This is a genomic window from Agaribacter flavus (genome assembly GCF_042646125.1).
GTDB classification, from domain to species: domain Bacteria; phylum Pseudomonadota; class Gammaproteobacteria; order Enterobacterales; family Alteromonadaceae; genus Glaciecola; species Glaciecola flavus.
This window is the reverse complement of sequence record NZ_JBHRSW010000015.1, coordinates 1-57671: the sequence shown is the minus strand read 5'-3', so window position 1 is coordinate 57671 and position 57671 is coordinate 1. Positions and strand designations below refer to the sequence as shown.

The window sequence follows — 57671 nt, the reverse complement described above, 5'->3', positions numbered from 1 at the left end:
GTCTGAACGTTGAAAAACGCTTTCTGCTGTGTCGTTTTCAGCAAATGATGTAGCGCCAACACTGCAGGATACATTGTGTTGCCTAAACAAGGGGTGCTTGTTGACAGATGCCGTTATTCTCTCCGCCACCATGGTGTTAGCGCTTGGACTGCTATCAGTCAGCAAACAACAAAACTCGTCACCGCCAAACCTAAAAGCATGATCTGTGTCGCGTAAACCTTTGCTGAGAAGTTTGGCAAAGGTAATTAGCACATTGTCACCTTCTTGATGCCCAAACTTGTCATTCACCGATTTAAAGTTATCGAGATCAAAAACAAGCAAACCAAAGCTGTCGTGGTTTCTATTACACATGCTAATCAGTTTGGATGTTGCCTCATTATAGCTGGCTCTATTGCCCAAGCCTGTTAACATGTCTTTAGTGGCTAGCTGGCTGATACGGTAGTACTCCAAAGCATGACGCAAGCTCATTGCAAAAATACTGTGAATTTCCGAAAGAAGTTTGCGTTGGACGGGCGTCAGTACTTTACTAAATGAATATGCCAATTGCGCATGCTGCGGAGTACCAAAAGGGTGACCGTAGTAGATCGAAATTTTCATGATACGGGAACGAAGTTTTGACTTCCCTGTTCGAAGAGTTTGATCTGCAAACGTCAACTTCAAAGACGTGCAAGGGAGCTTTTCTGACAGGATTAGAAAATAGTCATTCGTCAGCTCTTCAAGATCAATCGACGACAGCATAGTTCTCATGATGTTTGCAGATTCGACCATTGTTAAAACGGGTACATCAGTGCTCTCGTGAACAACAGATGCAATGGTGTTTTCTTCAGGTGACATAAGACTGACTTCCATTGAATACTCCTATAAATAAAGTCAACATCGCTCTAGTGCCAAACAATGAACAATATAATTGTTATAAACTGGCTAACGGCTTTTTATCGTCATAAAGTTGACACTTTGTTATTGTTTATTCAGTAACAATACACATGTGTCAGTTTTTTATCACAACAAAGACAGAACTGTTGCGTATATAAGTAGGTCTAGCACGAAGTGTGCCTATATTTTTATTTGAGAGGTTTTGTTTGAATCAGACATTTGTCAGTATCTTAGTACTCATGCTAATTTCGGCGGTGCTGGTATGGCAGTTCAAGCGTGTGCGTTTGCCTCCAATTTTGGCTTACTTGTTTGCTGGGATATTTATCGGTCCAGAGTTCTTAGACCTATTTTCAGATAATTTCGATGCCATGCATTTGGTGGCTGAAGTGGGTATCGTATTTTTACTCTTTACTTTGGGCTTGGAGTTTTCGCTAGCAAAAATGGTGGCAATGCGTCATTTAGTGTTTGGCGTGGGCGCAGGACAAATGCTGCTTACGACAGCTGTGTTTGCCGCCATCGCTATTTTGATGGGGCAAGACTTTGCCGCTGCTATCGTCATTGGCGGAATGTTGGCCTTGTCTTCGACCGCTATTGTAATAAAAACAATTAGTGAAAAAGCCCAGTTAAATACCAGTCGGTCTCAGCTTGCGATCAGTGTATTGCTTTTTCAAGACATGGCTGTCGTCCCTTTTTTGATTGTCATACCGCTCCTTTCGGATATCAGCGATACGTCAATTTACCTGTCTATTCTGTTGGCTTTGTTGAAAGGAGTGATTGTCGTTGCCGTGCTTCTGTCGATGGGACGCTGGCTGCTTCCGCGTCTATTTAATGAAATTGCCAGTACCAAAACCGACGAACTCTTTGTGCAAACAATATTACTTGTCGCTTTACTTGCAGCAGGACTTACTTATGCGGCAGGACTCTCAATGGCTCTGGGTGCATTTTTAGCGGGAATGATGTTGAGCGAGTCACAGTATCGCTATCAGATAGAAGCAGACATTCGACCTTTTAGAGACATTTTGATGGGATTGTTTTTTATTACAGTGGGCATGCAAGTGAGTTTGACCATTGTCGTTGAAAACTGGCATCTAATTTTGCTGAGTATATTTGTAATAATTTTTATCAAGGTAGTCATGGTTAAAGTGGCGGCTTATTTTTACCATGCCAATGATGCTGATGCATGGGCAGCAGGGGTAAAGCTGGCGCAAATTGGGGAATTTAGTTTTGTGCTAGCTGCTTTAGCACTTGAAAGTGGGGTTATCACTGAGTATTTGTCGAGTATGTTAATCAGTATCGGTTTAGTCAGTATGGCAATAACGCCATCGATGATTGACAAGAGTGATTGGCTGGCAAGCAAATTGACTAAACAGAGAGTGACTAATGAGGCGCCAGATGCCGCTGATATATCTATTAAGCCAGATGTACTGATTTTGGGCTATGGCAGAGTAGGGCAATCCGTTGCGCGAATGCTCAAGCTAGAGAGTCTTAACTATAGTGTCGTCGATAGTGATCCGGTTAGAGTACATGAAAGTCGTGCCGCAGGAGAATGTGTTTTTTATGGTGATGCGGCAAATAAATCGATATTAAAAAAAGCACAGTTGTTTGATGTATCGCTAACAATCATCACTTTTGATGAGCACAGTAAAGCCTTGTCTGTAATTAGTACTATTCGGCATTTGGTTCCTGACATGAAGGTTATCGTGAGAACGCGGAAGGATTACAATGCTCAAGCTTTATACGATGCGGGTGCCTTGCAAGTCGTGCCTGAGATTCAAGAAGGCAGTTTGATGCTCATTTCCCAAGTTCTGCATTATTCTGGTTTACCTATGTCTCGCATACTTAATCGAATCCGTAATGAGCGTAAAAAAGGCTATGTGCACATGCATGGTTTCTTTCCAGGAGAAAGCACGGAAATTACTTTTGACACCAAAGATAAATTAGAATTGATGCACGCTGTTACCATACCAGAAGCTGCTTTTGCCGTTGGCAAGCGCATTGTTGATTTGGATATTGACGACAAACGCGTTCAGCTTGTTGCCTTGCGTCGTGATAACGAAGAGATAAGCTCTCCATTAGAGAGCTCAGTACTTCAGGTCAATGACGTATTAGTGATCTCTGGAAAACCCAGAAGAGTTGAAAGAATCGAAAAATACTTGCTAAACGGGCGCTAGGAACGCTGGGGATATTTCCATAAACAGTCTCTAGTTTTTCATCCATGAAAAACAAGTCTTGATTGTATTAGATCGTATGCTTCAATGTTTTAACCTCGCTTACATGTTCTTCGTTCTACGCATATTTAGGTCTTTTTAAAGGGGCTAAAAGTAGATAGAAAATCCATGTAAACCAGAATACGAATATAGTAAGCAACAACCACGCTACTTTTTCACCGCCTTGTGTGCGACGAGACGAGGCAATGGCGAGAATCGGAATCAACCACACTACAAATAAGAATAAACCACCAATGATTAACGCAATAATTTCCATCTCTTATTCCTTACTAAAAATAACCCTGTTAACAAATCGCTGTATTTCCCTAAACTACCTGTGAGTCAAAATAAATCTCTCATAGATAGTGTAGGTTTGCTCAAAAAAGGCGAGCTAGCCTTATCCATTTAATCAAGCAAATGCAGCCTCCGCTGCATTCGCTTGTTAAAGCATGGAGAGGTGCTTTATTTCTTTAAATTTTCAAATTCTTTGTTTAGATTGTATTTTTCGTCGGTAACAATTTTTTCGAGCACCGCAACTCTTTCGTTCATGCTATTCAGTTGTTCCGTCATTTTTAGTGACTCTGCTTCGAGACGTTGTATTTTGAGTGTATCTTTTTTCCCAAGAACATGGCCTCCTCTGAAAATACTGACTATTGCCCAACAAATTATTGCAACAACAGCAACTGTAGCTCCGTTCATTCATTTCTCCCCTCGTTAAAAAGTCAATATGCCTTATCCTTTACGATCATATTTAGCAATCAGCTTGCCATAGTTTAAGTCTTTGTTTTTTATTGTGTTTACAATATTTTTGCATATTTAAAAATAAAAGATGTGGCCTAAACTGCTAATAAATGGATAATTTGACGAAAGAGTAGTGGTATTGATGGCGGATATAATATGAAATCGCATGTTGATTACATGCGCTTGGCTTTGGAACAAGCGAGGATAGCCGAACAAAAAAATGAAGTGCCTGTTGGCGCGGTTGTCGTTGTGAATGATCAAGTTATTGGTGTCGGGCACAATCAAAGTATCGCGACTCACGACCCCTCAGCCCATGCTGAAATGATGGCGATTAGAGAAGCTGGAAAAGTCTTGGCTAACTATCGAATGGTCGATGCAAGTTTGTATGTCACGTTAGAGCCTTGCCCTATGTGTGCAGGTTTATTGGTGCACAGCCGCATCAGACAGCTCATATTTGGCGCTTACGATACTAAAACAGGGGCTTGTGGCAGTGTAATGAATATATGTAACAGCCCTTTACTTAATCATCAGGTTGAGGTGCTTGGCGGTGTGTTAGAAGGTGAGTGTAGCGAAACAATATCTAAATTTTTTACTAGAAGAAGGAAAGAAATTAAAGCCTCTAAACAACTAAAAAACGGTTAGTGTTAGGCTTCGCACTCGAATTCCCATATGTTGGCAAACTGTTTTCGTCTCAGTAAAACACGTTGATGAAGCTTCTTAAGCATCAGCCTACGTTTATTATTGCTTTTATGTAAACGTTGTCTTTTCATTGTCGTTCTCTCTTCCCATGCTTCCTGTAGTTTGAGTATCTTGTATATCTATGGACAAAAAAGTAAAAGCAAAGTTCAAGCCATTATTCACGTTATTATCCATTATTGTGATAGCACACGTGCTTAGGCATTTTTGCCAATAACCTACTTTGGCTAATAACTACAAATGAGTGCCTAGCGTAGAATAATTGCTGGAAAATATGACAATTGTATTTCAAATATGTGAAGGTTTTGTAAAAGACTGGCCTAGCTATTATCAGTGGTGTCTGCTTCAACCGTAGATGAATCTTCGCTATCTTCTTCTTGCTCTTCATCAAAATTGGGTAAAGTGCTCTGAGACTCTAGCCACACTAAACTGTCGTAGTAACGCCTTATGTTTTCTACATAATTGACGGCTTCATCTCCACGTGCATAACCGTATCTCGTGTGTTTATAGTATTTTTTCTGGCGCAAAAGAGGGAGGTGTTTTTTTACGTCAATCCATAAATCAGGGTTGTAGCCAAGCGATTCTGTGATCCGCCTTGCATCTTCAAGGTGTCCTAAACCAACGTTATACGCCGCCATTGCCATCCAAACGCGGTCTGGCGCCTGAATTCGCGCTGGGATACGTCGAAGTAGTGAGGCAAAATATCTCGCTCCGCCACTAATGCTTTGTTCTGCATCTATGCGAGACTTTATTCCCATGTCTTTTGCTGTGGCTCGGGTTAGCATCATCATGCCGCGCACGCCGGTAGGTGACACGGCTTTAGGGTTCCAGTGACTTTCTTGGTAGGACATGGCGGCAAGCAAGCGCCAATCAACTTCACTTGCATGGGCTTCAAACATTTCACGGTATTTAGGCAGTTTTGTATCCACCGCTCGCATAAACGCGCGAGTGTCGACAAAGTCAAATTTTCTAACATGACCAAAATATTTATCTTCAAGAGCAGATAAGCGTCCACTGCTTTGAATGGAACCAAAGTATTCTAGGAGTGCAGCTCGCAATGAATCGTCGCTTCTTTTACTTAACATCCACCCGATTTGTAGGTTGTCTGTCAGAGAGAAGCCTATACCGAGATTGGGAAAGCGGCGTCGGGCAATATTTAAAACATTGGCGTCAGACACGGTGTAGTCGAGTTCATCGTTAGAGACCATTTCTAACAGCTCTTCAATGTCTTTTTCGTTTGTTTCCCCCCATTTTATCGATGATTCTTCTCCATAGTTTATGAGTGGCTCTCGATAAAAATCGTTGGCGACAATGGTTAAGTTGCCCTCGAGCTCATCTACATTTCGTGGTCGGTTTTCTCCTTTTTTGTAAACCAGTTCAAAGTTAGTAGTTTGATAAGCAGGTCCAAACTTATAGTTTTTTTTGCGTTGCTCAGTAATGGTCACATTGGCGGCAATCAAATCAATTCGACCAGCGTCTAACTGATCAGTTAATTGCGCATAAGAATAATAGGGGTACACCTCTAGTTTAACACCGAGGTACTCGGCAAATCCGAGTGAGAGTTCGTATTCAAAACCCTCAGGCGCGGTCGCGCCATTATAATATGACGTACTGCTGTAAATACTGCCAACCTTCAATACTCCATCATTTAGTATGCGGGATAAGGTTGAATCTCGTTGATATTCGGTACATCCTCCAATCAGGAGTGTACTCAATACCGTGCAAGTCAATGTATAGACGAATAGCGTCTTGCTTTGCATTTTTTTTATAAGCCGCGCGTGTATACGCATATTCAGGCATCAACTCCGTTAGTGCTCGCGAATATGATATTGGCAAAAAACATATAAATACGCAAACTTAGCTTATCAATACTAGCAATTTCTACTATAATCCGCGTCAAATTTATAGCCCGTAGCAAACTCTTGCTTACTCCTCGTTTTATCGGACTTTTTGACATGCTCGTACTGTTTGGAACTTCTGCTTTATCACCCTTCAATCAATCAAAGCTTTTGGCGAAACTAAAAGATAAAGGCCTTGATATATCCGGTATTTCTGCTCGTTATGTGCACTTGATTGAACACAATGCAGAGCTCAGTCTCGATGAGCAAACGAAATTGGACAATTTACTAAGTTATGGGCCAAAAGTGGAAGCAGTTAAAGCCTATCCACAGAGTTTAGTTGTTGTGCCAAGGCCGGGAACAATATCTCCTTGGTCGAGTAAAGCGACTAATATTGCGCAAAATTGTGGTTTGAAGAAAGTTGTCAGAATGGAACGTGGTGTGGTGTTTAGTTTCCCTGTTGTAAACGTCGAGCAACGTGAAATCATTGCTAGTTTAGTGCATGACCGCATGACACAAGCTATTTTGGACTCCGTTGAGCAAGCAAGCGTGTTGTTTGAGCAAGCTGCACCAAAAGCACTTACCTCTGTGGATGTGCTGAGACAGGGCAAAAAAGCACTTGTTGATGCGAATATAGCGCTTGGTTTGGCTTTGGCCGATGATGAAATTGATTATCTAGTCGAAAACTTCAAAACGCTTGGGCGAAATCCCAATGACATCGAATTATATATGTTTGCGCAAGCTAATTCTGAGCATTGTCGCCATAAAATCTTTAATGCAGATTGGACAATAGATGGCGTTGAGCAGTCTAAATCTCTGTTCAAAATGATAAAAAACACTCACGAAACAACGCCAGACTATGTGTTTTCGGCGTATAAAGACAATGCTGCAGTGATGGAAGGTTGGAAAGCAGGGCGCTTTTTTCCTGATAGCGATACCAATGAATACACTTATCATCATGAAGATATCGATATTTTGATGAAAGTGGAAACACACAACCATCCTACTGCAATTTCTCCATTCCCTGGCGCGGCGACTGGGTCGGGCGGGGAAATCCGTGACGAGGGTGCGACAGGAGTAGGTTCGAAGCCTAAAGCCGGTCTAGTTGGCTTTTCCGTATCAAATTTAAAGCTTCCTGGACAAATCCAAGCATGGGAAGAAGACTTTGGTAAGCCTGAACGCATTGTAAGCGCCTTAGATATTATGGTTGAAGGACCACTGGGTGGTGCAGCGTTTAATAATGAGTTTGGGCGCCCTGCAATCCTCGGCTATTTTCGTACTTACGAGCAAGAAGTGAACAGCTTTAACGGTTGTGAAATAAGGGGCTACCACAAGCCGATTATGTTAGCAGGTGGCTTGGGTAACATTCGTCGTCAGCATATCGAAAAAGGTCAGATTACTGAAGGTGCAAAACTGATTGCACTGGGGGGGCCGGCCATGAACATCGGTCTTGGCGGTGGTGCAGCATCGTCAGTTACTTCAGGACAAAGCAATCAAGATTTAGATTTTGCATCGGTGCAACGTGAAAACCCCGAAATGGAAAGACGCTGCCAAGAAGTCATCGATAAATGCTGGCAGTTGGGTGATAACAACCCTATACAGTTTATCCATGATGTAGGCGCAGGTGGCTTATCGAATGCTTTTCCAGAATTAGTTAATGATGGGGGCAGAGGGGCAATCTTTGAATTGCGCAATGTACATAGTGATGAAGCGGGTATGTCTCCTCTAGAAATTTGGTGCAATGAATCGCAAGAACGATATGTGCTGTCTGTCGCGCCAGAAAATCTATCTACATTTCGAGAGATTTGTGAACGTGAACGCGCGCCATTTGCTGAAGTCGGGTACGCGACAAGATCACAACATTTAACGGTGAGCGACAAACTATTTGGCAATAAACCGGTAGATTTACCCTTAGATGTGCTCCTTGGAAAACCACCTAAGATGCATAGAGATGTGCAGTCGTCACAGGCAGCAGGTGATGACTTTGATTTTGATAGTGTCGATGTCCAAGAAGCGGCTGACCGTCTTATGCAGCTGCCGACGATAGCTGAAAAAACTTTCCTAGTGACAATTGGTGACCGTTCGGTAACGGGCATGGTGTCTCGTGACCAAATGGTGGGACCTTGGCAAATACCTGTCGCCGATGTGGGTGTGACGACCACCGCTTTTGATACGTATTCTGGCGAAGCTATGGCGATGGGTGAACGCACCCCAATTGCATTATTGAATCACGCCGCTTCCGCTAGAATGGCAGTCGCAGAGTCGTTAACTAATATTGCGGCTGCAAATATTGGTGATATTAAACGCATCAAGCTTTCAGCCAATTGGATGGCGGCGGCTGGGCATGAAGGTGAAGATGCTGGACTATATGAAGCAGTAAAGGCTGTCGGTGAAGAATTGTGCCCCGCTTTAGGTTTAGCGATACCTGTTGGCAAAGATTCGATGTCAATGAAAACATCATGGCAAGCGGAAGGGCATGATAAATCTGTTATCGCGCCACTTTCTCTGGTCATTACTAGCTTCGCTGCAGTCAAAGATGTGCGTAAAACACTTACCCCTGAGTTAAAAAAAGACGTAGCAAATACGAGGCTTGTTTTTATTGATGGCGCAAATGGTCAACAAAGAATGGGAGCCAGTTGTCTAGCTCAAGTATACAAACACATCGGCAACGAAGTGCCCGATGTTGATGAGGCTTCTGCACTCCTAGGCTTTTTTAACGGCGTGCAAAAGGCAAATGAACAAGGTTTGCTTTTGGCTTACCACGATAGATCTGATGGCGGCTTGTTTACCACCCTAGTTGAAATGGCCTTTGCCGGAAAAACGGGCATTGATGTAGATATCAGTGAGATTGGTGACTCGGCAATTACTGGTTTATTTAACGAAGAAGTCGGCGCTGTTGTGCAAGTTGAAGACGACAAACTCGCAAGCTTAGTACAGGTTTTTGCGGAGGCTGGCCTTGCAAATGCAATATATGATATCGGTGCGATCAACCAAAGTGATGATATTGTTATTCAACATCAAGGACTTGAAATCATTAAGCAAGCACGCTTGCACTTTCGAGAGTTATGGGCCTCAACAACTTTCGCGATGCAATCGCTTCGCGATAATCCAGACTGTGCAAAGCAAGAGCATCAAGCCAAGTTGGATGCAGATGATCCAGGCTTACACGCCTCACTGAGCTTTGATATCAATGAAGATATTGCTGCGCCGTATATTATTAAAGGACACAAACCTAAAATCGCCGTTTTGCGAGAGCAGGGTGTGAATTCTCATGTTGAAATGGCGGCCGCTTTTCATCGTGCAGGATTTGAGGCTGTAGATGTACACATGAGTGATTTGTCTGCAGGCCGTCAACGCTTAAGTGATTTTGAGGCATTGGTGGCTTGCGGTGGCTTCTCATATGGAGATGTGCTGGGTGCAGGTGAAGGATGGGCGAAATCTGTGCTGTATCAAGAGCAATTAAAAGAACAATTTGCCGAGTTCTTTACGCGGAAAAATACCCTGAGTTTGGGGGTCTGTAACGGTTGTCAGATGATGTCGAATTTAAAGAGTTTGATACCAGGCGCAGAAAACTGGCCGCACTTTGTCACAAATGTGTCCGAACGCTTTGAGGCGAGAGCTGTAATGGTGGAAGTCGCCCAATCAAGTTCAGTCTTCTTCGATGGCATGCAAGGTTCAAGAATGCCGATTGCAGTGTCACATGGTGAAGGTCGTGCTGAATTTTCCGCTTCCGCTGGTGCTGAGGCCTTGTTACGAGATGAACAAGTGGCCTTGCAGTATGTAAACAATTACGGAAACGTGACAGAAACTTATCCGGCAAATCCCAACGGTTCAGCACTGGGGATCACCGGTTTAACCAGTAAAGATGGGCGAGCCACCATTATGATGCCTCATCCAGAGCGAGTCTTCCGCGCCGTGTCTAATTCTTGGAGAGCCGATGACTGGCAAGAAGATAGTCCATGGATGCGTATGTTCAGAAATGCGCGTAAAGCACTGGCCTAAACTAGCTTGTGGCGATTGAGTATTCAAGCGCCACAGATACCCTAGTGCGAACTCATAATTTAAAGTACATAAATGGCTGCAAACTTATTGTCGCTGAGTAATTTGATACTTCTTTTTTCCCAATCAGGCTTTCCTACGTACAACACTTGCCCTTCATTCAAAGTATCGCATATAGGGTGGCGGTGAGAGCTAATTATCATGTTCTCTGCAAGGACAACATTCTCCTCGTCTGAATGTATATATAAAAGTGTTTTAGCAAATTGTGGTAGCTTGTCACTGACCGCCTGCCAAGTATGGTTCAATGGTGGTTGATGGAACATTGGATTACCCCATTCATTGCCATTTAAGTATCGGTTAAGCGTCCAATATTGACCAAGTGGGGCAGTCGAAACAACACACAGTTGTTGATCCTTTTTTAGCGCGGCTAGCTTTGTATTTACGATACTTATTACATTTTCAAATGCTTGATTCGGGTAGTCATTGTATATCTTGTTAAGTGACAGGGCGTTTAAAACCATGAATGGTACAAGTATGACTATTGGCATAAGCTTATGAATGCGTAATTGCGATATGATTACACCCAAACAAATAGACAATATGGGCAGGGCAAATACGAAATTTCGGCTTAACCACATAGGCTTCACAAAAATTGATATCAAGAAAAAAGTAATGATAGGAAGCAGAAGGTAACACACCATTTCTACAATAAATTGCTTTTTAATTATCCCGAAAAGCAACACAGCAGAGAGTAGTAGACCAAAAATTAGGTAGTGAGATATGAATAGGCTGTTGAGCAGTGAAAACGCATCGAAAAGACTCGGCTCGTAAGCATGCCCAGCTGATTTGATCATTGAGTTGGCCAGAACGGGCAAAGAGAGTAAGGCAATGAAAACATGTGAGACTGCCCATGTCACGATTTGCCTAGAAAGCAGTCGATTATTCAATTGCCACAAGCCAATGAGACCAAAAACAAAATGGAAAAACACAAAAGCCAGCCCGATTGCATGAGAATACACTAGCATAAGTTCTAGAGTAAAAATCCATACAAGATTGGCTTTGCTCGGTTTTGTTCGGTATGTACTGGTTTTAAAGTAAACAATAAGTGAAAGTAAGCACACCCAGCTATACATGCGTATAGACATACTGTATTCGAGTAATATGATGTTAAAGAAGACTAAACAAGCACATATTGCTGCGGTTTTTGAGGAGTATCGTTTTGCAATCCAAAGATAGGTGAATGCAGCGCTTAGGGTATGTAAGGTACCCGAGAATAACCTCAACCATAAATCAGATTTACTGATTACAGCCCATAGATCCAGAGCCATGTAATATAGAGGCGGGTGTAAATCCCAACGTATAGTAAAAACGGCAACTTCCCAGATATTGCCTAACACAGCTGCTGCGCCCCAAGCCTCATCTCCAAGTACATACCGCGTATTTGTTAAAACTGACCAAAATATAAAAAAGCTAATACCACTGAATACAATTAAGCCAAAAGCTATGTTTGCGGGTATTGTTTGAACGTGTTTAGTTGAGCTTGTCATGCTAAGGTATTACCGATATTTATTGAGTAACTAGCGGGAAATAACCAGTACACCGGCAACGATCAATAATGTGCCGACAATTTTAGAAACGGTCAATGGCTCGTTTAAAAACCAATAGGCAAATAACATCGTTCCGATGAAGCCTAAACCAACAAAAGGGTATGCCTTGCTTACCTCTATTTTGGACAAAACAATCAGCCAAATGCCTGCACTCGACACGTAGGCAAAGAGTCCGCCAATAACCCAAAGATCTGTAAAAATAGTCAGAGCAGAATTGACAGGGTTGCCAAGGCCAAGCACTGTTTGAACGCGCGCTCCCGACATGCCATTTTTGAGTAGTATTTGTGCCGCAACAGAAAGCAACACACTGGCGAAAATTAAAACTAGCGTAATGATATTCATAGAAGTTGAGCCGCCAAAGTAACCACACCCATGAAACCGATAGTTATTAGACTGCCCTTATCCTTCAAAGAAAACACGATGGGATCATCGTGCATTTCTCCACGATGGGTCTTTATCCACATCCGCATCAACCAATAAGTGAGAGCAGGGATGATGATCCACAACACAGTGGGTGTTTGATACTGATTCGACATCACGTTGTTATTGACATAGAACGAAAAAACAAGGATCGATAAAAAGCTGGAAGAACTGCCGAAGCTCTGCAAAATCGTGTAATCACTGCTGTTATAGTCTCGACCTGAGACAGACTCTTTCCCTGCTTTTTCCAACGCTTTTAGTTCAGCACAGCGCTTGACTAAAGCGAGTGACAAAAATACCAGCATTGAAAATGCAAGCAGCCAAAATGAAACATACACGCCGAGCACTGCAGCCCCTGCGACTATCCGAATGGTATAAAGTGCTGCTAAAGAAATAACATCAATACCTATGTATTGCTTGAGCTTGAATGAGTAAGACAGGGTCAGCACTAAATAGGCAAATAGCACCCCGAAATATACAATATTTACACTAAAGGCGATTACAAATGCTAGCAAGAACAATAAGCTAGCAACCAGCACGCCTGCGGGGATACTAATTCTTGCGGCAGCAAGTGGACGATTACGTTTTCTAGCATGCGCGCGGTCAGATTCTAGATCAAGCAAGTCATTGACAATATAGGTACTCGACGCTAGTAAGCCAAAGCTTACAAATGCCAGAATACTGTTAACGACCAAAGTGGGCTCCAGAAATAAACCAGAAACCAGCAAAGGCACAAAAACTAAGCAGTTTTTTACCCATTGATACAATCTAAGCTGTTTGACCCAAGCTTTGAGGTCAGTTTGCTTTTTGTCAAACTCTTCGTCAACCTGATAAGACGATGCTTTTTGGCTCACAGAGTCAGAGGCATTCACCACGATCGCTTGCTTAGCTTTAGCAAATAATACTAAGTCATCACTTGAATTACCGGCATATGCAAAATTTGGGTCTAATGCTTCAATTGCCTTCAACTTATTCGATGCAGAAAGGTTGGTTTTGCCATCACTAGCAATAAAGTCATCAAAAATATCAGTGGATTTACATACTTGTTTGGCAAACCGTTGATCACTTGCTGTCGCGAGGATAATTTTTCGTCCTTTGGATTTTTGTTCACTTAAATAAGCATACAGTTCAGGGTTTCGCGGTTGTACACTCATATTTAAGGAAACGCGCTTGGCTATTTCTGATTTTAAATACGCCTTGCCTTTTATTGCCCAAACAATCAGCAAGAGGAGGTAAAGCGGGTTCTTTTTGATAAGAACGAGAGTTGATTCAAAGAGAAGGTCTGTTTTAAAAAAAGTGCCGTCTAAATCGACATAAAGAGTATGGGAATCCACTTAAGGCCTTTATTATTTAAGCAAACAACGACAAACGCTGATACGGACAGTAGTTAGTGCTAAAAAATATACGGATTTTTCAGCATTGTACAGTAAATTGATATAAACTTTTTCAAACATATGAGACTTGAACAGTGAATACGATAAAGGGAAGAGGTTGGATGCAGGAAGACAATATAGTGAGCACCTTAGTCGCTAAAGACAAGCAATTGTCAAGTATGTTTAAAGTTCGATTTGGTACTGCAATTGTTATCAGTGTTGTGTGTTTATTGATAGTTAACTTCTTCATGATGCGCGAAGTTAGCTTGGGGCAATACCCCTATGATATTGATGGGTGGGGGCATTTAGTCCCTGTTGACCAAGCGAATACAAGCGGTAAAGAAGAAGCATGTAATTTTTCTTTAAATGATGCATATAATCCTGAGAGAGGGTTTTTACTGCCAGCAATATTTGGTACGGCTTATTGTTTGACGGGCAGTGTAGAAGCGGTTCAATGGATGAATTTGGCTCTACATGTTTTATCGTGCTTTATTATCGTGTTGTGTTTTTCAAAGCAATTTAAAAGCCTAATCATTCCGAGCGTCGCTGTATTGCTGTGGTCTATATGGCCGGCATACAGTTACTTACACGGCTACTATTTTTCTGAACAAATTGGCGCATTTTTTATCGTTTTGGCAGTGTGTTTATTGATTTCTATCGGTAAGGAAGTCAGTGGCAGAGCGCTATGGTTAATGTTAGGCATTGGCTTGAGTTTAGCTGTGTTACTTCATGTTAGGGCTTCAAGTTTATTGTTTGTGCTTGGCATATTTGGTCTTGTTGCATGGTGGTATAAAAGGCATCTTGGCAAGGTTTTGGCATCATTTGCTGCGTTTGTGTTGATATACGTGAGCTTACCGATCGTGAACTATCAGCATTTTTCCGCATTTATTCCGTTTACAACACAGGGTGGATTCGCATTACACGAAGGTACGTATTTACCCGGCGATGATTTACCCGCTGCGGCACTACGTAAAATTCCTGAGTTCAATGAGCGCGAAGCCAAAACAGTGGATATGAATGCGTATGAAAGAGACAAATATTGGAAGTCCCTAGCTATCCAAAATATTGCGGACGATCCGATAGGTCAAATAGAGCTGCTATTCAAAAAAGCCATGCGTTTTTGGGCTTATGTTCCTGGCTATTCTTGGGTGCCGACGACTAAGAGTCTCGTCTTTGCCTTGCCACTTTTTGTTGTTTGGCTATTGAGCCTGACTTTACTAAAAAATAGAAATATTTTGATAATCAACATGGCCGTTGTCAGCACTTGGGCAATGCACACGCTGATCCATAGTGAGTATAGGTACAGTTATGTGGTTTTCCCTTTGATTGTTGTATCCTGCGGTATTTGGGTTTTGCGATTTATAGAAACTACATTGCTCAAGAAGCAAGTGCGAGACTAGGGTCTGTAGATGCTAAATACGCGAATGACAAATTACGACTATTTGGACAACAAACGCGTTTACATTTTTGCATTGATTTGCATCTTATATTGTTTGTTTCCCAATGCACGTCCTGATTTTTCAACCTTCAATTCAAATGATGCCGAAAATTACTTAGCTATCTCGTACAATTTGTACATCGGTAATGGTTACACTAGAAGTTTGTCACCAGAATATTATGTGCCACATACCTTATGGCCACCGGGAATGCCGATTCTGCTCATGCCTGCTGTTATGATAAGTGATGGCAGTGACATTAATTGGTATGCAGTTAAGTACACCATTATTTTATGTTCACTGTGTGGCTTGCTGCTAATTTGGCATTTTGTCCGCGGTGTCACGCAGAGTAAAAATACGGCGGACATGGCGCTCTTACTCTTCGCGATAAACCCTTTTTATTGGCATTTTTCGCGGACAGGCCTCGCAGAAATGCCCGTGTTCGTCTGGTGTGTTTTGAGCTTGTTGCTTATTCATCGGTATTGGGGAACAGCTGGTGTTCAATTCAGTCAAAAAAAGGCTTTTACTTTAGGTACTGTATTAGGACTAGGGATGATGCTAAAAGGGAGCTTGATTGGCATCGCTTTTATCCCCTTTGCAATGATCGTCTTTCGTTATTTTTCGCGCCAACCCCTGCAATACCTAAAACAAGCATTTCTATTTTGTCTTGGTTTTTTTGTTATTTTCGCTATCTGGAACATTCGCAACGGTTTTATAGACAAGACAAACCTCGGATTTGACGGAGTGAGTCAGGTACAAATGCTATTTAAGTTAGTGGTTGAGGATCCTGAAAGCCGTTTTAGAACGATACCTGAACTCATCGCGACGGCTCGCGAGAACATTACTTGGTATGCTATTTTCCTGATCCCCAGAGAGCTTTTACCATTTTTACATTTGTTTGAACTGGATCAGCTCCCAATGGGCAGTATTATTTTCCTATTGCTGTCAGCTTGTATTGTTGCGCTTGCTTTTCCCTTAAATGTGACAAATCTTGGTTCAATGGTCATTATCATGCCAATGGTGTTAATGAATATGTTGATGGTAATTGGTGGCTCTGAAAGATATTGGGTTCCCATCAGTTTGTTACTAATGCTATCTATTATCGTCAATGTTTCGACTAATACAGTACTCATACCATACTTACATAAATTAAATAGAGTGCGATACAAAATTGTCGTGTTACTTCCTTATGTTCTGTCAATGCTGAGCTATGTTCATATACAACTTAGTCAACCCTATAACGAAAGAGAAGACTATCCAGAGTTTGCTGAACTACTGATGTCTATCGAAGACTATTGTCGAAAAGAGGGCGGGCGAAACATAGTCGTTAAGTCCCGAAACAATAATGCGGTGCAGTTTGTTACGGGTTGTCAAGCACCTGACATGAGGCCAAAGTTAGGTTTTTATCCGCAATACAACGCTGCCATTGTGAGAATAGCAGACATGGCTGAATTAAATGGTAAAAAGCGAATAATCAGCCAAAATGACATTTGGGCATTTGTCGCGCTTGAAAAAAACTAAGCTGATGTGATGGTTTGCCCCTTTTCGGCATCACATCAGGTTAACTAGAATCTACTGATTGTAAGCCACTAACGCTTTTGATGCTTTTCTCTATTCAGTAGTTTTTGGTTTGGGTGCTTTTTGAGAAGCACATACACCGCGCCTAAGCCTCCATGTTGTTTTAGCGCAGTATGAAAAGCTATGACGGCGTCCATTTCCTGCAACCACTGATTGACATAACTTTTTATAAAGGCTGGAAAGGGTTGACTGTTTTTTCCTATCCCATGGTCAATAAGTAGTGTGCGCACACCCCTTTCGTGGCACTCAGTGATCGTTTGATACAGGCTTAAACGCGCATCATCAAATCCCAGATGCTTGAGTACCAAGCGAGAATCTATGTGGTATTTGCCCAAACGCAGGTTCTTGTATACACCTTCTTGCACGCCGTCTTTTTTGTAAGAAATGAAATCCAGAGGAGCAACGGGATTGACGTATTCAATACTTAATCCGTTATCGTCTAACGCCGTTTGTTTTTCAATTGCTTGTCTTTTTAGGGTTTGTGCTAAGGACGGAGGCCGAGAACTGCTGTTGATAAATTTTTCTTTGACCACTAGAGGTTTTACGTCAGCCATTTCTTCATAAAAGGATAGATCGTTTGCTTCACTGGTCATCACCGCCTCCTACGCAAATTCAATGGCGCGTCCTGCAGGATTCGAACCTGCGGCCTGTCCCTTAGGAGGGGACCGCTCTATCCAGCTGAGCTAAGGACGCTTTAGCCGGATATCCTAACGAAATTTCCGTTTTTTGAAAATACCCAAAGCGAATCTTATTGCCGAGCTACGTAATCATTCGGTTGCACATTACCAAGTAGCCCATTATCTATTGCTGATACTGTCGCTGTGTTACTGAACACTTGTCGCACCACCAATGTGGTCGGATGCAGCACAAATTGACGATACTCCTGACCAAATGGGTCAGAAATCTGCTTAACATTAAACAAGGTAAGTTGATCACCGGCTTGTACTTGGTGCGTGCGGCCGAGGTTAATTTGCAATTGGTTATTTGCTACTGCCAATACTCTGCCCATCGTCGGTTGACAAAGTGCAAACTCTTCGAGGTCAGCAATACTGGATTGCAGTTGTTCTTTTATATTCTGCCCATATTGGCTTAGCCAAAAGTCTTGTGAGCTCACATCTACCGTTTCATGTGTATCAAACATCCATGGTGATCTTGAGTTGTATTGCTGTGTGTATAGGTTTTCACCGGTCGCACCATTGATCAAACTGAGAGTAAAATTGAAGGCTCTTGCATGTTTTGCCTGACGATAAAACTCGAATGCGGAAGGTTTGGAAGTATCTACGCTAATGTCGTCTAAGGTGACAATTAGCACGTATTGGGTATTCGTTTTATTCGCTAAAAACTTTGCATGATGGGCGATGTCTGCCTGATGCCAGTCAAATACATAAGGTTCAATATGTGAGAGGTGCATACTGGGCGTATAGGTATTGATCATGTCTTGCATTTGTAAGGCGAGCTCACCGCCCAATTTATTAATTCCACCTATACTCGCTTGTGCTTCGTAGCGAATCGGAAAATATGTTGTAGCTAGTCTTTTGGTGTAATCTGCAGCACTACATTGATTTTTTTGCGCAAAAATATCGGCACGAATCGACACAGACACAACGCCATCTTGATATATTTCATCTATGAGTTCGACGCTATTAACTTCTCCACCTGAACGGATTTCGATATGGTCATTTGTGAGTAGACCATTGCTTATTTGCTGTACGCTTCTCACACTTGCGCCAGCAAAGAGTAAAGCTTGTTTTACTGCTTCTTGCGTGGCTTGTTGCTTGGCTTGTTCTTTATTGCCGTCAACAACAACAGCTTGGCCTGTTGCCGAAAACCATGCTGCATAGGTATAGGGGGTACCGGCAATGATACAAAACAGGTAAAACCCAACTATACGTACTGAAATTGCCCATGAGCACTTACTTTGTTTATTCGTCATAGCGATAGACCATTCTCACCTTGCTTACTATTTGGAACATATTCAACTCCCATGCCAGATCCCCTGAAATATGTGTATTTTTGTGCTTGATACCAAAGGTCAACAGACCCTAGCATCTAAAGACCTTTTCACATCTTGTATCTATATTGACTGAGCGTTGGCACAAGCTTTGCTAAATCACTAATAATCCCTATTTGATAATTGCAGAATATTTGCTGTGATCGCCGATAAAAAAGAGCTGAAACATGCGTGATATATTTGATAAACGTTGGTCATTTAACTATTTGAAATGCAAGAGCCTAGCCATGATTTCGTTTGGTATTTGCACGTTGCTGTTGGGTGGCTGCCAATCACTGTTCACTAAACATGTTGAGTGGGAAACAATTGAACCCGAGAGTTACCCAATACTATCGGCTGTTGGTTACGCACCAATAAATGCGCAATTGGGTGGGGATGCTTCGATTAAGCGACTGCAAGCGATCAAAGCTTCAAAGCTCGATGCATATCGAGAGTTAGCCGAGCAAGTTTATGGACAAAAAGTTGACGGTGAACAATCGTTAGCCAATCTTGTGTTAACAAACAACCAGCTTCAATCCTCTGTTGAAGGCGTGATCCGTGGTGCAAGAGTAGTAAAAACCTATCCCGTTGGTGAAGATACCTATGCAACAGAGTTAGAGTTAAATATGGCGACGGTATACGATCTATATTTATCAACAGCCAAACCCAAAAAAATCAGAAAAGTCAGTTATTACTAGGGTTGGAGCAGGAATATGTTTGTCGTAAGGTATAACTCTACTGAAACCAGAAGTACTGATTTGAGGGGAAAAGTTTTGCCTCTTTTGCGAATAGAAACCGACAACGTTCTGCCTGTTTGATTGTTGTGTTTTTGAACAACGCTAAACTTACTTGAGTCTCTACTGCTATATTTTAAACTGGCTAACCACGGTGTTTCTACCCATGTTTTTGCCTTGGTAGAGCAGGGCATCTGCTCTTCTAATTGCCTCTTCCAAGTTTTCACTATTTGACACTTCGACTACACCACAAGTGATTGTCAACGATATCGTTCGCTCACTCGCTGTCAGTAATTGTTCGGAAACAGTCTTTCTCAACTTTTCAGCAATACAGGTGCTGACTTCTAACTCAGTAGCTGGCAATAAAATGATGAATTCTTCGCCGCCCCAGCGAGAAAAAACATCGGAAGATCTTAATTGGCTTTTCACAAAATCTGACAATTTGTTTAAAACAATATCACCTATTTCGTGGCCGTATGAATCATTCACTTTTTTAAAGAAGTCGATATCAAACATAATGATTGAGCTGGCTAGCTGTGTTCGTGTTTGTGCAGCGTAGTCGCGCGCTGCCGCTTGGTTAAAGCCTCTTCGATTTAGAATACCGGTGAGTGGGTCTAGGGTAACAAGCTCGCGCAGTCGCATGTTTGCTTCTGTTAGCGCGCTGGTTTTTTCTTCAACTAATTTAGTTAATCGAGCAGACTGACGCTCTAGACTATAAACTCGCCATTTGTAGAGGATATACAAAAAGCCAAAGCTGGCTAAGACGAATACCATAATGACCGGCTTTCGCTGCCACCAAGGCGGAGTAACTTCAATTTGTAATGTTGCGGGTGTACCGGACCATTCGCCATAGGGGTTGGTCGATTTCACTTGCAGTTGATAATAACCTGCAGAAAGGTTGGTAAAAGTTAGCTCTTGTTTGTCGGTTTCAATTTCTCGCCAATGCTTATCGAAACCAAGTAAACGATAGGCATATTTGATTTTGTTGGGTGCATTGTATTCAATTGCTGCAAAGCCGATTGACATCATGATGACATCGGGTGATACGTGCATCGAGTCGAGAGGTTTAAGAAGGTGATGAGCTAACGAGTGGGTTTCGTCATGAGCATGTTGACTGCCATGAGAAATAGTACTGAACTTTGTAAATTGTACTAATGGCTGTCCTTTGGGCTTGAGTATCTCACTCGGGTGAAAATAGCTTAAACCCGATACGCCAGGAAAAAATATTCTTCCAAACTTGTCTGTCGCATGAGCACCAATAAAATACCCAGAGGAATTCACGCCTGTATAGCCATCAAAAAACTCTATTCTGCTTAAGTCCCGACTTATTTTAACAATGTTTTTGTTGGTGCTGAGCCAAATGTTACCTAGGTCATCCTGTTCCATGGCTCCAATTGATAAGGTTGCAATGGGCGTGTCTGTAAATAAGCGCGTAAAAGAAGCATTGGTGTTCTCCGCTGCAGTACTCATTCGTTCGACACCTTTGCCTAGTGTGCCCAATAGATAATCACCATCAGATAACGCCAATACAGACGTGATGGCCTGAGCGTGGAGTGAGTTTTCTCCATTTGCACGAAAATGCGCGACTATGCCATTTTCTTGTTCGAGTACGTACAAGCCATCTATTGTCGAGGCGAATATTTGGTTACCGTGAGTTGACAATATATAAGACACATGGGGCATTGGATAACTTGCGAGTACTTGCTTTTGTTGCGGATCATAAAGCAACAAGCCTTGGTCATATGTGCCCAACCAAAGTTTTTCATTGCGTGCTTTTGCCAAGGTGTAAATTTTTGTTCCCTTTAAATCGTAGTGTTCCACTGTATTTGTAACATGGTCTATTGCACCCAAGCCCGCCGAAGACGCTAAAAATGTTAAATCCTGCGTACCACAATGACAAATTGAGGTAATGGCGTAATGCGAAATATCTTTATCAAAATCATGTGAGAAGTCATAACTAAGTTTTGCTTGTAAGTCTTCATTTAACAGCCACAAACCTTGATCCGTGGATACAAGCACATCTGACTCATTTAGGATTTCGATATCATATACGGCTTGAGCCTTTGGTATTTCGGCACGATTAAATAATGGCCGCTGATGGTTAACAATATATAAGCCAGTATCTAGTGTGCCGTAAAATATTGTTCCGTCTTTCCCTTGAAAAATTTTCAGTACGTTTTTATCTTTTACTATTGTGATAACTTGGTTGCGTTTAATAGAGTGAAAATCCTCCTGAACTAAGTTGATGCCCTTTGAGCTTGCCACCCAAATAACCCCTGTGTTTAGTTGAATGAGGTCGTTTACTTGTGGACTCAATAGTCCTTGTTGAACAGATAAGTTTCGAATGCTTTGAGGCAAATGTGACTTATCAAACGTGATCTGAAATACCCCACTATTGCTACTTCCTGCCCAAATACGTCCTGCCTTGTCTATTATGATACGCGTCAGACTTTTGTTATTTAAAAGAGGTGGGAGCCATTCTTTAGTTTGGGAGTTGAAGCGATGTAAACCGGTTTTACTGCTCAGATACACAATATTGTTTTTGCTCACTACATCAGTTGTGTCAACTGCGTCACTGACTAAGCGAATGTGCATGGTTTTGTCAGTGTTAGTGTCAGTGTTTGGTGTGCCGATAAACAGCCCTTTATTGGTACCAATCCAAAGATGACTTTTTTCGTCAAAGTACAAAGCTCTCACTACAATAGAGGCTTGCTCGGTATTTGCTTGCGGCAATGGAATACTTTCCAGCTGTCCGCTGTTGGCATCTAGCTTGTCTAAGCCTGCCATAGTGGCAATCCAAAGATCATTGGATTGTTTATGTATTGTGAGGTCGTAAACTAAGTTACCCGAAAGCTTATTCCTCAAGCTGGGAATGTCGTCGATTGAGATTAGCTCTTTGCCGTTAAACTTGTCGATTCCCGCTTGTGTCCCCAACCATAAGTTGCCATGAATATCCTGAGCAATGCTTGTTACCGATATTTGCGACAACCCATCTTGGATACCTATGTTTCTGGTTTGAAAGTTTGATGTTGAAGCGAATGAAAAACTTGACGTGAATAAGGCAGTGAAAAGCAGCAAGCGCTTGACATAAAAACGCCATATGTGTTGTTCGAGAGAATACAGCTTTTTCGCTATCAACCAATATCTCACTAATCTTGATTAATGATTGTATAAAAAACGATCAGTTTGAGAATGGTATGATTAAAGTGAGGTAAGTACAAACCTTTCAAAATATAAGGCGATTATATCAAGGGAGGGCGCTTAGACGCTTATCCCTTTGCTGCTGGCGTCGCCGGTGGTGCGTCCAGCTTTATCATAGGTCATACTCTCTCGAGCTCGAAGTTCTAACATCGTATTGCGTAAATGTACGAGTTTGAGCTGCCCTTGTTCTACTGACTTTGCATTGATTTGGGTGAGATATTTGCACTCTTCTAAAGTACTTTTGCAAAGCTCAAGAAGCTCATTACACGCATTATCAACACTGTTGCCCGTGTCGACAGTTCTTTTATATAGTATTTCGACAGCTTGGTCTTGAGATTCAATCTGGCTGAGTAAGCTCTCTTTTTTAGTAAGAAGCTGCATCAGGGTTTCTGGCTCTCGAGACGATATCAAGTGTAACTCTTGCTCGAGTGTTGCTTTTAAGTCATTCAACAATTCTGATTGCTTACTGATTGCGTTTTCTAAGCTGCTCGCCATAAATCCTTCCTAGCATACTGCCTTGTCTTGAGCGTAGTTCAATAGTGTAAACTACGCTTTTACGCCTAATATTTGCGCTTCAAGCACTGCTATTTTCTTTGCTAATGCTTCTGGGTTTACGCGGTACTCACCATCTGAAATAGCTTTCTTCAAGCGTTCAACCTTTTCTTGATTAACCGGCGCTTCAGAGCCTTTTTTCTGAACACTAGTCAATTGTTGCGCAGATTGTGTTAACGAAACAGAATCTTGCTTAGGTGCAGACGCTGCTTGGTTAGTATTTGCAACTGATGCAGAAGACGTTTGCCCTTGCGCTTGTTGTTGCGCGAGCTTTTGCGCTTCCAGCTGCGGTTTTGCAGTATTGTTTATATTGTTTATTGCCATAATAAGTTCACCACCAAATTATTACCTCTGTACTGGGTATCGGCCATAGCTAAAAAAACTTTAGTACCAAAACTGACATTTTTTTGTCGTTTTTTCAATTGCCTTTATCTCATACGATTGAATTAGCACTAAACGTGCCACACTGGTCTTACACTCAGATATTTACTTCGACTTGTGTACTTGTCACAACACGAGCATTGATCTGCCTTGAAGATGAGGTATTCTCTACTCGTATAGTCTCGCCTACCACGCCGTCCTCCAATGCAATGCCGCTTGTTTTTACCGCCAGTCCGCCCACATTTGCACTCACGGTAATGCGATCGCCTTTGCAGACAAAGCAGAGCATATTACTGGTTATGATTGTCCCTTCACGTACTCTGCGCTTGAGCCTGGCACCAATCAGCATGTCGGGTACAGCATAAGTCGACCCTCTTAAACGACTTTTATCTATATCGGCAGGAGTCAGGTTATTTTCAGATAATATTGCGCCAGGGCTCAAGGCACCAGAAGATACTATGACTGTTTGCTTCCTTTTTATGGTCACATGCACATAGGTGAACCAGTTCAAATGGCGGCATTCCACTTTTACGGGTACGGACGAAAGCCTAGTGTCGTAATTATTGGTAGAAAAAACATACCTTTCTTCACAGTCGGGAAGAGGGATGCGAGGATCGAGTTTTTTTACTTCTACATGAATGTCATCGTCCGACCCGTCAATGAGTGCTCGAATGACGAATTCTTCCACTTCAACGCGGATTTTTTCTGCTTTGTCGGTGCTCGCGGTAGCATCATGCATAAAAATCAAAAATAAAGTAAAGACAAGCACAGTTGATGTCGATAACTTCATACAAAGGTGCAATTGCATAAGCTTTCCTCAATAGGTAGTTCGATGACAGTTGAGCCATAAAGCCAAAATTTTGGCTATTATTAACGTATTCATCTTGCGTTTTGGTTATCAACTTGATCAACGCAACTTTCATGCCGTATTAATTTTCGGAGGCCATATGTCGGGTATAATGGATTCGGTTAACCAGCGCACGCAGTTGGTAGGGCAAAACAGATTGGAGCTGCTATTATTTAGGCTCAACTCAAATCAACGTTTTGGTATCAATGTGTTTAAAGTCCGTGAAGTGCTGCAATGCCCTGCACTCACGTCTATACCAAAACTTAATAGCCTAGTTAGAGGTGTTGCACACATACGTGGGCAAACCATTTCTGTTATCGATTTATCCATGGCAACAGGAGGCGCTCCGATTGAAGATTTGGCCTCAGCTTTTATTATCATTGCTGAATACAATCGGTCGGTTCAAGGTTTCCTTGTTGGCTCAGTAGAGCGCATTATCAATACTAACTGGGATGCTATTATGCCGCCGCCTCAGGGTACAGGTAAAGCCAGTTATTTAACCGCTGTAACCGAAGTAGACAAAGAGTTGATTGAAATTCTCGACGTCGAAAAAATCCTAAACGAGATTTCACCCCTTTCGGCTGACGTCAGCCAAGAGTTAGCAGACAATGTCGATGTGTCTAAAAGTGATGGCAAAATTATATTTATCGCTGATGACTCTTCGGTGGCTAGAAATCAAGTAAAAAAAGCACTTACGACTCTGGGCCTAGAGATAGAATCCGCGAAAAATGGCTTAGAGGCACTCAAGCGTCTTAAAGAAATTGCAGAAGAGACCGGTGATGTGACAGACAAAGTGGGTGTATTGGTATCTGATATTGAAATGCCTGAGATGGATGGCTACACACTGACAGCAGAAATAAAAAATACACCAGAACTCGCACGCTTACATGTGGTATTGCATACCTCACTAAGTGGTGTGTTTAATCAGGCAATGGTACAGAAAGTTGGCGCTGATGATTTTATTGCTAAGTTCCATCCAGACGAGTTAGCAGGCGCGGTGCAAAAATGGTTACAAACTGACTTGAAGGCAAAATAAATTGCAAAATGAAATTTCAGAGCGCGCATACTCGGATTTTGCTGCGTTTCTAAAAAACAAGTTAGGGATAACGCTGGGTGAAAACAAACAATATCTCGCCAAAAGCCGCTTATCTATCGCGATGCGAGAGTTTGACTTTGATGACGTAAACAAATTCATCGAAGCCATACTTCGCGGGCATAACCGCTCAATGGTCGAACGAGCACTAGAATCGATGACAACGAATGAGACGTTTTGGTTTAGGGATGTTTATCCCTTTGAAAACCTTAAGCAAAGTATCTTGCCTAAGATTGCGAAAACTAAACGCAGTATTCGCATTTGGAGTGCCGCATGCTCTCATGGACAAGAAGCATACAGTATTGCCATGACTTTATTAGAATACAATCGCCTTAATCCTAGTCTGGCATTCACGAATATGGAAATATTGGCATCTGACATTTCAGACGCAGTGCTCAACACGGCAAAAGCCGGAATATACGATGAACTGTCTGTGTCAAGGGGCTTATCTGCTGAAATGAAGAGCAAGTATTTCAGTCACAATGCTGATAATACTTGGACAATTAAACCGGAAGTTAAGCGACTCGTTACTTTTAAAAAACAGAACTTGTTAGAGAGTTACAGCAGTCAAGGGAGTTTTGACCTTGTTTTTTGTCGAAATGTCTTGATATATTTTGACGACAAAGACAAGGCAAACATCCTGCAAAAAATTTCCGCCCAGTTGCCTGTTGGGGGTATTGTAGTACTTGGTGCTGCGGAGTCGATTCCGAGTAAACAGGACAATTTTAAAATGGAAAAACTGCCACAAGGCCTTTACTACGTGAAGCAATAGCTTTAACGCAGCATTTCCAATCAAAGTATTCCATTCTCAATTACATTTCTGGCATAGGCTTTGCTGACAGGTTACTCATAAGCATTAACAGTGAGTAATCTGATGGCAATAAGTTTAGACAGGCTCGTAGGCTTTCATCACAAAGCGCTGCAAATTCGTTCTGACAAAATGGAAGTGATCGCAGGTAACTTGGCCAACGCAAATACCCCAGGCTACAAAGCTCGCGACATAAATTTTCAGCAAGCAATGAAATCCGCACAGTACGGACAAACTAAACTTACCACGACTCACGAAAAACATATCGAAGCTAGCAAGCAATCGCAGTTTGATATCGACTTCCGTATTCCAGACCAGCCAGATACAGGGGATGGGAATACGGTCGATGTGCAAAAAGAACGAAACGCCTTTTTGGAAACAGGTATGCGCTACCAATCAGGTTTGACTTTGCTTAGTGGTAAGTTTAGCGGCATGAAAAAAGCCCTTAGCAGTGGAGGTCAATAGCCATGAGTTTATTTAATGTAATGAACATTTCTTCAACGGGTATGGCGGCAGAGAATGTCCGTCTGAATACGACGGCGAGTAATATTGCCAATGCAAATAGTGTCAGTAGCAGTTATGAAGACACTTATAAAGCGCGTCATCCCGTTTTTGCAGCTGCCTTAGATAAAGCATCGCATGACATGACAAAAGGAGTGGGGGTGGATGTATTGGGTGTGGTTGAAAGTGAACGTCCCTTGCAAATTGAATACGCCCCACACAACCCAAAGGCCGATGAAAATGGCTACATTTATAAACCCAACGTGAACATTGTCGAAGAAATGGCAGACATGATGTCGGCATCTAAAGCGTATGAAACAAATGTACAAATTGCCGATACGACCAAGCGAATTTTCCAACGCGTATTGCAACTCGGTCAATCTAGATAAGCGCTTTGCTGATTAGAGGATAAATTAATGAACGTACTTGAACAGCGCAGTATAGGTCAGGATTTATATTGGAATACGGAACCAGAAATCCCTGTATCAGATGGCTCAGAGCAAACTCTCAAGCAGGAAGACTTCTTTGCGCTTTTGACCGAACAATTAGCTAATCAGGATCCAACAAAACCTGTGGACAACGATCAAATGGTTGCGCAAATGACTTCGTTTACAACAGCAGACGGTATCTCTCAATTAAATGAGCAATTCACTGCTTTTGCGGCTTCTATGACCTCAAACCAAGCCCTGCAAGCGTCTAGTCTTATTGGGCAAAGTGTGCTTGTGACAGGCAATATTGGTCATAGAGGGACAGAATCAGAGGGTATCTCGGGTGTTATCATTAACGAAGATACTTCTCAAAACACAGAAATACAGGTACTTGATTCGGCTGGTTCGGTTGTGCGAACCATCGATATTGGTACCCAAGCGCCCGGTAATATTTCTTTTAACTGGGACGGCACAGACAACAACGGCAATATTTTGCCACCTGGTGACTACGCCATTCAAGTGCAGGGTAACGTGTTTGGTGAAGCCACCGCTTTACCTACCGCAATCAATCGACACGTCGATAGTGTCAGCATGAGTGGCGCAGGTCAGGGAATCGTTCTCAATTTAGATGGTGATGTAAGCATTAAGCTCGAAGACGTCATCGAAATCGGTAATTCATAGGAGATAAGGCATGTCTTTTAATATAGCGCTAAGTGGTGTATCTGCTTCTCAAAGGGATTTAGATACTACAGCGAACAATATAGCTAACGTCAATACAGTTGGTTTTAAAGAGTCGCGTGCTGAATTTGGTGATGTTTATGCTGCTTCGCTGTTGTCAGCAGGCAGAACAAAAGTTGGTGATGGTGTACTTACCCAAGAAGTCTCACAACAGTTTTCGCAAGGAGCCTTAAATTTTACGAGTAACGCACTCGATATGGCGATTACGGGAAATGGCTTTTTTGCGACAATACCAGAAATTACCTCTCGCGATTTTTCATTCACTCGTGCAGGGCAATTTAAATTAGACAATAACAACTTTGTGGTCAATTCTGTAGGCGACAACCTACTAGGCTTCCCTGTTAACCCCGATGGTACTTCAGCTTCTGTAGCATTAAGTACAACTGTGCCCGTCCGTATTCCAGATTCATCTGGATCACCGACACAAACATCAGAAGTTGATATGCGCTTCAATTTACCAGCGGGTGACGCAGGTAAAGTGGCTGCCGATTTCGATCCTTCTGACCCACTCACCTACAATGCGGCGACATCCGTGACTGTTTACGACTCTCTGGGTGATTCGCATGTAATGACCTATTATTTTATCAAGGACAATGCGCCTGGTGCTGTAAATGAATGGTTCGTAGCGACAGCAGTAGATGATCAACTGGTTGATGTGACCAATAGCGATGGCTCAGATGCAGACCCAGCTACTGCAACTAATACATTAGGTTCGGCTTCAGGCAATCCTGTTACCGCAGCGAAGATGATATTCAGTGAGGGCGGTGATTTTATTGATATTTTGTCTGCTGATGGTGTTAGACCAGCCAGCGGTACATTTATCACCGAAGCCTTGGGGGGAACTATTTTATCGAACGGATCAGATGCGACCCAGCAAATAACGGTTGACTTTAATTTGGACTTGGCCGGCGCTGATCCCAATGAACCCACGCAGTTTGCCTCCGCCTTTGAGGTGACGTCACTCGAGCAAAATGGCCTGCCTGTTGGGCGATTAACGGGGATTGATATTGCGCCCGACGGTTTGGTTCGTGCCACATTTTCAAACGGTACATCAGAGCCTATCGTGCGTGTAGCCTTAGTCAGATTTGCGAATGAACAAGGCTTAACTCAGCAAAGTGGTACGCAGTGGAAGGAGAGCATTGAGTCTGGAGAAGCCCTAGCAGGGGAAGCAACCACTGGTACTTTTGGCGACATCAATTCGTCAGCTCTAGAATCAGCGAATGTCAACTTAACCACAGAGTTGATTGATATGATCATTGCTCAACGAAACTTCCAAGCGAACTCGAGAGCATTGGAAGTCAATAATCAGCTCAATCAGACTATTTTGAATATTCGATAAAGAACAAAATAAAGGGGTCAGAGTAAATTAAAATTAACGGGTGCTCGAATATAAAACTTCGATTGCAAGGATGCAATCGCAGAGCCCCATGGATGGGTTCACGCGTTTTTTATATTCGAGCACCCGTTAATTTTAATTTACTCTGACCCCTTTACTAACTTTGCTAATCCCACCCAAACCTTGGCATTCTATTTGCAAACACCTCAATAACGTCAAAATAATTGACCTTTGAGGCAAGTAGTATGGACAAGTTCCTATACATCGCGGCAAGTGGCGCTAAACAAGATTTAGTCGCGACATCAGTAAGAGCCAATAATCTGGCGAACGCGCAAACCAACGGCTTTAAAGCACAGTTGGAGCAGGCCAGGGCAATGCCGGCTTTCGGCGAAGGTTTGCCGTCTCGCGTATTTAGTATGACAGAAAGTCCCACCAACAATTATGAAGGTGGTGCCATGATTACCACCGACCGTCCGCTCGATGTCGCTGTTCAAGGCGATGGATGGTTTAGTGTACAAACACCTCAAGGAGAGGAAGCCCTCACTCGAAATGGCAATTTTAACATTGCCGCCAATGGTGCCTTACAAGATGCATCTGGCAATTTAGTTATGGGAGAAAACGGACCATTATTTTTACCCGTTCCACTGGCAAATGTTTCGATAGCGAATGACGGGACTATTTCAGCAAGACTTCAGGGAGCGCCTGAAAATGCAGTAGAAGAGGTCGGTCGCCTAAAACTCACTAAACCAGCCAACGACGCTATCAAACGCAGAGAAGATGGCTTGTTCGAACTCAAGTCGGGTGATATCGCTGCACAAGATATTGGTGTGCAAGTGCGATCCGGCATGCTCGAAGGCTCAAATGTTAACGCGGTGGAAGAAATGGTAGAAATGATTTCACTGCAGCGGCATTACGAAATGCAAGTTAAGTTAATGCGAAAAGCCGACCAGCTTTCTATGCGCGGTAACCAATTACTCAGAATATTTTAAACGCGATTTTTACGAATTTTATCATAGCGAGCGTGGCTCGCGGAGGTACTTAATATGCATCCGGCTTTATGGATCAGTAAAACAGGACTTGATGCGGCACAAACCGACGTATCAACCGTTTCAAATAACTTGGCGAACGCCAGTACAGTGGGGTTTAAAAAGGATCGCGCGATTTTTGAGGATTTGTTGTATCAAAACATTAATCAGCCCGGTGGCTTATCATCTGCCGATACCGAGTTGCCTTCTGGTTTAATGTTAGGCGCAGGTTCAAAAGTAGTCGCGACACAAAAAACACACACTCAAGGGAATTTGCTAACGACTGACAATGCCCTTGATTTGTCGATTCAAGGTCGTGGTTTTTTTGAAGTGCAAATGCCTGATGGCAGCGCGTCTTATACACGTAATGGCCAATTTACCCTAAATGACCAAGGACAAATGGTGACGCCAGGCGCAGGTTACTTACTGCAACCGGTTATCACGCTACCGCCTGACGCTCAGCAAATTACGATCTCACAAGACGGACAAGTAGCAGCACAATTGCGCGGTGAAGCAGAGCCGCAAATACTTGGGCAAATCAATATCACAGACTTTATAAACCCAGTTGGACTTCAGCCAATCGGTCAAAATCTCTATGTAGAGACAGCAGTTTCTGGCGCTCCATTGCAGGGTGTGCCTGGTTTAGAAGGTTTTGGTGGTATCGCACAAGGCACACTTGAAACATCGAATGTGAATGTCACAGAAGAACTCGTCAATCTGATTGAGAGCCAACGGCTGTACGAAATGAACTCCAAAGTGATCTCGTCGGTTGATCAGATGCTTGGGCAAGTGATTCAGCAGCTATAAACATGATGGGAGAAATAACGATGCAGTATTTTCCTAACAAATTTGTGATACGGGCGATTTTGATGGTCTGCATGATGGCCGCGCTGTCTGCATGTAATAGCACGAGTGCACCAGCCGTGAGAGCCGACGACCCTTTTTATGCACCCGCTTCTCCCATTTACAAACGCGCTGAAATAGCCGAAAACGGCAGCTTGTTTTCGGCCAGTTTAGCTAATAGTTTGTACTCCGATGTTAAAGCACGAAGAGTCGGAGATATCATTACCGTGACCCTGCGCGAAAACACTAACGCGAGTAAAAGTGCAGGCACCAGCTCGTCAAAAGAATCTACCATGGATGTAAACCCCATTATCGGCCTAGGCGCTAACCCTGTGCGTATTGGTAATGAAACGATCCAATTAGGCATGAATTCTACCAATGATTTTAGTGGTGATGCGCAAGCCAATCAAAGTAATAGCTTACAAGGCAACATTTCTGTTTCCGTGGTTGAGGTTCTCCCCAACCAGAATTTAGTGATCCGCGGTGAAAAATGGCTAACCTTAAACAGTGGCGATGAGTATATTCGTCTTACAGGGGTGATTCGTCCGGCTGATGTCTCGCCATCCAATGAAATTCAATCAAACAAAATCGCGAATGCACGTATTCAGTACAGTGGTACGGGTAGCTTTGCTCGAGCACAAGAGAAAGGGTGGTTGACGAAATTTTTTGCCTCTGAGTGGTGGCCACTATGAATTTGCATCGCAGTTTGGCTTGGTTTGCTTTAGCGGCGAGCTTGCTCGTTTCATCATCAGTCGTTAGTGCACAACGAATAAAAGATTTAGCCAGTGTCCAAGGGGTACGCTCAAATCAGTTAGTTGGTTATGGTTTAGTGGTAGGTTTACCTGGCACCGGCGAAACAAGCCCTTTTACTGAACAGTCATTTAGAACCATGTTAAGTAATTTTGGGATAAGCCTAGATAGCAATGTTGCACCGAAAATAAAAAATGTAGCAGCGGTTGCTGTTCATGCCGAGTTACCGGCTTTTGCCAAACCTGGACAGACGATTGATATTACTGTGTCGTCTATTGGTGAGGCTGCAAGTTTACAAGGTGGCACTTTGCTACAGACCTTCTTAAAAGGCTTAGACGGTGAAATCTATGCGGTAGCGCAGGGATCCTTGGTTGTGTCTGGTTTTGGCGCGCAGGGTAATGATGGCTCTCGCATTGTGTCAAACACGCCCACGGTCGGCACGATTGCTAACGGTGCGGTTGTTGAACGCAGTGTGGCCAGCGGTTTCATGCAAAATGACTACTTAACACTAAACCTAAACAACCCAGATTTCTCTACTGCGCAAGCGATGTCCGATGAAATAAATCGCCGCTTGGGCGCTGATCCGTCGAAAGGTTATGCCATCGCTACCCCCCTAGATGCTGCTTCGGTTCGGGTAACTGCCCCGCGTGACGTTGGTCAGCGCATAGGGTTTTTAGCAACCATTGAAAATTTTGAATTTACCCCAGCTAAAGCCCCCGCGCGTATAGTCATTAATAGTCGTACCGGCACCATTGTGGTGGGGCAAGATGTGCGACTACTGCCTGCAGCGATTACACATGGCGGCCTCACTGTAACCATTAGCGAAAATGTCGATATCAATCAGCCAAACCCGCTTGCAGGTGGCGATACAGTTGTTGCCGCTCGTTCTATTGTTGATGTGGATTTGGGTGATAGCCGAATGTTTACTTTTGACCCTGGTGTTAGCTTAGAAACGCTCGTACGAGCCGTCAACGAAATCGGCGCAGCACCGGGGGACTTAATGGCGATTCTCGAGGCCTTGCGACAAGCTGGCGCGCTGCACGGTGAACTCATTGTTATTTAGTATGTATTCAGCATCTTTTATGTCGTGAGGAAGCAATGGATTTAACTAATAATGTGAAGTCTCAGCTAGAAATGTCTCGAAGTGTGCATGACCTAAATGGTTTGGACTCGCTTCGAGCGGCTGCGCAAAAAGGTGACAAAGGTGCGCTAGAAGAAGCCGCCAAGCAATTTGAAGCTATTTTCGTTCAAATGCTTCTTAAATCAATGCGTAAAGGCCAAGAAGCGCTTGCCGATGCGGATAGCCCCTTTAATTCGGAACAAGTTAAGTTTTACCGTGATATGCACGATCAGCAATTGGCAACAGACCTATCGACCAAAGGTAGTTTAGGTTTGGCGGATTTAATTGTGCAACAAATGAGTTTAGACGGTTCAGTTATGCCTGCCAGTGCTGTTCGCAGCGACGGTAACGTGTCGGTGTTGAATAGGCATCAGGTCATGTTGCGTGAAGCGGCTGAAAATACAGTACTCGGCAACAGTCGAAGTGCGGAAATTGGGGCGACAAAACAAGCTGCATTTACCTCTCCAGCAAACTTTGTAGAAAGCTTGTATCCACATGCGAAAGCTGCGGCTGAGCGCTTGGGGATCGATCCAAAAGCCTTGTTGGCGCAAGCCGCAGTCGAAACAGGGTGGGGTAAATATGTGATGCATCAGAGCGATGGTCAAAACGCCCACAATCTCTTCGGTATAAAAGCTGATAAACGCTGGCATGGCGACAAAGTCACCGTTGACACCATTGAGTTCAACAAAGATATTCCTGAAAAACAACAAGCGTCTTTCCGAAGTTATCAAAACTTTGAAGCCTCGCTTCACGATTATGTAGATTTTGTTTCTGATAATCCACGTTACAAAGACGCACTTTCAAAAACCGACAGTCCGCAATCCTATTTTGAAGCCTTGCAGGCCGCAGGTTATGCGACAGATCCTAACTATGCCAACAAAATCATGTCGGTGTATCAAGGTTCAACCATGAATGAGTTACTTCCATGATAAGAGATGCAAGCCTTTACACGCTCGCCACGTCTGGCCTAAATGCTAGTGCCAAATTACTGGCGACAACCGGTAACAACATAGCAAACGTAAACAGCGAAGGCTATGTGCGCGAACGAACAGAATTTACCTCGCGTTTAAATGGTGGTGTTGATTTTGGTTTTACGGATCGTGTTTTAGATATCTTTGCCCAAAATCAATTGCGCAGAGATACTAGTCAACTTGGCGAAACACAGGCTTTTTTTGATCGCGTAGAAAGTTTGGACAATGTACTGGCGAGCGAAGCAAATAGTATTTCAGGATCCATATCGCGCTTTTTTGATGCTATTCAAACCGCGACAGATGATCCAACCAATATGCCTTCACGCGATTCAGTGATTGGAGAAGCACAAGGTTTACTCAATAGAATTAATCAGTTAGGTGACTTTTTTAGAATTAAAGAGACAGAAGTAGAACAACAAATCGAAGCCTCAGTCAATGTGGCGAATGGCCTGATCCGCCAAATAGGCAATTTAAACGAGGCGATACAAGTTGCACAAGGTAACAGCAACGTGGATACCCCTACGGCTTTGCTCAACCAGCGTGATGAAGCTATTTTGGAACTTGCAGACTTGGTCGCGATTGATGTTAGGCGAAGCTCTAATCGCGACGAAGGGGTAGTGATCAACCTAAAAACGGGTGAATCACTCGTGTTGGCTGACGGCAACTTCAATATTTTTAGCATAGGCGGCGAGCCGGATTTTACCAATCGACAGTTAGAACTATCGACCGACTTTGCACAATTGAGTAAAAACGATACCACTATCAATATTCTTGAACAAAACTTAGGTGGCGCCCTTGGCGGTATTTTTACCTACCGCGAGCAGGTGCTTGAACCCGCTGAGCGGAACTTAGGTAAAATGGCTACGGTGATGGCAAGTGTAATTAACCGGCAAAACCGTGAGGGCATGGACTTAGATCAGCAACTTGGTCGCGATATCTTCCAAATTGATAATTTTAGGGGTATTAACTACCCAGACAACAGTAGTTTAGCCTTGGATATTGAAGGACGTTTTGCGCAGTGGGACTCGCAAAACATCACTAACAACGACTACAAAATCACGGTACTTACTGCACCTGCTGGTGTACCTGCTACCTTTGATATCGAAGTTGAAGCACTCAAAAGTGATGGCAGCCCAGAAATAGACGAAAACGGCAACCCGATCACCCAAATTACGACAATAACGGCGGCACCTGGTGAGTTTAATAGCATTATTGGTGGGATTCAGGTCGAATTAGCCAGCGGCAGTAGTTATGCAGTGGGTGATGCCTTTTTACTTCAGCCCACTAGATTTGCTGCGTCAAGCATTAGTTTGGCAACCACGCGTGGGGAAGACTTAGCTTTTGCAAAACCGCTTCGCATCGATGCAAGCATTGACAACCTCGGCACAGGCGTATTGAGTCAAACGAGAATTTCTAATTCTAATGTGGATTTGAGCTTTAGCAGTCTCAATGCCTCAGCATTTGACGGTAATGGCGGTATACAGGATGTGAGTACATCACCATCGCCGACGTTTGGTGCACCCGTTGGCGTGCGCTTTACCTCAGGCAATGAGTATGAAGTACTTGATAGCAATAACAATGTCATTACTACTGTATCGGGCGTCTCGAATTTAAACAACTTGATCGCCCAGGCTAAATCAAGTGGTGTACCCGCTTGGCCCGCTGAATTTGCGGCCTTAAATGATTACCCAGGTTATGACTTTTCTTTACAAGGAAATCCCCAAGCTGGCGACGAGTTTACGATTAGTTACAACACCAACGGCGTGAACGACAATCGCAATGCATTGGAACTTGCCGAACTTCAACAAAATGGTTTTGTCAGACAGAGCAACTCGACTATTGGTAATTTAGTCAGTTTCAACGAAGCCTATGCCACCATTGTTGGGCAAGTGGGTTCAGCCACATCTGCCTCTAAGATCGACCTCGAAGCTGCGCGCGTGATGCATGTGCAGTCCAGTGAGTGGTTCGAGTCGACAGCTGGTGTGAGCTTAGACGAAGAAGCCGCCAATCTTATACAGTTTCAACAAAGCTATGCGGCGGCTGCGCGAATTTTGAGTTCTGCGCAAGAGATGTTTCAAACAATATTACAAGTTGCTCGGTAGAGGTATTGTAGTGAAAAGCGATGTTATGCATCAAGACTACAGTTTGCAAAAACGCTGCAAGTTCATTCATGGACACTTAAATTTTTCGTCCGTGAAAAATATATCTCTGCAAACCGCAGTCTTGAGCCAAGAACTGGCGCTTGACGCTACTTTGGGGGATAGGAGAAATTTATGCGCGTGACAACGAATCTAATCTTTGATCAGAATTTTAGAGCGATAAATACCAGCCAAGGACAATTGTCTGATATACAAACGCAACTCGCCAGTGGGCGTAAGTTACTGCGCCCTTCTGATGATCCTGTGGGGGCAGTACAAGTCATCCGTTTGACAGAAGAGATTGACAAAACAGTTCAATATCGACGCAACATCGATTTAGCGACAAACAACCTTGAGCTGCAAGATACCACCATGCGCAGTATCAATGAGATTGTGAACCGCGGACGAGTATTAGTCGTGCAGGCAGGAAATGGCATAGTATCTAGAGAAGATAGACGCGCACTGGCATCAGAAATTGAACAAATAAGAAATCAAGTCGTCGATTTAATGAATACGCAAAATGCTAGCGGCGAGTATATTTTTGCCGGTTTCCAGTCAAGAGAGCAGGCATTCGTATTTAATCCGGGTAATGCAAGCAATCCAATTCAGTTTCAGGGAGACGATGGCATAAATTCAATGCAATTGTCTGATAGTGTCTCGATACAGACGACTGTTTCAGGTAAAACCCTGTTTGAAGATGTAAAAGCCCGATTAGATATTCACAATATTTCAAACGCTGGCTTTACTTTTAACGGTTTTGACATGCAAAGTCAGGATGATTTTGATGTATTTCATCAACAGAATTACTCAGCAGTCAACCCTGCAAACAACCAATATCAACTTGAATTACTTGCAGGTAATCAAGTGCAAGTCACTAACTTAGGAACTGGCGCCGTAGTGGGGAATGTCCCCTATGTTGCAGGGCAAGCAACCGTGTTTGAAGGCTTGTCTTTTGATATTCAAGGACCTGTCGGCAGTACATTAGATTTTGATTTACAGCCACCAGATAAACAAAATTTGGCAGAAACCCTGCACCGCATGTCGTTGGCACTCAATGATCCGAATATTTCGGATTACCAATATCAGCAAGAAATCCGTAATGCCTTAGTCGGCCTCGACAATGGCTTAGAAAAAATGGCGCGAGAAAACTCATCGGTTGGCGCAAGGTTAAATATTGCCGAATCAGTGTTAGGCTCTTTACTTGACAATGACGTAGCCAACCAAAAAGCAAGATCTGCCATACAAGACGTTGACTATGCCGAAGCCTCAGCGGAATTTTCAAAACAGGAAACCGCATTGAGTGCAGCCTTTGCCTCATTCCCTCGTGTAGCCGGCTTGTCATTGTTTGATTTTATTTAGGCTCCTTGAATCCATAAGTTATTCATGGCCATTACTTCAGATTATTCAGAGTTACTACTGATAATTATTCAGTCGATTTTTCTAGGCGAAATGTGTTACCTTACCTATATGTAAGGAATTATAAGTTTGGTAACCATGAGTCAAGCAACAGTTACATCTAAAGGGCAGATTACTATCCCAGTTACTGTAAGAGCGAATATGAAGCTGGATGCAGGCGACAAGGTCGAGTTTATTGATATGGGTGATGGTCAGTATCAAATGATTGCTGTCACACGAGAAGTTCGTACGTTGAAAGGCCTCTTTAAATCGGATCGCGTCGTCAGTATCGACGAAATGAATGATGCTATTGAGGCGAGCGCGTCTGCATGATCGGTATTGATACAAATATACTCATTCGGTATTTGGCGCAAGACGACAAAGCGCAAGCTTTATTGGCGTCAACGTTGATAGAAGAAAAATTGACTGCTAACACTCCAGGTTTTATATCAATGATCACCTTGGTTGAAATTACTTGGGTGTTGCAGAAATGTTACCGCGCCTCAAAAAATGATTTATGCAGTACAATTAAGATGATTTTAGAAACCAAGCAGTTTCAAGTTGAACGCGCCGAATCGTGTTATCGGGCATTAAAATTATTTGAAATGGGTAGTGGCGATTTTTCAGATGCCCTAATTTCATCAATCAGTAAAGATGCCGGTTGTTCATGCGTAATGACTTTCGATAAGAAAGCGCAATCAGTTGGTATGGAATTGTTGTCCAATTAGGGAAGAGTAAACAAACCAATACGCTAAATAACCTAAACTCGGGATAAGCAACTCCGTCCAGCAGCGTCCTAAATCCCAATCTCCGCCTTGCTCAATCTTGAAATAGTTCGTTATTCCTTTGCTTGAGCGCCTTGATATCCAGCTTTAGCCCACTACTGGATAGTGGATTAAACAAATGAACAATAAATTCATGCGTTTGCAAACTTGCTTATCCAGAGTTCAGGTTAAATACTAACGGTCATCACATGTAGCCTTCTCAACGACAATAATTTCGTTATTTTCTGCAAAACACCCATTGGAAAAACGTAAAACAAAACTCAATTTCAGATGAGCTTATAGCTAGTCTATCGCGTTACTAATCAAACTATGAATTGACGTGTCATTGTCGCCCTCCAAAAAGTCTTTTACTCCAGCGAGTTTCCCTTTTTTATTATTAAAAGCGCAAAAGATTGGTTTTTATTTGTATCGAACAATATAAAATTCTTGACAAAGTAAATACTGAATTTATTATATATGTATCGAACGATATATAAATAAGTAGAGTAGATATACTTATAAAAATTTTAAAACTAACAACTAAGGATACAAGTATGAGTATTTCCGCAATTAAAAGCGTAATGCAAAACCTAATGAACTCGGCAGCATCAAATTTCGATCATGACGCGCTAGATAAAATTTACCATGATGACATGCGAATTCTGATGATTGATGCGAATGGCAATGTAAATCATTCGGATAAACCCAATTTTATGGCGACGTTTAAGTCTATGCATGACCAAGGTATAGAGGTGAACACGTGGGCAGAGTACAACGATATCAGTGTTGATGGCGACAACGCCCATGTGCTGATCACCCGTAAAAATAAGCTAGCAGGTTACGACGCTTTGTTGGTGTTGAGTATCGATTTCGTTTTCGAGAGCGAGCGCTGGCAGATTACGCGCGAAGTCATTTTTGTGCGACCTGATACAGGGGACTATCCCGGTGAAGACAACAAAGCGAGCTTTATGAGCGACGCAGATTAATAAAAAGTTTTTTTTAATTTCATTCAATGGAGATTCTCACTATGCGCTTAGCAAAGCTCTTTTTCTTATTGGTATTTGCCTCAAGTTCTTCGATGGCAAGCACGAAACAAGAGGTGATTCAAAGCCTTCATGATTTCAATGACTTATTCAATGAGTATACGGTGTCTAAAAATGTAGAAGGCTTAGTCAACCTTTACGCAGACGACACGCTATGGATTGAGCAAAACAAACCAGCAGTTCAAGGAAAAGAACCTGTTCGTCAAACCTTTGCTTTCCTCGCTTCCAAGAATGCGGTAAATGATCATCACATCGACAAACTTGTTGTTTCTGATGATGGTTCTCTCGCAGTTATGGTGGGCACAGCTATTGTTAAAGTCGAAGAGTTTAACTTAGACACGACAGGTACCTTTCTCTTTGTTTTAAAACCTCACAAAGGTAGTTGGAAAATTGTCACCGATATGTGGCACCAACATCTTCCTCCAAAACAGCCATAACCACTATGGCTAGCCGACAGCCTTAATATTTCTTATACTCTCTGGGATTGGGCTATAGCCTGTTGAATGTTTTATGGAGAACAAAATGAAATCGATGCGCACTACTGCTGCCGTAGCCGTCGAACCTGGAAAACCCTTAGAGATCATGGAAGTCAATCTTGAACTTCCTAAAGCGGGCGAAGTCCTTGTAGAAATCAAAGCGACAGGCATTTGCCACACTGATGAATTTACTCGCTCAGGCGCAAACAAAGGCGGGAATTTCCCCGTTATCTTAGGGCATGAAGGGGCAGGCGTTGTTGTCGCTGTTGGAGAAAATGTAAGCACCTTAAAACCGGGTGACCATGTGATCCCGCTCTATGCGCCCGAATGCCGACAATGTCATGCCTGTACGACAGGCAAAACGAACATGTGTACCGCCATTCGTCGCAACCAAGACAAAGGCCTGTTACCCGATGGAACCACGCGTTTCTCGATGCTAGACGGTACGCCCATCCATCATTATATGGGGTGCTCAACTTTTGCCAATCATACGGTTGTAGCAGAAATTTCACTTGCTAAGATCCGCAAAGATGCGCCTTTTGATAAAATCTGTTATGTCGGATGTGGGGTCACTACAGGTGTAGGTGCAGTGATCAATACGGCTGGTGTGGAAGTGGGATCGACAACCGCGGTTTTCGGTCTTGGTGGAATTGGCCTGAACGTTATTCAAGGTCTTCGCATGGCAGGTGCGGATATGATTATCGGTGTGGATTTGAACAACGATAAAAGGGAGATTGCTGAAAAGTTTGGCATGACCCATTTTGTTAACCCCGCTGAACTAGACGGTCAATCTGTATCTGAAGCGATCATTGAAATGAGCAAAACTGAAGAAGATGATTGGGGCGGTGTTGATTACACATTTGAATCAACCGGCAACGTTCACGTTATGGAAGAAGCACTAAAAGCGGCGCACCGTGGTTGGGGCGAATCTATTGTGATTGGCGTTCCGCCTTCAGGTCAAAAACTAGCTGCGGAACCTATTCAGCTGTTGACGGGGCGCGTCTGGAAAGGTACGTCGTTTGGTGGTGTAAGAGGACGTACAGAGGTACCCAAATACGTAGATTGGTATATGGATGGTAAGATTGAGATTGACTCAATGATTACACATATAATGCCGCTTGAAGATATTAACAAAGCTTTTGACCTGATGCATGCAGGGGAAAGTATACGCAGTGTGGTGACATTCGAATGACTTTAGAAACACTTTCAGCCATCCGTTCTCATGGTGGCACGCAAACTTTATATAGACATATGTCCACGTCAACCAAGACGCCCATGGAGTTCTCTGTTTTCGTACCAGACCATGAAGACGGGGCAAAACTGCCTGTCATTTGGTTCTTATCTGGCTTGACCTGCACACCCGCAAATGTAACAGAAAAAGGCGAGTTTCGAGCAGCTTGCGCTCGTCATGGCTTCATTTTTGTTGCGCCTGATACCTCACCACGCGGTGATGGTGTGCCTGATGACGCAGAGGCCGCACGCGACTTTGGCCTTGCGGCTGGGTTTTACGTTAATGCTACTCGGGCACCGTTTTCTGAGCATTACCATATGCGTGATTATATTGAAACTGAATTGCCTGATGTCATTGCACGTGAATTGCCCTGTGCCGATATGTCGCGCCAGTCTATCATGGGTCATTCTATGGGAGGGCACGGTGCATTGACCGTCGGTCTGCGCAATCCCGACCGCTTTAAAGCGGTGTCAGCGTTTGCGCCAATCAACTCGACGATCAATTGTCCATGGGGACAGAAAGCGATGGCCGGTTATCTCGGGGATGATCAATCCAAGTGGGAAGAATACGATGCCTGTGCGCTGATCAAAAATGGCGCGCGCTTGCCCGACATTCTCGTCGATCAAGGCGCGGCAGATGAATACATCGAAACAGAGCTAAAACCTGATTTATTGCGAGATGCGTGCGCAGAAGCAGGACAGCCTCTAACACTGCGAATTCATGATGGCTATAATCACGGCTATTACTTTGTGTCGACATTCATGAATGATCATATCGAGTGGCACGCTGAACGACTGTGACAATTTATGCTTTATTGGAAGCAATTACGCTAAGAGTAAGAAAGTTTTTTAATTTTTTTTACTACTAAAAAAATGAATACTCTTAGGTCAGTTTACTATCTAAGCCCCTCCTAAATAAGCGCTTTTAGCTAAGCGCTACTACAGTTCAAATTTTAAAAGCGGCAAAATCTTGCCGCTTTTTTTGTTTTTTTTGCATTTTTGTTTAAAGGGATTTTGAAGAACGTCGATAACCTTTTACGAGAGAGCCAGTACATACACTTTTTAAAAACTAGAAAGTGATGTTCTACAATTTGTAATAATTCACCGGAGTTCGTCCGGCTGCCAGCAAGCGCTGGACTGAGAGTGTAGGAGAGACTTATGTCACTTTATGTAAATACAAACGTGTCGGCGTTAAATGCCCAGCGTCAGCTATTCAATTCACAGAATTCTTTGGGCACGTCTTTCGAGCGTTTGTCTTCAGGTTTGCGTATTAACCGTGCTTCAGACGATGCTGCTGGTTTGCAGATTTCTGATCGTATGACTTCTCAAATCAATGGACTTAATCAAGCTGTTAGAAATGCGAACGATGCTATTTCTTTAACTCAAACTGCTGAAGGTGCTTTGGGTGAGACAACGAATGCATTGCAACGTATTCGTCAATTAGCGATTCAATCACAAAATGGTATTAATACCGCGGACGACCGTACTGCGCTTCAAGAAGAAGTATCAGCACTTAAAACTGAAATCACACGTATTTCAGACACCACGCAATTTAACGACCGTAACATTCTAGACGGTACATTAGCGGCTTCGTTCCTTGTTGGATCGAATGCTGGTCAAAAAATCGATGTTACTCTAACCACTGACTTTGATGCGACGGGCTTAGGTATTAATGCCTTAACGGTTGCTACCTCAGGTGATGCCAGTGCTGCTATTGCTTCCATCGATGCGGCGCTTTCCACTGTTGGTGCAAATAGAGCTGATTTAGGTGCCTTGACTAACCGTTTCCAATCAACTATCCGTAACCTGTCTAACGTCACAGAAAACGTTTCAGCTGCACGTTCGCGTATCCAAGATACTGACTTTGCATCAGAAACTGCAAACTTGACGCGTAATCAGATTCTTCAGCAGGCAAGCACAACCGTACTATCACAAGCGAATCAGCGTCCTCAGGCCGCGCTTCAGCTTCTTGGTTAAGCCTTACTGACCCTACTGTTTGGGGAATGAAGCCAGGAGGTAGTACTAGCTTACACTAGCCAAACAGACAAGAGTTTGCCCACTCTTTCAAAAATGGGCGGTCGGCCAGGCAATCAGCCTGGCCACATAAGTACCTGTCAAATAAGTATTTTTCAAATAATTTAGAAAATCTCTAAAGGTTTTTCTGTATCTGTTCGATAACAAAATTAAGCAAGCTGATACAAAGCAAGTAATTAAATAATAAAAACCAGTTTGTATTAATAATAAAAGCAAAAACAAAGCGTTGAATCGTTAGGAGAATCAATCAAACCTCACTGGTGCTTGCCACTGGCGACGGTCAAACATTGCCTGCTAACAATGATATTAACGTCAAGAAGTAAAAAGTATTAAGTAAAGAATTTAGTTGATGGGAAAGTAACTAAACTGCCGACTGACAGGAATGACGCCAGGAGGTAGTGAGAGGTATGAGGTCTGGAACACCATACCCGCCCGTCAGCATAGAGCTTTCGCTCTTAGTTACAGCTTTCATGCTCCGTTATCTAGTGTTGATAACGAATGAATCAGTCCCTGATTCTTAAGTATTGGAAAGCACGTTATGTGCCAATTTTATTAAAAAGTGCTCAAAATAAAAACAATAGAGCAAACAGAGAAAATCGTTAGGAGTAACTTATGTCACTTTTTGTAAATACTAATGTCTCGTCCTTGAGCGCAAGACGCTACATGACAGACACAACCACAAATTTAAATACCGCCTTTGAAAGGTTGTCTTCAGGCTTGCGAATAAACAGCGCGAAAGACGACGCGGCAGGTTTACAGATTTCAAATCGCATGACTTCGCAGATCATGGGCTTGGATCAGGCAGTTAGAAATGCCAACGATGGTATTTCACTTGCTCAAACGGTAGAAGGTGCCTTGCAAGAAACCACTACTGCTTTACAAAGAATACGCGTGTTAGCCATTCAGAGTCAAAATGGTATTAATACCGTTGAAGATAGGCAGGCACTGCAAAAAGAAGTGTCGGCATTAAAAGTCGAGATCTCTCGAATTGCCTCCACTACTCAATTCGCGGGGGTAGACGTACTTGACGGCACTTATTCGGCAAAATTCTTAGTAGGCGCGAATGCTGGGCAGACGATCAGTATCAATGTGAGCCGTGCTAATGGCTTTGGTTACAGCGGTTTGTTCGGAGCTTTTACACTAACTGTGTCTACACCTGGAGATGCTTCTGCTTCTTTGCAGGAAATTGATGACGCTATTGCTGTAGTGGATGGAAAACGCGCTGATCTTGGTGCGATTCAAAATAGGTTCCAGTCAACGATTCGAAACTTATCAAACATTAGCGAAAATGTATCAGCGGCAAGATCGCGCATCAGAGATACAGATTTTGCCGCAGAAACGGCAAGTTTGACTCGCTTGCAAATTATTCAGCAGGCAAGTACGAGTATATTGACGCAGGCAAATCAAAGACCTCAAGCGGCTTTGAGCTTGTTACAAGGATAATCTAAAAACAATAGAAATTAGCTTCTAAGGTAATAATTATTATAGGTTTTGACGGCTTGAGAGGCCCTCTCCGTGCCAAGGAAGGCACTTACTTAAGAAGCATAAGTAGTAAAAAGTCGACTAACAAGACTGAGAGTGTAGGATTTGGTTGAGAGGCCAGTATACGTTCTACAATCCTGCCAGTCGACGAAAAGAGTTTGCTCCATCTCCTAACGTGAGCAAGTTGGCTGGGCCGCCCCATGGCTCAGCCTTTTTTCAAATCTTCCCTTTTTCAAAAGCAAGTCACATACCAACTTTTTTTGAACAGTTAAAAATCCTTTGTTGATATTGTTGTGTTCGCGGCGAGATTATATTTGGAAGCCCCCTTCCTCTCCATTATCGTAAAATCGCTGCGAGTATATCCATATACGCTTTGATCTGTTATCCATGAAAAATAAATTTTGCGACAAAGCAGAGGAAGGGGCTTCCAAGCATAATCTCTCTGAGTTGTTTGCATACCAACAAATAAAAAATAGCCATTCCAACAATCCCTTTTCAGCACAAATTCATACCCTTGAAAATCTATTTATTGATGCTTTTTAGGCGTTTTTTGAATTTTTATTTGGCTTAAAATTAAATAAAAAACAAAGAGATAAAAATTATTTTATTTTTTTTGAGAAATTCCCTAAAGCTTCTTTAGTCCCTGTCGATAACTATAGTTGAGGGATAAATCATTTAAAAAACGGTTTATCTAAATGAGGTCATGGTTTTAGGCGTAGTGAACCTAAAACACACACAAAAGAAAAGTAGTCAGAAATTTGTCGCAAATTGGCGGCTCTCTCACAAATTTTTGGCTTTTGGAGGTAGTATGTCATTAACTGTAAACACAAATATCAGTGCGATTAACGCACAACGTCAACTTTTTGATTCAAGCAACGCGTTAAATAAATCGTTTGAGCGTTTATCGTCTGGATTTCGTATTAATAGTGCAGCTGATGATGCTGCCGGTCTACAAATCTCAGATAAGCTTACTGCGCAAATTAACGGTTTGAACGAAGCAGTAAGAAACGCAAATGACGGTATTTCGTTAACTCAAACGGCGGAAGGTGCTCTAGGCGAAACGACAAACGCGCTACAACGCATTCGTCAATTAGCGGTTCAATCTCAAAATGGTATTAACACCGCCGCGGATCGCACTGCACTCAATCGTGAAGTATCAGCGCTTAAGCTTGAAATTTCTCGTATCGCTACGACAACCGAGTTCAACGGACAAAACATATTTAGCGGAACCTATAACTCTAGCTTTTTGGTGGGCGCCAATGCAGGTCAAAAAGTCAATGTCGATTTACGTGCTGCTGCTATTCCTACCGCTGGGTTTAGCGCGACAGGTTTAGGTGTCAATGCGGTGGCGGTAGACACTTCAGCTAATGCCTCAGGCGCACTGACTACGATAGATAATGCGATATCAGCAGTAGGTACTATTCGTGCGAGCCTTGGTGCGGTTGAAAACCGTTTTCAATCAAGTATTCGAAACATCAGTAACGTGAGTGAGAATTTATCGGCTGCACGTTCGCGTATTCAAGATACCGATTTTGCAGCAGAAACGGCAAGTTTAACTAAAAACCAAATTTTACAACAAGCTTCGTTGTCAGTGTTAAGTCAAGCCAACCAACGCCCACAAATAGCCTTGTCTCTACTCGGTTAGGTCTGGTTCAGGCTTAAGGGTTTTGTAACAGTTGCGTTGAACGGGCGGGTCACCAGCAGTATCGGTGATGCCGCTCCTCATTTTTCAGTAGGAGTGTATTATGGATATCGTAAACACCAGAATTGGACAAGCAGTTGCAAGGGATGCAGCGACGTCAATTAATGAAAAATCATTTGTAAGCAGTAATCTCGTCGGCTTTCAAACAGGGGCGAGTCAACATAGTGCGGGAGATAATCCTGTCGCTATGCAGCAGGTGAAATTTGTTGACAAATCTGTCGCTGAACTTCCTCAAAAGCAAGCTATCGAAAAAAAGCTTAAAGAAAATTTGAGTAATGCCGATACCAAAGCGAGAGAGGAAAATGTAGACATTTCTGAGGCAATCGGAAGTGTCACTGAATTTTTGCGAACAACAGGCACAGAACTTGCGTTTTCGGTTGATAGTGATACGTCAAAGCAAGTTGTGACGGTCAAAGACAAAGCGTCAGGCGATGTTATCCGGCAAATCCCTTCCGAGGAAGTGCTTGATTTTGCCGCAAGAGTTCAAGAGTTAGCCGCCGATCCAACCAACACGGTTGGTATCATCATAAATGGGCGGGCATAATATGAGGTGATTTATGTCGATTCAATCCTTAGGTGTAGGCTCAGGTCTTGATCTGGAGTCTTTAGTACAACAGCTATTGTCTGCCGAGCGCGGGCCTAAGCTACAAAGATTGAATCGACAAGAATCCGCCCTCGAAGCGGAAATTTCTGCTGTTGGACAAGTCAAATCAAAACTATCTGAATTTGAAGATGCGTTAAAAGCATTACAAGACGTAAATAACCTTTCTGGGCGAGAGCCTACCATCGAAAACCCAAGTGAAAACATTTCGCCTTTTACCGCCACACCAGGTAACGACGCTGTACCCGGCAATTATCAAATAGCGGTGACTCAGCTTGCCAGTGGCAGCCGTGTTGAGACGGCAGAAGCGCTCAATGGTGGCTTTGCTAGTGCTGATGATGTTGTCTTGTCGGCAGGGAGTGCGGATTTAACCTTTAAAATCGGTGACAGTGGCGACGAGTTTACGATTTCTATAGCGGCAGGCACGACCTTATCGGAATTGCGCGACCAAATTAACGCCGACGAAAACAATTTTGGGGTCAATGTAAATGTCATTAACACTGGCACCACCGATGGTGGCACGCGCTTGGTGTTCTCATCTGATGTCACGGGTGATGGCAATGATCTCAAAATCATAAATACCAATAACAATGCAGAGTTAAATCGTATCAGTACCACTGATTCGAGTGAAACAGCCACGTATTTGACGCCAGTAATAAATGCACAAAATGCTATTGCTAGCATTGATGGAATAGAAGTGCAAAGTGATACCAATACCTTTGAGAACGCCATACAAAGTATTCGCTTTGATGTGAGCCAGTTGTCAGAAAAAGACGCGAGCGACAATCCGATTGCCTCGACCTTAACTGTGGGCTTTGATGTTGAGGGTTTAGAAGAGAATATTCGTACTTTTGTCGATAAATACAACCAACTATACGACGAGCTTGATCGCCTGAGTAGCTATGGCGCGACCGAAGACGATCCCGATGGGCCTTTGGCTGGGGATGCTACTGTACGGGGCATTCTGTCTGGCTTGAGCAATTTGTTGAGTGGTAACGTCGCCGAGTCCGAACTGGGTGGATTGTTTTCTCTTGGGGTTGAATTAACTATTGACGGTCGCCTAGAGATTGGTTCGACAGATTTTGGTCTAGGTACCGGCACCGAGCGTCTAGAGAATGCGCTGCAAGACAATTTTGACGACATTGCCGTTCTGTTCAATTCGGATGATGGCATTGCCAATAGACTATTAGCATTTACAGAAGAATTTACGCAGTCGTCGGGGATATTGTCTTCGCGTGAAAACAGTATTAAAACTCAGCAAGATAACGTGGCTGATGATCGCGAGCGCTTTGAAATTAGAATGCAGAGCTTCGAGCAAACTTTACGTGCGCGCTACTTAAGCTTAGATAGCACCGTTGCACAATTACAAAATACAGGTAATGCACTATTTGCAGCCTTACAAGGACTAAACTAAATGTCATTAAAAGCCATTAACGCCTATCAAAAAGACAGCTTAAAACAACGCATTGCCAGCGCTGATCCGCACCAGTTAACCTTAATGTTGATGCAGGGCGCTTTAGATCGTTTAGCCTACGCAAAAGGCGCGCATGATAGAAATGACATTGCCGCTCGTGCACAATTTGTGTCAAAAGCAACGGCCATTTTTATCAATCTGAGAGATACTTTGGATACGAATACTGGTGGTGAATTCGCAGAAAACCTACATGGTCTTTACGACTACATGATAGATAAGTTGATCACGCTCAACCAAGACAATGCCATTGCAAATATCAATGAGGTGATTCAGTTGTTTTCTCCAATTAAGGAAGCGTGGCAACAAATACCCGAGCAAGACAAACAACTTGCCTATGCCCAGCGACAAGCTTAATCGCATGACTTTCCCCGAACTAGCACATGAATATTCACCTGAAGCATTGACTCAGGTGAATGAGTCATTGATTGCACTTGCACACGCCGACCCCCTCGATATTGATAAACTATCGGATTTTGCCCGTGAGCGTGCTGTATTGGTCGAAAACTTGCTAACCACATTGACAAAAGACGAACAGCAAAGGTTTGTGCCTGCAGAAATGTCAATTAACCGTCAATTAGAAGCTTATTTTTCCGCTTTGCGACAAGACGTAAAAAAAGAAATTTTGGGTGTGGCGAAAGGCAAGAATGCAGTAAACCAATACACGGGACAGCATGCTAAATTACATAAGGTATCACCTTCACGATGATGAACAGTTACAACAAGCGATAGAAGCTGAGCACGGCGCACAGCTTCAGCAAAATCTGAACAGAAGTATTGATGCTTTTGAACGGCATTTGCCAAACTTAGGGCAATTTTTACGCCGATTTTCCCCACAGACCACCAGTGTCTTTTTAAATAAACATGCACAACAAAATATCGTGAATTTTAGTACCGGCAAGGTGCTATACCCACTCGATGTTGACCAACAAATCCAACGGCAAATAGAGCATTGGCAATTAAATGCCGCCTATGTGCATATCGATGAATCGATTGACTACTTACAAGTTGACTCAGCCGCAGATTTTGACAAGGTGTTAGCCTACAAAGATGCGATTACCGCATCTGCAAAACACGTCGATACTTTGGCGATTTTGGGCTTAGGCAAAGGAACGCATCTGCTTGAACTTTATGAAACGTTTTTACCCAAACAAATTATTGTTTATGAAGCCGATTTACACCAATTGTACTGCTCTGCTATTGGTTTTGACTGGGCGGCGTTTTTAACACGATTGCATGAAGATGGCGTGATGATTTTTATGCAGCTACCTAATGACGGCAGTTCGTTGCCCAATGATTTAATGGAGTTAAAACAAAACTTAGCGGCACAATCGCAGCGCGTTGAGCATGTGCTCGTTTTTCAACATACACGTGTTGAGTCTTTCAATAAACTGATGCAAAACATGCGAAATCCCGCGCAAGTTGACAACAGTAGCGATCAATATCTGTCAGCCGTGCCGTATTGGGTCGAGAGCGTGAATATTGACGATTGGCAGCCATTGACTGGCGCTACCCCTATCTTCAAACAAAATATGCTCGCCTTAGAAAAATATTATCCAGATTTGTATGCGGCCTACAAAGATTTTACTCCTAAGGTGTGGCAACCGCTAATACATAAACACACTGGTGAAATTAGCTTGTTTAACCGCATTCACCTTTGCTTGTACTCACCTAACCCCCAAACAGCGGCACAATCACAGGTAGCCGAGTTTTCAAAATACCCAAACCGTGAATCCTTGGTGATGGGGTACGCAGGAAACAAACTCAATCATTTTTTCTTCAACCAGTTTTACAATGAGTGCGGGGCAGTATTGGCTTCGCAAGCGGAGGAAAAATCTCAATTGCCGGAAGAAGTGCCAGTGTTAATGCTATTTGGGATAGGTAATGCATACTTACCCGATGAGATATTTAAGACGCATCGTGTACAAAATGTACTGCTGAACGAACCCAACCCTGAGTATTTCTATTGGTCTTTATTGGTGTCGGATTGGGCGCGTATTTTTAAACATATAGACGAAAATGCGCACCATATTTATCTAAACATTGGTCAGCTTGATGCCAACTTAATTTCTCAATACACCTATCAGTTTGCACTTATTGGCAATCACCTGATCACACATTCGTATTTGCTGCAAGGCTATGAAAGTAAACAAATACAAGAAAAGTTAGCAGAATTGAGGAACACTCTGAGTACCTTATTTGCCATTTCTGACAATTTTGATCATTCGTTTTATGGCCTGTCGCATTTTATGTATTCGATTGACACGCAGATACCATATTTAAATAAAACAGTGGAAACGCAAAACAAGGCCTTTGCTCAGCACCCAGTTTTTATTGTTGGTAACGGGCCTTCACTGGATCAATGCATAGCACAAATTAAAGCGAGCAGTGACGAAGCCATTATCGTCAGTTGTGGTACGGCACTGAAAACTTTGCACGCACATGGAATACGGCCTGATTTTCATGCAGAAATTGAGTTATACCGTGCTAACTACGATTGGATATCTAGAGTCGATGACGAAGAATACCTAAAACAAATTACCCTGATTAGTGTAGATGGTGTTCACCCTGATAACACTGCATTGTTTAAAGACACGCTATTGGCGTTTAAAAATGGCGAAGCCTCGACTTCAATCACTAAGTATTTACTTAAAGATTTTCCCTATCTTTCTTTACAAGCCGCATACCCCACTGTATCCAACTTTGCATTGAGCTTATTTGCGCACGCAGGTTTCAAAGAAGTGTATTTGTTTGGTGTGGATTTAGGCTTTAAAGATCCCGAGATCCATCACAGCCAAGCTTCGGGGTATTACAACAAAGGGCGGGCATTGTTTAAAACGGCGAGCAATGGGGAAGGGCCGCAACACTTGTTGGTACCCGGTAATTTTTGTGATCAGGTGTTGACGAAGTTTGAGTTTCGCTTATCAAAAACAATGTTAGAGCAATTGACAGGGCAGTTTTCTATTGATTGTTACAATTGCTCCGACGGTGCCAAAATCGAAAACACAACACCGCTACCAGTAGACGACGTCTTTGTGGTTAAAAATGCCGAACAAAAACGCCTTGCTTTGCAAGCGTTTAAACAAAGTTTCAGCCCCATCCCCTTGTCTTTTATAGACTTATACAATGAACATTTTGAGCCTGCGCATTTTTCAAGCGTTTTGGATGCACTCCTACAAGCACTACCCACCAAATTTGCCAAGACTGAAGACGTGTTTGCGTTAAGCACGCACTACACATCAGGCAAGCTATTTGACACCCAAGCGGGTGAGATATTTTTTCATGTTTTGTTTTCGTCAACGAAAAGCTGTTTCTTGGCAGCGCTAGGCAAGGTCACGGCCCAGCAAGATGATGCCAATATTTTACGCTCTGCTAACTATATTTTGAATGCTTGGCGTGATTTACTCAAACATACCAAATCACTGTTTGAATTACCGGCACCTGTTTTTGATAGAAGTGTCGCCTTTCCAGAACTGCGAGAGGAAATTCAGCTAAATCAGATACAAGCAAAGCAAGCAGAAATACCTATCGTATTTAGCTTTGATCATGCGTTTCGCTCACTCTTGAAAAGGTGTAGCGAAGAAGCGGATGAGATATTCAATTTTGTTGATGAAATAGATACCCCTGATTTAGATAACGCGATTATTGTAGTTCAATCAGAGCAGGAAATGAGCCAGTTGTTTGACGCATTGCCAGCGATTGTCGCGAGTAAGGCCTTAATTTTGACATCAGACAGACAGGTTTTCGAAAGCTTGTTAACCGTTTGTCGGGCATCGTATAGCTTGTCTTGCCTGTACTACGATTATTTAGCTCTGCTGCGGTTAAACGACACCTTAAGCTATTTTTTGCAAGGCAAGTTGGCCATCCCTGATCCACAGTATCTTTGTCATGACATTATTGCACGATTCAAGCAAAGAGAAGCATACAGCGCGATGCTGATGAAGCCTCGCTTTAATATGGCGCCTTATATCCGAACACGGACGAGTGACGATGTTCACCCCAATCAGTTTTCTGATTTTACTGAGCTGAAACAGATATTAAATAACCAAGGTAACATTCTGTTATTTAAACACTTTGTCGCGATAAGCAGAGTTAAAATAGAAACTGGCACGGTTCTTGATTGCTATAAGAACAGGGGTGTTTTGATTAATCGGCCACTATATTCTGGCGAACTGTCCGATTACGGCTATTATTCAGTGAACATCAGTCAAATCACCGAACGCTTAGAGGAGCTACAAAAGCGTGTTTGATAATAAGAGTATTTTGTTAACGGGCGGCACTGGATCTTTTGGCAAGCGATTTATTTCGCACATACTGGCTCGTTACAAACCCTCTCGTTTAATCGTTTTTTCGCGAGATGAGTTAAAGCAGTTTGAAATGCAGCAACAGTTTAACGATCCAGCCTTGCGTTATTTTTTGGGTGATGTCAGAGACAAAGAGCGTTTGTTAACGGCGACCAAAAATGTCGATTTCGTTGTGCATGCCGCGGCTTTGAAGCAAGTCCCTGCGGCTGAATACAATCCGAATGAATGTATAAAAACGAATATTAACGGCGCACAAAACGTAATAGATGCGTGCATTGCTAACAATGTCTCTAAGGTAATTGCGTTGTCGACGGACAAGGCGGCAAATCCAGTCAATTTATACGGGGCAACTAAGCTCGCGTCTGACAAACTGTTTGTCGCCGCGAACAACATTGCAGGTGCGAATGGACCGCGCTTTGCGGTTGTGCGCTATGGTAATGTAGTTGGCTCACGTGGCTCGGTTGTACCTTTCTTTCGTAAGTTGTTAGCTGATGGCGTGAGCGTTTTACCCGTTACCCACAAAGAAATGACCCGCTTTTGGATTACCCTTGACGACGGCGTATCTTTTGTGGTGAAAAATTTTGCAAGAATGCAAGGCGGAGAAATTTTTGTTCCCAAGATCCCCTCCATTCGCATTTTAGATCTCGTTGAAGCCATGAGTGGGAGCCGTGACTATGAGTGTGTGGGGATCCGCCCAGGGGAAAAGCTACACGAGATTATGGTACCCGAAGAAATGGCACATCACTCCGTCGAATTTGACGATCATTTTGTCATTACCCCCGCGATTACTTTTTTTGATACCAATGTTAACTATCATCAAAACAAGCTGTTGGAAGAGGGAAGGCCTGTTGCCGATAAATTTGAGTATCACTCCGGCACAAACCCACATTTTTTAACGGTTGATGAGCTAAAAGAGTTGGACAGTGCAACCGTATGATCCCCTATGGTAAACACAATATAAATGCCCAAGACATCGCAAGTGTTGTCGATGTGCTTGAAAACAAGTTTCTCACACAGGGGGAACTTGTGCCGCAATTTGAAGAGGCGCTTTGCGAATACACCGGCGCTAGGTATTGTGTAGCGGTAAACTCCGGCACCTCTGGTTTACATGTGGCCTGTTTAGCCTTGGGCGTGGGTGAAGGCGATACAGTGTGGACTTCACCTAACTCTTTTGCAGCTTCGGCTAACTGTGCAAGATATTGCGGCGCTGACGTAGACTTTGTTGATATTGACCCAAGTACACGAAATTTATGTCCTCAACGACTCGCCGCTAAATTACAATACGCTGCCACAAAAAAACGCCTGCCAAAAGCAATTGTGGTGGTGCATTTTGCCGGCTTGAGTTGTGATATGAAAAAAATTCATGACTTGTGCCAAGCTTATGGTATTGCCATCATTGAGGACGCGGCTCATGGTTTGGGCGGTCGATACCAAAATAAAGCAATAGGTAGCTGCGAATATGCAGATATAGCAGTATTGAGTTTTCATCCGGTGAAATCCATTACTACGGCTGAAGGCGGTGCGGTCTTAACAAACAGCCAAGCATTGGCAAAACAAGCCGAGCTTTATGCCAAACACGGTATTACTCGCCGTCCTGAGTGGTTGCAGCCTCACGAGCAAGGAGCTTGGTATTATCAACAATTGTGCTTAGGCTATAACTATCGTTTAAGCGATCTGCAGGCGGCCTTGGGCTTGAGTCAATTGACAAGAATTGACAGTTTTATACAGGAACGCCGCCGTTTGGCTGCGCGTTACACCGATAGCTTTACTCGTTCCTCTGCTACCCAAAATTTTAATCAATATCTTAAGTTACCGACGCAATCACAGGCTCAAGATTCGGCGTGGCATTTGTACATGGTCGAAGTGCCAATCAATATGCGAGCGCTTGTTTTTGAACAAATGAAATCACAAGGTATCGGCGTAAACGTGCACTATATTCCCATTCATTGGCATCCATATTATCAAGCGCTTGGCTTTACCAAAGGAGCGTTTGCGCATGCGGAGCATTTTTATCAAGGTGCGATCACACTCCCTTTGTATGTGGGTTTAAGTGATAAAGAGCAGGACGAGGTCATATCGGCTTTGGAAACCGCATTGCTTGTGGCTATACAGGAAACTGGGGATGAGGAGTCATAGTTTGCGACATCGGCTAGATCACAATTCGCTATACTCTTTTACTTACCTACTATTTAGCGATTGGTATAGTTAATGGGGATTGCCATTATTCCCGCAAGAGGGGGCAGTAAACGCATTCCTCGCAAAAATATCAAAGCTTTTAATGGTAAACCCCTCATTGCCTATTCGATAGATACAGCAAAACAGTCCGGCGCGTTCAGTCATTTATTGGTATCCACTGATGACGAGGCGATTGCAAAAACGGCATTGCAATACGGTGCAGACGGTATTTTATCGCGTCCTGCCGCTTTGGCTGATGACTTTGCGACCACTGGCGATGTGATGCAACAGGCACTGCAAACAATAATAGCAGGCGGGTATGAATCTATAGGGATGCAAGAAAACATCGATTTAGTGTGTTGTTTGTATGCTACCGCTCCGCTATTGCAGTCTGCCTATTTGCGCAGAGCGGTAGACATGTTTCACGCAGAAATACGTGCAGATAAATCAACAGAGTACGTATTTAGTGCGACAAGTTTTGCTTTTCCCGTTCAACGCGGCTTCAGTCTACAGGCGGGTAAACTAAAGATGCTATATCCCGAACTAATGCAAACTCGCTCTCAGGATTTACCCGATGTTTATCACGATGCAGGGCAATTTTATATTGCCAATAGTGAGGTTTGGTTAGCAAAAAAGCCTGTATTTACCGAACACTCAAAACCGATAATGCTGCCGCGGTACTTGGTTCAAGATATTGATACTTTGGAAGATTGGACACAGGCAGAACTCTTACATGATGCGATCGCTAGGAAAACACCTTATGCCTGATAATAACGACTTACAGACAACCGATGATGTGATTTTACTTGGTGGACGAAAAGTCGGAAGAGGGCATGCGCCTTTTATGATTGCCGAGCTAAGCGGCAATCACAACCAAAGCTTAGACACTGCTTTGGCACTTGTTGACCAGGCTGCCAAAGCGGGCGCACATGCAATAAAATTGCAAACCTATACAGCGGATACTATGACATTGGACACGCAGGCCAAAGGTTTTGTGATCGAAGATAAAAACAGTTTATGGTATGGCGAAAACCTTTATACCTTGTACCAAAAAGCCAGTACACCTTATGAATGGCACCCCATTATATTTGAACACGCAAAAGCACAGGGAATGCTTGCTTTTAGCTCTCCCTTTGATGCCAGTGCTGTAGACTTTTTAGAAAGTTTAGACGTCCCGTGTTATAAGGTGGCCTCATTTGAGCTAACGGACGTGCCGCTCATACGCAAAGTCGCGAGTACCGGTAAACCAATGATTATGTCGACCGGCATGGCAAGTCTGAGTGAGATTGAATTGGCGGTGAGGACGGCAAAAAGCGCTGGCTGCAACGACATTATTTTACTTAAGTGCACTAGCACTTATCCTGCTGCCGCAACCGATACCAATTTGTTAACGATACCTGCATTACGCACTAATTTTGCCTGCACAGTGGGTTTGTCGGATCATACTAAGGGTATTGGGGTATCGGTAGCGAGTATTGCTTTGGGGGCAAGCGTGATTGAAAAGCATTTTGTGCTTGATCGCAGTGCCGGCGGGGTAGATGCTGACTTTTCGCTTGAGCCAAATGAATTTGCTCTACTCACAGAAGAATGCAAACGCGCATATGAAGCTTTAGGCGAGGTAAAGTTTGGCGGTACGCGCAACGAACAAAAATCTAAACAGTTCAGACGCTCATTATACGTTAGCAAGCCAGTTGTAGCGGGTGAAGTGTTTACCCAAGAAAACCTTCGCGTAATCCGACCCGGATATGGCTTAGCACCCAAGCATTACGAGACCGTGATTGGGCGAAGGGCACGCAAGAACATTGAACCAGCGACGCCTTTGGATTGGTCGATGGTGGATTAACAAAGCTAATTTGTTGACCGAAAAACACCTTTGACCGTCGCTAAATGTGTTAGGTACGTTTCTACCTCAACGCTTCCCATTGTGTTGGGGTGCTTGTAGTTGTGAAAACGAATAAAGCCCTTAATCACAAACAAATAGCTTTCAATCGTGCTTTTAGCATACCGTTTTCGATACATAAAATCAGAGATCTGAGTCAAAAATTTAGAAGACAAAATTAACTACATCCATGAAAAAGTTATCCTTGTCGCATAAGAGCACTTTTGCGACACTAGAAATCAATCACCGTAATGTGAAAAAACGACATTCCACAGAACGCTTGCCATATGTGGTATGAGGAAATATAGTGAAGAAAGAATAAATTTTATACGCGACCTTGGGACAGAAAACTTATCCACAGGTAAGCTTACAATAAATTGTTATAACTACCGAAACATCGCATGAAAAAATTAATAAAATTTGCACTTATCGGCTTTATTGGTTTGGTCCTAATTTTAAAATCTATTAGTACACCCCTTTTATGTGGTGGTACATTTATGCAAAATTGGATGGGACTAGGATCGTGTACAGAATCGCAATCTCAATTTATGGGGCTCGGTTACACATATTTTGAAGGTACAGAATCAGTAGGTGTTGCAGTTTTAGTGATTTTCTTACTAGTTCTAATTATTGTTGGGCAAAAATGGCTAAGAAAACGTGCAGGGTAGTTATAACAAAGCCATTAAGCCAGTCACTATCGTTCCTTCGGACGCGCAATTATTCCTGCAATTTGTATTTAACTGCGTTAAATTATCACAAATTCCAAAAATAATTACGCGCCGCTTATGGCGGTGTTAAACCCTTATTCAGCATCAAGTCTCTTTAATGCTTTTTTGTAAGCCTCATTTCTCTCGCGTTTTCCCACTGCAAGCACTGTAACTACAACTACGT

General features: G+C 43.0%; 52 protein-coding genes and 1 tRNA gene (1 of these 53 running past the window's edge). 38 read left to right on the top strand and 15 right to left on the bottom strand.

The window, feature by feature from the left end; translation table 11 throughout:
* On the bottom strand, nt 1–849 hold the 5' portion of the coding sequence (locus ACFOHL_RS09695) for a GGDEF domain-containing protein (RefSeq protein WP_376920025.1). Its footprint begins 54 nt before the window's first position; 849 of the gene's 903 nt are visible here — the first part of the coding sequence; the start codon lies at nt 847–849; its stop codon lies off the left edge, out of view.
* 230 nt (nt 850–1079) lie between these two features.
* Here ACFOHL_RS09695 and ACFOHL_RS09690 point away from each other — a divergent pair, with 230 nt between their 5' ends.
* Nucleotides 1080–3044: a cation:proton antiporter domain-containing protein gene (locus tag ACFOHL_RS09690; protein WP_376920024.1), complete on the top strand. Its 1965-nt coding sequence runs from the start codon at nt 1080–1082 to the stop codon at nt 3042–3044.
* Nucleotides 3045–3159: 115 nt separating this feature from the next.
* Here ACFOHL_RS09690 and ACFOHL_RS09685 read toward each other — a convergent pair whose 3' ends face one another.
* Together ACFOHL_RS09685 and ACFOHL_RS09680 are read right to left on the bottom strand one after the other, a co-directional pair.
* On the bottom strand, nt 3160–3357 hold the full coding sequence (locus ACFOHL_RS09685) for a hypothetical protein (protein WP_376920023.1): 198 nt from the start codon (nt 3355–3357) through the stop codon (nt 3160–3162).
* Nucleotides 3358–3542: 185 nt separating this feature from the next.
* The gene (locus ACFOHL_RS09680) at nt 3543–3779 is read right to left on the bottom strand and encodes a hypothetical protein (RefSeq protein ID WP_376920022.1); all 237 of its coding nucleotides are present in this window, start codon (nt 3777–3779) and stop codon (nt 3543–3545) included.
* 198 nt (nt 3780–3977) lie between these two features.
* On the opposite strand from ACFOHL_RS09680, the gene tadA reads away from it, so the two are divergent.
* Entirely contained in the window at nt 3978–4463 is a 486-nt protein-coding gene (gene tadA, locus ACFOHL_RS09675) for a tRNA adenosine(34) deaminase TadA (protein WP_376920021.1), read from the top strand.
* Between the two features lie 374 nt (nt 4464–4837).
* Here the strand turns inward: tadA and mltF are convergent, their stop codons facing one another.
* Nucleotides 4838–6277: a membrane-bound lytic murein transglycosylase MltF gene (mltF, locus tag ACFOHL_RS09670; protein ID WP_376920020.1), complete on the bottom strand. Its 1440-nt coding sequence runs from the start codon at nt 6275–6277 to the stop codon at nt 4838–4840.
* A gap of 195 nt (nt 6278–6472) precedes the next feature.
* On the opposite strand from mltF, the gene purL reads away from it, so the two are divergent.
* Nucleotides 6473–10357 carry a phosphoribosylformylglycinamidine synthase gene (gene purL, locus ACFOHL_RS09665; RefSeq protein ID WP_376920019.1) on the top strand — a complete coding sequence of 1295 codons (3885 nt, stop codon included), beginning with the start codon at nt 6473–6475 and terminating at the stop codon, nt 10355–10357.
* A gap of 59 nt (nt 10358–10416) precedes the next feature.
* On the opposite strand, the gene ACFOHL_RS09660 is transcribed toward purL, so the two are convergent.
* Genes ACFOHL_RS09660 through ACFOHL_RS09650 form a run of 3 tightly spaced genes read right to left on the bottom strand, consistent with a single transcriptional unit; the run spans nt 10417 to nt 13715 of the window.
* Nucleotides 10417–11901, bottom strand: a complete 1485-nt coding sequence (locus ACFOHL_RS09660; protein WP_376920018.1) for a hypothetical protein — start codon at nt 11899–11901, stop codon at nt 10417–10419.
* 30 nt (nt 11902–11931) lie between these two features.
* Complete coding sequence (locus ACFOHL_RS09655) at nt 11932–12303, bottom strand: EamA family transporter (RefSeq protein WP_376920017.1); 372 nt, start codon at nt 12301–12303, stop codon at nt 11932–11934.
* Nucleotides 12300–13715 carry a UbiA family prenyltransferase gene (locus ACFOHL_RS09650; protein ID WP_376920016.1) on the bottom strand — a complete coding sequence of 472 codons (1416 nt, stop codon included), beginning with the start codon at nt 13713–13715 and terminating at the stop codon, nt 12300–12302. Before ACFOHL_RS09650 ends, ACFOHL_RS09655 begins: the two co-directional genes overlap by 4 nt.
* A gap of 134 nt (nt 13716–13849) precedes the next feature.
* On the opposite strand from ACFOHL_RS09650, the gene ACFOHL_RS09645 reads away from it, so the two are divergent.
* Both ACFOHL_RS09645 and ACFOHL_RS09640 read left to right on the top strand, forming a co-directional pair.
* Nucleotides 13850–15154 (top strand): hypothetical protein, encoded by a 1305-nt coding sequence (locus ACFOHL_RS09645; protein WP_376920015.1) that lies wholly within the window; start codon nt 13850–13852, stop codon nt 15152–15154.
* Between the two features lie 9 nt (nt 15155–15163).
* On the top strand, nt 15164–16711 hold the full coding sequence (locus ACFOHL_RS09640) for an ArnT family glycosyltransferase (protein ID WP_376920014.1): 1548 nt from the start codon (nt 15164–15166) through the stop codon (nt 16709–16711).
* A gap of 68 nt (nt 16712–16779) precedes the next feature.
* Here ACFOHL_RS09640 and smrA read toward each other — a convergent pair whose 3' ends face one another.
* From smrA to ACFOHL_RS09625, 3 genes are all read right to left on the bottom strand, one after another.
* Nucleotides 16780–17361 (bottom strand): DNA endonuclease SmrA, encoded by a 582-nt coding sequence (smrA, locus tag ACFOHL_RS09635; RefSeq protein WP_376920013.1) that lies wholly within the window; start codon nt 17359–17361, stop codon nt 16780–16782.
* A 23-nt stretch (nt 17362–17384) separates the two neighbouring features.
* Nucleotides 17385–17461: transfer RNA gene (locus ACFOHL_RS09630), tRNA-Arg, on the bottom strand.
* Between the two features lie 55 nt (nt 17462–17516).
* Nucleotides 17517–18701 (bottom strand): flagella assembly protein FlgT, encoded by a 1185-nt coding sequence (locus tag ACFOHL_RS09625; protein ID WP_376920012.1) that lies wholly within the window; start codon nt 18699–18701, stop codon nt 17517–17519.
* Nucleotides 18702–19006: 305 nt separating this feature from the next.
* On the opposite strand from ACFOHL_RS09625, the gene ACFOHL_RS09620 reads away from it, so the two are divergent.
* Nucleotides 19007–19456 (top strand): LPP20 family lipoprotein, encoded by a 450-nt coding sequence (locus ACFOHL_RS09620; protein ID WP_376920127.1) that lies wholly within the window; start codon nt 19007–19009, stop codon nt 19454–19456.
* Nucleotides 19457–19621: 165 nt separating this feature from the next.
* Here the strand turns inward: ACFOHL_RS09620 and ACFOHL_RS09615 are convergent, their stop codons facing one another.
* The 4 genes from ACFOHL_RS09615 to flgA form a co-directional block, all read right to left on the bottom strand.
* Nucleotides 19622–22630, bottom strand: coding sequence for a ligand-binding sensor domain-containing diguanylate cyclase (locus ACFOHL_RS09615; protein WP_376920011.1), 3009 nt, complete (start codon nt 22628–22630; stop codon nt 19622–19624).
* A gap of 123 nt (nt 22631–22753) precedes the next feature.
* Nucleotides 22754–23188 (bottom strand): flagellar export chaperone FlgN, encoded by a 435-nt coding sequence (gene flgN, locus ACFOHL_RS09610; protein WP_376920010.1) that lies wholly within the window; start codon nt 23186–23188, stop codon nt 22754–22756.
* A gap of 51 nt (nt 23189–23239) precedes the next feature.
* Complete coding sequence (flgM, locus tag ACFOHL_RS09605; RefSeq protein WP_376920009.1) at nt 23240–23569, bottom strand: flagellar biosynthesis anti-sigma factor FlgM; 330 nt, start codon at nt 23567–23569, stop codon at nt 23240–23242.
* A 154-nt stretch (nt 23570–23723) separates the two neighbouring features.
* Nucleotides 23724–24434 carry a flagellar basal body P-ring formation chaperone FlgA gene (gene flgA, locus ACFOHL_RS09600; RefSeq protein WP_376920008.1) on the bottom strand — a complete coding sequence of 237 codons (711 nt, stop codon included), beginning with the start codon at nt 24432–24434 and terminating at the stop codon, nt 23724–23726.
* Nucleotides 24435–24573: 139 nt separating this feature from the next.
* Here flgA and ACFOHL_RS09595 point away from each other — a divergent pair, with 139 nt between their 5' ends.
* From ACFOHL_RS09595 to pseI, 31 genes are all read left to right on the top strand, one after another.
* Nucleotides 24574–25509: a chemotaxis protein CheV gene (locus tag ACFOHL_RS09595; protein ID WP_376920126.1), complete on the top strand. Its 936-nt coding sequence runs from the start codon at nt 24574–24576 to the stop codon at nt 25507–25509.
* A 1-nt stretch (nt 25510) separates the two neighbouring features.
* Nucleotides 25511–26338, top strand: a complete 828-nt coding sequence (locus ACFOHL_RS09590) for a CheR family methyltransferase (RefSeq protein WP_376920007.1) — start codon at nt 25511–25513, stop codon at nt 26336–26338.
* Nucleotides 26339–26440: 102 nt separating this feature from the next.
* Nucleotides 26441–26839: a flagellar basal body rod protein FlgB gene (gene flgB, locus ACFOHL_RS09585; RefSeq protein ID WP_376920006.1), complete on the top strand. Its 399-nt coding sequence runs from the start codon at nt 26441–26443 to the stop codon at nt 26837–26839.
* 2 nt (nt 26840–26841) lie between these two features.
* Nucleotides 26842–27264, top strand: a complete 423-nt coding sequence (gene flgC, locus ACFOHL_RS09580) for a flagellar basal body rod protein FlgC (protein ID WP_376920005.1) — start codon at nt 26842–26844, stop codon at nt 27262–27264.
* A 27-nt stretch (nt 27265–27291) separates the two neighbouring features.
* Nucleotides 27292–27984 (top strand): flagellar hook assembly protein FlgD, encoded by a 693-nt coding sequence (gene flgD / locus ACFOHL_RS09575; protein WP_376920004.1) that lies wholly within the window; start codon nt 27292–27294, stop codon nt 27982–27984.
* 10 nt (nt 27985–27994) lie between these two features.
* Nucleotides 27995–29380 (top strand): flagellar hook protein FlgE, encoded by a 1386-nt coding sequence (gene flgE, locus ACFOHL_RS09570; protein WP_376920003.1) that lies wholly within the window; start codon nt 27995–27997, stop codon nt 29378–29380.
* 242 nt (nt 29381–29622) lie between these two features.
* Complete coding sequence (gene flgF, locus ACFOHL_RS09565; RefSeq protein WP_376920002.1) at nt 29623–30366, top strand: flagellar basal-body rod protein FlgF; 744 nt, start codon at nt 29623–29625, stop codon at nt 30364–30366.
* A 54-nt stretch (nt 30367–30420) separates the two neighbouring features.
* Complete coding sequence (gene flgG, locus ACFOHL_RS09560) at nt 30421–31209, top strand: flagellar basal-body rod protein FlgG (RefSeq protein ID WP_376920001.1); 789 nt, start codon at nt 30421–30423, stop codon at nt 31207–31209.
* A 62-nt stretch (nt 31210–31271) separates the two neighbouring features.
* On the top strand, nt 31272–31937 hold the full coding sequence (gene flgH / locus ACFOHL_RS09555; RefSeq protein WP_376920125.1) for a flagellar basal body L-ring protein FlgH: 666 nt from the start codon (nt 31272–31274) through the stop codon (nt 31935–31937).
* Nucleotides 31934–33058, top strand: a complete 1125-nt coding sequence (locus ACFOHL_RS09550; protein WP_376920000.1) for a flagellar basal body P-ring protein FlgI — start codon at nt 31934–31936, stop codon at nt 33056–33058. The genes flgH and ACFOHL_RS09550 overlap by 4 nt, the downstream gene beginning before the upstream one ends.
* Nucleotides 33059–33093: 35 nt before the next feature.
* A complete protein-coding gene (flgJ, locus tag ACFOHL_RS09545) occupies nt 33094–34044 on the top strand; it encodes a flagellar assembly peptidoglycan hydrolase FlgJ (protein ID WP_376919999.1) in 951 nt (316 codons plus the stop codon).
* Nucleotides 34041–36188, top strand: coding sequence for a flagellar hook-associated protein FlgK (gene flgK, locus ACFOHL_RS09540; RefSeq protein WP_376919998.1), 2148 nt, complete (start codon nt 34041–34043; stop codon nt 36186–36188). Before flgJ ends, flgK begins: the two co-directional genes overlap by 4 nt.
* A gap of 171 nt (nt 36189–36359) precedes the next feature.
* Entirely contained in the window at nt 36360–37583 is a 1224-nt protein-coding gene (gene flgL / locus ACFOHL_RS09535; RefSeq protein ID WP_376919997.1) for a flagellar hook-associated protein FlgL, read from the top strand.
* Nucleotides 37584–37718: 135 nt separating this feature from the next.
* The gene (locus ACFOHL_RS09530; RefSeq protein ID WP_376919996.1) at nt 37719–37952 is read left to right on the top strand and encodes an AbrB/MazE/SpoVT family DNA-binding domain-containing protein; all 234 of its coding nucleotides are present in this window, start codon (nt 37719–37721) and stop codon (nt 37950–37952) included.
* Nucleotides 37949–38347 (top strand): PIN domain-containing protein, encoded by a 399-nt coding sequence (locus ACFOHL_RS09525; protein ID WP_376919995.1) that lies wholly within the window; start codon nt 37949–37951, stop codon nt 38345–38347. Before ACFOHL_RS09530 ends, ACFOHL_RS09525 begins: the two co-directional genes overlap by 4 nt.
* Nucleotides 38348–38937: 590 nt before the next feature.
* Complete coding sequence (locus ACFOHL_RS09520; RefSeq protein ID WP_376919994.1) at nt 38938–39369, top strand: nuclear transport factor 2 family protein; 432 nt, start codon at nt 38938–38940, stop codon at nt 39367–39369.
* A 41-nt stretch (nt 39370–39410) separates the two neighbouring features.
* Entirely contained in the window at nt 39411–39863 is a 453-nt protein-coding gene (locus tag ACFOHL_RS09515) for a YybH family protein (RefSeq protein WP_376919993.1), read from the top strand.
* 85 nt (nt 39864–39948) lie between these two features.
* Nucleotides 39949–41094, top strand: a complete 1146-nt coding sequence (locus ACFOHL_RS09510) for an S-(hydroxymethyl)glutathione dehydrogenase/class III alcohol dehydrogenase (RefSeq protein ID WP_449188923.1) — start codon at nt 39949–39951, stop codon at nt 41092–41094.
* Nucleotides 41091–41933 (top strand): S-formylglutathione hydrolase, encoded by an 843-nt coding sequence (gene fghA, locus ACFOHL_RS09505; protein ID WP_376919992.1) that lies wholly within the window; start codon nt 41091–41093, stop codon nt 41931–41933. The genes ACFOHL_RS09510 and fghA overlap by 4 nt, the downstream gene beginning before the upstream one ends.
* 357 nt (nt 41934–42290) lie before the next feature.
* Nucleotides 42291–43109: a flagellin N-terminal helical domain-containing protein gene (locus ACFOHL_RS09500; protein WP_376919991.1), complete on the top strand. Its 819-nt coding sequence runs from the start codon at nt 42291–42293 to the stop codon at nt 43107–43109.
* A 669-nt stretch (nt 43110–43778) separates the two neighbouring features.
* The gene (locus ACFOHL_RS09495) at nt 43779–44609 is read left to right on the top strand and encodes a flagellin N-terminal helical domain-containing protein (protein ID WP_376919990.1); all 831 of its coding nucleotides are present in this window, start codon (nt 43779–43781) and stop codon (nt 44607–44609) included.
* A gap of 847 nt (nt 44610–45456) precedes the next feature.
* Nucleotides 45457–46293, top strand: a complete 837-nt coding sequence (locus ACFOHL_RS09490) for a flagellin N-terminal helical domain-containing protein (protein ID WP_376919989.1) — start codon at nt 45457–45459, stop codon at nt 46291–46293.
* 100 nt (nt 46294–46393) lie between these two features.
* Nucleotides 46394–46894, top strand: coding sequence for a flagellar protein FlaG (locus ACFOHL_RS09485; protein WP_376919988.1), 501 nt, complete (start codon nt 46394–46396; stop codon nt 46892–46894).
* A gap of 13 nt (nt 46895–46907) precedes the next feature.
* On the top strand, nt 46908–48365 hold the full coding sequence (gene fliD, locus ACFOHL_RS09480; RefSeq protein ID WP_376919987.1) for a flagellar filament capping protein FliD: 1458 nt from the start codon (nt 46908–46910) through the stop codon (nt 48363–48365).
* Complete coding sequence (gene fliS, locus ACFOHL_RS09475; protein ID WP_376919986.1) at nt 48366–48779, top strand: flagellar export chaperone FliS; 414 nt, start codon at nt 48366–48368, stop codon at nt 48777–48779.
* Nucleotides 48760–49131, top strand: a complete 372-nt coding sequence (locus ACFOHL_RS09470; RefSeq protein WP_376919985.1) for a hypothetical protein — start codon at nt 48760–48762, stop codon at nt 49129–49131. Before fliS ends, ACFOHL_RS09470 begins: the two co-directional genes overlap by 20 nt.
* The gene (locus ACFOHL_RS09465) at nt 49097–52672 is read left to right on the top strand and encodes a motility associated factor glycosyltransferase family protein (protein ID WP_376919984.1); all 3576 of its coding nucleotides are present in this window, start codon (nt 49097–49099) and stop codon (nt 52670–52672) included. Before ACFOHL_RS09470 ends, ACFOHL_RS09465 begins: the two co-directional genes overlap by 35 nt.
* Nucleotides 52665–53663, top strand: coding sequence for a UDP-N-acetylglucosamine 4,6-dehydratase (inverting) (gene pseB / locus ACFOHL_RS09460; RefSeq protein ID WP_376919983.1), 999 nt, complete (start codon nt 52665–52667; stop codon nt 53661–53663). The genes ACFOHL_RS09465 and pseB overlap by 8 nt, the downstream gene beginning before the upstream one ends.
* Nucleotides 53660–54862 (top strand): UDP-4-amino-4,6-dideoxy-N-acetyl-beta-L-altrosamine transaminase, encoded by a 1203-nt coding sequence (pseC, locus tag ACFOHL_RS09455; RefSeq protein WP_376919982.1) that lies wholly within the window; start codon nt 53660–53662, stop codon nt 54860–54862. Before pseB ends, pseC begins: the two co-directional genes overlap by 4 nt.
* Before the next feature lie 72 nt (nt 54863–54934).
* Nucleotides 54935–55669: a pseudaminic acid cytidylyltransferase gene (gene pseF, locus ACFOHL_RS09450; protein ID WP_376919981.1), complete on the top strand. Its 735-nt coding sequence runs from the start codon at nt 54935–54937 to the stop codon at nt 55667–55669.
* Entirely contained in the window at nt 55662–56744 is a 1083-nt protein-coding gene (gene pseI, locus ACFOHL_RS09445) for a pseudaminic acid synthase (protein ID WP_376919980.1), read from the top strand. Before pseF ends, pseI begins: the two co-directional genes overlap by 8 nt.
* A gap of 5 nt (nt 56745–56749) precedes the next feature.
* Here pseI and ACFOHL_RS09440 read toward each other — a convergent pair whose 3' ends face one another.
* Nucleotides 56750–56941, bottom strand: coding sequence for a phage integrase N-terminal SAM-like domain-containing protein (locus tag ACFOHL_RS09440; RefSeq protein WP_376920123.1), 192 nt, complete (start codon nt 56939–56941; stop codon nt 56750–56752).
* Nucleotides 56942–57181: 240 nt separating this feature from the next.
* On the opposite strand from ACFOHL_RS09440, the gene ACFOHL_RS09435 reads away from it, so the two are divergent.
* Nucleotides 57182–57448 (top strand): hypothetical protein, encoded by a 267-nt coding sequence (locus ACFOHL_RS09435; protein WP_376919979.1) that lies wholly within the window; start codon nt 57182–57184, stop codon nt 57446–57448.
* The last annotated feature ends 223 nt before the right edge of the window (nt 57449–57671 follow it).

Bases quoted from the DNA above. Each gene is read 5' to 3' on its own strand.
- ACFOHL_RS09525 (WP_376919995.1), top strand. From the start codon at position 37,949: ATGATCGGTATTGATACAAATATACTCATTCGGTATTTGGCGCAAGAC.
- ACFOHL_RS09550 (WP_376920000.1), top strand. From the start codon at position 31,934: ATGAATTTGCATCGCAGTTTGGCTTGGTTTGCTTTAGCGGCGAGCTTG.
- flgL (WP_376919997.1), top strand. From the start codon at position 36,360: ATGCGCGTGACAACGAATCTAATCTTTGATCAGAATTTTAGAGCGATA.
- fliS (WP_376919986.1), top strand. From the start codon at position 48,366: ATGTCATTAAAAGCCATTAACGCCTATCAAAAAGACAGCTTAAAACAA.
- ACFOHL_RS09495 (WP_376919990.1), top strand. From the start codon at position 43,779: ATGTCACTTTTTGTAAATACTAATGTCTCGTCCTTGAGCGCAAGACGC.
- ACFOHL_RS09500 (WP_376919991.1), top strand. From the start codon at position 42,291: ATGTCACTTTATGTAAATACAAACGTGTCGGCGTTAAATGCCCAGCGT.
- flgH (WP_376920125.1), top strand. From the start codon at position 31,272: ATGGTCTGCATGATGGCCGCGCTGTCTGCATGTAATAGCACGAGTGCA.
- ACFOHL_RS09490 (WP_376919989.1), top strand. From the start codon at position 45,457: ATGTCATTAACTGTAAACACAAATATCAGTGCGATTAACGCACAACGT.
- ACFOHL_RS09530 (WP_376919996.1), top strand. From the start codon at position 37,719: ATGAGTCAAGCAACAGTTACATCTAAAGGGCAGATTACTATCCCAGTT.
- flgM (WP_376920009.1), bottom strand. From the start codon at position 23,569: ATGGCAATAAACAATATAAACAATACTGCAAAACCGCAGCTGGAAGCG.
- pseC (WP_376919982.1), top strand. From the start codon at position 53,660: ATGATCCCCTATGGTAAACACAATATAAATGCCCAAGACATCGCAAGT.
- ACFOHL_RS09465 (WP_376919984.1), top strand. From the start codon at position 49,097: ATGCTAAATTACATAAGGTATCACCTTCACGATGATGAACAGTTACAA.
- fliD (WP_376919987.1), top strand. From the start codon at position 46,908: ATGTCGATTCAATCCTTAGGTGTAGGCTCAGGTCTTGATCTGGAGTCT.
- flgD (WP_376920004.1), top strand. From the start codon at position 27,292: ATGAACGTACTTGAACAGCGCAGTATAGGTCAGGATTTATATTGGAAT.
- ACFOHL_RS09655 (WP_376920017.1), bottom strand. From the start codon at position 12,303: ATGAATATCATTACGCTAGTTTTAATTTTCGCCAGTGTGTTGCTTTCT.
- tadA (WP_376920021.1), top strand. From the start codon at position 3,978: ATGAAATCGCATGTTGATTACATGCGCTTGGCTTTGGAACAAGCGAGG.
- ACFOHL_RS09685 (WP_376920023.1), bottom strand. From the start codon at position 3,357: ATGGAAATTATTGCGTTAATCATTGGTGGTTTATTCTTATTTGTAGTG.
- smrA (WP_376920013.1), bottom strand. From the start codon at position 17,361: ATGACCAGTGAAGCAAACGATCTATCCTTTTATGAAGAAATGGCTGAC.
- flgN (WP_376920010.1), bottom strand. From the start codon at position 23,188: ATGGCGAGCAGCTTAGAAAACGCAATCAGTAAGCAATCAGAATTGTTG.
- flgG (WP_376920001.1), top strand. From the start codon at position 30,421: ATGCATCCGGCTTTATGGATCAGTAAAACAGGACTTGATGCGGCACAA.
- flgA (WP_376920008.1), bottom strand. From the start codon at position 24,434: ATGCAATTGCACCTTTGTATGAAGTTATCGACATCAACTGTGCTTGTC.
- ACFOHL_RS09470 (WP_376919985.1), top strand. From the start codon at position 48,760: ATGCCCAGCGACAAGCTTAATCGCATGACTTTCCCCGAACTAGCACAT.
- flgK (WP_376919998.1), top strand. From the start codon at position 34,041: ATGATAAGAGATGCAAGCCTTTACACGCTCGCCACGTCTGGCCTAAAT.
- mltF (WP_376920020.1), bottom strand. From the start codon at position 6,277: ATGCAAAGCAAGACGCTATTCGTCTATACATTGACTTGCACGGTATTG.
- ACFOHL_RS09435 (WP_376919979.1), top strand. From the start codon at position 57,182: ATGAAAAAATTAATAAAATTTGCACTTATCGGCTTTATTGGTTTGGTC.
- ACFOHL_RS09515 (WP_376919993.1), top strand. From the start codon at position 39,411: ATGCGCTTAGCAAAGCTCTTTTTCTTATTGGTATTTGCCTCAAGTTCT.
- ACFOHL_RS09595 (WP_376920126.1), top strand. From the start codon at position 24,574: ATGTCGGGTATAATGGATTCGGTTAACCAGCGCACGCAGTTGGTAGGG.
- ACFOHL_RS09485 (WP_376919988.1), top strand. From the start codon at position 46,394: ATGGATATCGTAAACACCAGAATTGGACAAGCAGTTGCAAGGGATGCA.
- flgB (WP_376920006.1), top strand. From the start codon at position 26,441: ATGGCAATAAGTTTAGACAGGCTCGTAGGCTTTCATCACAAAGCGCTG.
- flgF (WP_376920002.1), top strand. From the start codon at position 29,623: ATGGACAAGTTCCTATACATCGCGGCAAGTGGCGCTAAACAAGATTTA.
- ACFOHL_RS09510 (WP_449188923.1), top strand. From the start codon at position 39,949: ATGAAATCGATGCGCACTACTGCTGCCGTAGCCGTCGAACCTGGAAAA.
- ACFOHL_RS09680 (WP_376920022.1), bottom strand. From the start codon at position 3,779: ATGAACGGAGCTACAGTTGCTGTTGTTGCAATAATTTGTTGGGCAATA.
- ACFOHL_RS09625 (WP_376920012.1), bottom strand. From the start codon at position 18,701: ATGACGAATAAACAAAGTAAGTGCTCATGGGCAATTTCAGTACGTATA.
- flgE (WP_376920003.1), top strand. From the start codon at position 27,995: ATGTCTTTTAATATAGCGCTAAGTGGTGTATCTGCTTCTCAAAGGGAT.
- pseI (WP_376919980.1), top strand. From the start codon at position 55,662: ATGCCTGATAATAACGACTTACAGACAACCGATGATGTGATTTTACTT.
- ACFOHL_RS09640 (WP_376920014.1), top strand. From the start codon at position 15,164: ATGCTAAATACGCGAATGACAAATTACGACTATTTGGACAACAAACGC.
- flgC (WP_376920005.1), top strand. From the start codon at position 26,842: ATGAGTTTATTTAATGTAATGAACATTTCTTCAACGGGTATGGCGGCA.
- purL (WP_376920019.1), top strand. From the start codon at position 6,473: ATGCTCGTACTGTTTGGAACTTCTGCTTTATCACCCTTCAATCAATCA.
- pseF (WP_376919981.1), top strand. From the start codon at position 54,935: ATGGGGATTGCCATTATTCCCGCAAGAGGGGGCAGTAAACGCATTCCT.
- flgJ (WP_376919999.1), top strand. From the start codon at position 33,094: ATGGATTTAACTAATAATGTGAAGTCTCAGCTAGAAATGTCTCGAAGT.
- ACFOHL_RS09520 (WP_376919994.1), top strand. From the start codon at position 38,938: ATGAGTATTTCCGCAATTAAAAGCGTAATGCAAAACCTAATGAACTCG.
- fghA (WP_376919992.1), top strand. From the start codon at position 41,091: ATGACTTTAGAAACACTTTCAGCCATCCGTTCTCATGGTGGCACGCAA.
- ACFOHL_RS09660 (WP_376920018.1), bottom strand. From the start codon at position 11,901: ATGACAAGCTCAACTAAACACGTTCAAACAATACCCGCAAACATAGCT.
- ACFOHL_RS09620 (WP_376920127.1), top strand. From the start codon at position 19,007: ATGATTTCGTTTGGTATTTGCACGTTGCTGTTGGGTGGCTGCCAATCA.